Raw genomic sequence first — 57671 nt, 5'->3', positions numbered from 1 at the left:
GGTTTTCAATCTGCTGAACATTATCAGTCATTTTTAATAGGTAGCGCTTTTGCGACACCAATTGGTGGAATTGCATTTGATGTAACTCAATCAAAAGCTGATTTTGACCAAAGTCCTACCCTCAAAGGGCAAAGTTATCGTCTAAGTTACAATCGATTATTTACCCCAACTCGCACTAACCTAACTGTAGTGACATACAGATATTCAACAGAAAATTATTTAAAGTTAAGAGATTCAATATTAATCCAAGATTTACAACAACGAAATATAGATAGTTTTTCAGTAGGGAAACAAAAAAGTGAATTTCAGATCACATTAAACCAAGGTCTTCCGAACCAATGGGGTAATTTTTACTTGGTGGGTTCTTGGATTAATTACTGGAATCAACCTAATCGTAATCAACAATTTCAATTTGGATACAGTAATCAGTTTAAAGATTTAACTTACAGTATTTCTGTAGTTAGGCATGAACTTGACTTAGAAAAACAAGATTCAGGACATGAAACACAATATTTATTGTCATTATCCTTTCCGCTCAAATTTAAGAAGAATACAGTTAATTTTAATAGCTCTATTTCAGAAGATAGTAAAACTTTAGGAATGAGTGGTTATATCGGCAACCGCTTCGACTATGGTTCATCCGTTACCTATCAAGATCAAGCTCAGACAAGCATAAATATTAATGGCAACTATCGTACTAACTACACCACCGTAGGGGCTTCTTATAGTCAATCCGATACATATCAACAAGAAATGATCAATTTAAATGGAAACATTGTTGCCCACTCTCAAGGTATTTTATTTGGACCAGACCAGGCCCAAACAATGGTATTGATCTATGCTCCTGAGGCTACTGGTGCACGAGTAGGTAATACAACAGGTTTAAGTATTAATAAGCAAGGATATGCTGTTATTCCCTATGTTACGCCTTATCGCTTAAATGATATTAGTTTAGATCCTCAAGGCATGCCTTCAAATGTGGAACTTTCAGAAACTAGTCATCGTATAGCCCCTTATGCTGGGTCCATCACCAAGATAAATTTTTCGACAAAAACTGGATATGCACTTTTTATTAATACCCGAACTCCAACGAGTACTCATCTTCCTTTTGCAGCACAAGTTTTTAACCAAAACAAAGAATTAGTTGGGATGGTCGCCCAAGGTAGTCGAATTTATTTACGTACACCTCTAACCCACGATCATCTGTATGTGAGGTGGGGTGAAAGGAATAATGAGGAATGTCAACTTGAATATGACATTCAATCGAAAATCTCTCAGGAAAAACAATCAATTATTATGACAGAGGCAATCTGCAAATGAAAAAAGTACTAATGAAAAGTGGCTTATTAGTAACTAGTCTATTTATTTATAACCAAGCTTATGCAAACTGCACTTTAAGCAAAGGTTTTACTACAGTAGATATTCCTATAACAATTGGTACGATTATCGTTCGTCCGACTGATCCAATAGGCACAGTTTTACAAAAAAATACTTTTACGATTTCGCCAAGTAATTCTACGGCAACGTGCAACCGCCCAGGTGACCAAATTACAGCAGCCTTACCACTAAATTATCCAATTAGCTCAATAGGCAATAATGTATATGCTACAAACATTCCGGGTATTGGCATTCGAATTTATCGTGAAGTAACAGACTTTTCAAACGCTTCTGGCTATTACCCTTATAAACTTACATTGACGCCTCACACAACCTATACACTTTCACCAGGCTACATTGTTCTGGAAGTTATTAAAACTGCTGCCACTACAGGTTCCGGTGCATTGGTGGCGGGTCGATATAGTACCTACTATGTGGCAGGACAACAAAACCGTCCGTTCTTAACAACCACAGTACTAGGTAGCTCCCCTATTCTAATTGCATCATCATCTTGTGAAATTCAAAATGGTCCAAATACTGTTGTGCAACTTCCCACAGTAACAAAATCAGGTTTTAGAGCTATTGGTTCAACGCAAGGTGAAAAAAACTTTAACCTATCTATTCTTTGTAATGGAGGCGAGAATAACTCAGGAGTACCTACCAGCAATTCATTGAGCTTAAGCTTTAACTATAATTCGGACAGCTCAAATAATCAGGTTATTAATAATAGTGCTGCTGATTCAACAAAAGCGAACGGCGTTGGTGTAGAGCTTTTATGGAATATGAATGGTGCGAACAGCCCTATTCAAAAAGGGAATCCGCTAGATATTGGTACTGTAAGTTCTAATCAAACTGTAGAATATGATGTGCCTTTAACAGCACGTTACTATCAAACAGCAACTACTGTTACAGCGGGTGAAGTCAAAGCTAATGCAACTGTAACTATTCAATATGATTAGCAGTAAACTTATACAAAACTGAGTTTTATTACGTCTCTATTTGTAGTGTGAATAAAGCTATATAAACTATTATTTTTAATTAAGACTAAACAAAAAGGATTTTAAATAATGATAATTTTTAAATTTTACTAACTAATAAATTAAAAAAATGCTCATCAGTGAATAAAGCCAATGAGCATTAGTGATAACCACTTAACCTGAAATACAAATTGTGGGAAATAGATCACAATTTGCATCACTATAATTCCAAAATTTAACTTAAATATCAAGTCTTTTTTTTAACAAAGGTTTGATAAATACACCTAACTGGTTAATTTTAAATACAATTAAATTAAAAATAAAATTCAATATCACTATTCTACAGACTTTCTAAAGAATTACCATTCTATTAATTAAGAAAATTTGAAATTTACAAAGATTAATGTTCAATATAGCTAAAAAATCTATTACATCGTCTTTTTCAATATTGAATGTCATTTCACTGTATTTAAAGTCTAAAAATTATAAAGTTTTACACAACCTATAAGAAAAAAAACATAAAAAAATCTTTAAATATTCTTCAATTACAGTCTAACTTCAAGTGTTTACAACAAAACAGCATGCTCATTTTTTGGAAAATATTTTGCATTTTATTATTAAGCTTAGGGGCTTCGGCAATTGGTTTTGGTATTAGCAATCTAGATTTTTTCTTGTTTTTTATTGGTTTACTTTTTCTACTATGTTTTTTTCTAGCTTTAAAACAAGGGCGAGAAGATGCAGGTCACTTCCCTGAATAATTTAAGTAACGTGGCAACCAGAAGCACTAAAACATTAATTTTAACTCTGATCGGGACGATCTAATTTATGTAGAGGAATAAAAGTGAGCTTTGGAAGATCTGTCAAATTGAAGGAGCTGCTGAACTACAGCAGCTTTTAAATTGATTAATATAAACTCATTTTTAATTAACGAAATCTAGACTTTAAAAGACTCAAAACAACTCACAAGAAAATCAATTGCTACTCGCACAGCTGGGCTGTGCCTTAAATCCTCATGAGTCACCAACCAGATTTCTGCACTCATCGGCTGGTCATCTGGAAGTTTCTCTAAGTTACCAAGACCACCTAAAAAATCAGGCAAAACAGCTAAACCCACTTCCCCACATGCGGCTCTCCATTGCAACTCAGGATGATTAGTCATCATAATCGGCTCTTTATTATTTAATCTTTCTTTTAATTTTTGTTGTTTTTGTCCATGTACACCACCGACCTCCACGCTAATCCATTCATAATTTTCTTCACTCGTAACAGCTAAGTAATTTGGAGCAGCATATATTCCAAAAGGGATTTCCCCAACTTTACGAGCAACTAAATAATCATCTTTAGGTCGTCCAAATCGCACAGCTATATCCGCTTCGCTATGCAGCAAAGATACATAATGAACATCACCAAGTACACGTAATTTTAACTGCGGATAATGGCGATAAAACTTTCCAAGTTGAGGCATGATGAGGTGAGCAGCAGTTAACGGAGGCATACTAATAGAAACAGTACCTGTAACTTCCTGCTGTCCAGCCTGAGCAAGTCTCTCAATGGAAAAAGTTTCTTCAATCATACGAGCTACAACTTGGGCAAGCCGCTCTCCATCTGAAGTAAGTACGTATGTACGTGGCCTACGATCAACTAGCTTTAATTTTAAGTTCTGTTCTAACTGTGCGATTCTTCTTGCAACAGTAGCATGGTCGACTCCCAACTTTCTTGCGGCAGCTGAAAGTGATTTCTCTTCTGAAAAAACTGAAAAGTAATGTAAATTTTCCCAATCAATCATTGTGCAAATTTTCACATCAAAGATGAATTAATATGGAATTGTACACCTTTAAGTGATTACTCAGAATAGAGACATTCTTTTTTCGGAGTCCCATCATGAATAAAACAATGGTTTATGCCTATACAGGCGTTGTGATCACAATGCTGTTTTGGGGCTCAGCATTTAATGCAATGTCTTATATCATCCAACATATGCCTCCACTTTCAGCAGCAGCTGAGCGCTTTACACTTGCAAGCCTTGGGCTATTTATTATTTTTTCGGCTACGGGTAAATTGCGTTGGGATGCTTTGCGGCAGAATTTACTTATCTATCTGCTTATTGGAATTATAGGTATTGCTGGTTTTAATATAGGCTGTTTCTACGGTTTACAAACAACATCGGCAGTCAATGGTGCTTTAATCATGGCAACTACTCCACTGATTACTCTATTGTTAGCAATTTTGCTTGATGGAGAAAAATTAACACTTGCTAAATCTATTGGTGTTGTATTTGGTTTAAGTGGAGTGCTTTTTGTTATTAGTCATGGTCATCTATCAACGCTACTTCATTTAAAAATAGCAATCGGTGACTTATTTATCTTACTCGGTGGTATCAGTTTTTGTTTAGCTAATGTGTTATCACGTCGCTATGTAAAAAATGCTACACCTCTAGAAACTACAACTTTTTCTATGTTGTTCGGTGCTTTGACTTTAATCACATTAAGCCTAATTTTCGAACATCCAATCAAAGCAGTAGTTATGGCTCCTATTACTGCACACTTGGCAATGGGTTACGTCATTATTTGCTCTACCATGATCGCTTATTTATTTTGGTTTAATGGCATTCAAAAACTAGGCGCAGGCCGAGCATCAATCTTTTTTAACTTTGTTCCAGTTTTTAGTATGTTGGTGGCACTATTGGCTGGTCAGGCACTTAACATCTGGCAGCTTATAGGGACTGCTTTAGTCATGCTCGGTGTGCTAAGCAGTGGTGGGTTTATTCAAATTAAACGTCCGACACTTATGGCTAAACCTTGTACGAAATAGTAGTCACACAAATTCATCTTAATTATTGCGTTGTAACAAAGATTGTATGTTTCTTTAAAACTTAACAAATGGCTGCCATATATAGTTTTAAAAATAAAACAAGGAGAAATTAAGATGAATTTGGATTTTACAACAATCGAAAAACAGGCCAAATTGCTAAAAGAAGAGCAAGAGAAACTAGAACAGCAAGATCATGATTTTCAATTAGCCTTAGACAAGCACAGAGAATCGTTAAAAGATTTATTTAAAGAACTGTTTCAAGATCGTGAAATTAAAACAGAAAAAGGAGGCCAATTTTGTGCTGTATTTGGTGACTTTAAAATCTCTTTACTCATTGAAACTGCCAAGTTTGAAAATGGTGTACCCGTTAAATTAAACTCTGTAAATCCTATCATTGTTAAATTTAAAAAAGACAAACCTGTTGCCAAAGCCCAATTTTCCGATGCAACTCAATATCTCGATAGTGCTTTTGAAACACCGCAATATCAATACTATTATAAGCATGATGATAAAACTCAATTAGTTCAATTTTCAGAACTGCCTGTATTTTTTCAGGCCATTCTTGATGCTGAAGTCTGACTATCTGCCCTCATTGGAGGGCTTTTTTATGAAATTAACTTTTTGATTAAACATTTTCATACTTATAAAAATGATTATAGCCCCGTTGAATTTTCCATCGTATTTAAACTTATAGGCATAAAAATTTTATAAGTGTGATTTCACTGACCCATTGCTTCTTTCTAAAATTACTTGTATATACATGTTTGTATTTGTTTGTACAAAATAAACTCAAATAAAAGAAAAGCTCTTAAAGGATAAGGAGAGTGTTATATGGATTCAGCAACAGGAACATCTAAAAATGGGTTTGTTGAAAACCGCAGTATTGACTTTATTCCTGAAAATGAAAGGCACGGCAGTATATTCGCCCAATTTACCCTTTGGTTTGGTGCTAATTTACAGATTACAGCGATTGTCACGGGTGCTTTAGCCGTCGTATTAGGCGGTGATGTGTTTTGGTCAATCATTGGACTATTTATTGGACAGTGCTTTGGTGCGGCTGTTATGGCTTTGCATGCAGCTCAGGGACCAAAACTTGGCCTTCCCCAAATGATTTCGAGTCGGGTGCAATTTGGGGTCTATGGTGCATGTATTCCTATTATTCTGGTTTGCCTGATGTATATTGGCTTTACCGCAACTGGTGAAGTACTCGCAGGCAAAGCACTTGCACACCTTACACAAGTCACTAATACAACAGGTATTTTAATTTATGCTTGTTTCATTATTGCATTTGCAACGATTGGCTATCGGTTGATTCATTGGGTAGGAAAAGTAGCAAGTATTATCGGTTTAATTGCTTTTGTTATTATTCTTACTCAAATTTTGGCCCTCTCGAATTTTTCAGAATTGCTTGCTGTACGCCACTTCAGTTGGTCATCATTTCTATTAGCAGTTTCTCTTTCGGCTTCTTGGCAAATTTCATTCGGGCCTTATGTTGCAGACTACTCGCGTTATTTACCAACAAAAACCTCTTCAACTCGGGTATTTGGGGCAGTTGGTCTTGGCTCTTTGATCGGTTCACAAATTTCCATGACACTTGGTGTATTAATTGCTCAAGTCTCAAATGGTGGTTTTGTTGGTAATGAAGTTCAGTATGTTGTAGGTATGAACCCAATCGCTCTTGTGATTACTTTCTTATATTTTAGTATTGCTTTTGGAAAGGTCACTTTATCGACACTCAATGCTTATGGCAGTTTTATGTGTATAGCGACCATTTGGAATAGCTTTAAACCAACTGGACAAATTTCAAAACTAACCCGACTTATCATTGTTCTTGCAATGGTTTTAATCTCAACGTTCATTGCAGTTGTAGGTGAACATACCTTCTTAAGTGCATTCAAAGCTTTTATTTTATTTCTTCTGACATTCTTCATTCCTTGGAGTGCAATTAATTTAGTTGATTATTATTTTATTGCTAAAGAAGAATGTGATGTAGACGCACTATATGACCCAAATGGAAAATATGGCCGCTGGAACACCATTGGTATCAGTTGCTATTTTCTTGGCATATTACTTCAGCTTCCCTTTATTGACAGTAAATTCTACAAAGGACAAATTGCTGAGATGTTAGGCGGTATTGATTTATCATGGTTAGTTGGATTGTTATCGACTGCAATTTTATATTATGTACTAGCAAAAAGAGCTCAAATAAAAGTTTCAAAAAATCTTGAGCTTGAATAAATCAAATAATTTCAGGTGAGATATCAAAGTTAATAGATCAATACTTTGATATCTCTTTGAAATTTTGTCTATTCTTGAACAGGCTTAATCTGTGCAGAAACAGGTAATCCAAATAATTTATCGAACGTCCAGTTAAATATAAATGTATAAATTGGAATGATGATAATAAAGGCAACATCTAGCCAGAATGCTGCAACGAGAGAAATATCCATCCACCATGCAATAAGCGGAATTAAGAATATCACTAAAGTGATTTGAAATCCGATCGCGTGTACGATTCTACGTTTAACAGTACGTGACTTACTATCTTGCCGAGCTTCCCACTTTTCGTAAAGAATGTTGTAAATAAAGTTCCATGTTAGCGCGATGGTCGTAATCATCACTGAAAGTGGGCCAGTATGCTCTACACTGTCTCCAGCCAAAAGTGCTAAACCTACCGATGAAATTACCATTCCAATAACTTCATATGAAGAAACATAAACAATACGACGCTTTAAACCTTGCATAACCAATCAACTTTTCTAACTTCCTTTTATTTTAGTTTCAGTTAAAATCACAATTAAAGTTAACAGCTTTCAGTTGTACTGATATCAAAATGAATTTTAATAGCGAAAATATCGAGCTTTTCTTAACTGTGTTAGATACAGGATCTTTTTCTGCTGCGGCCCGTAAATTAAGTCGAGTACCGTCAGCAGTGAGTATGGCTATTGCTAATATCGAAGCAGAGCTTGGTTATCATCTATTTGAACGTACCCACCGTAAAGTGATTCCTACTTCTGCGGCTTTAGCATTAGAACCTCAAGCAAGAATTATTGCTGAACAACTTAGGCTATTAGGCACCCATGCATATGAACTTTCATTAGGACTAGAAAGTAAACTGAAAATTGGTGTTGTTTCAGATGCCAACACCGATTTACTACTTAAAGCGATAAAACAATTGGCTGATAAATTTCCGTTACTCAATATAGAAATTATTACCGCTCCACAAGATGATATTCTAAACTTGCTCTATACAGAAAATATTAGTCTTTGTCTTGCAGGTTCAGATCTCAATATAAAAATGCGTGAAAGCTTACAATTAGTTATGAATGAAACTTTAGTCGCCACAATTTCTGTTGATCATCCATTTTTAAAACAAAAGAACAAGCTCATTTCTATTGAAGAATTAATTAATGTCCGACAAATTGTGGTCGCAAGTACTGAATTAAATATGCAGGACTCACGTTCAATCGTTGGAGCAATGTATTGGAAAACCAATAATTTACAAACCGCTATTAATATGGTCGAGGCAGGTTTAGGCTGGGGAAATTTTCCTTTATCTTTAGTAAAAGAAAAAATTGAACAGGGGCATTTAGTTCAACTAGATTTTAAAAATACAAAAAATCATTTGCCGCTCTCTATTTATCTCATTTGGCTCCAAGATAAACCCTTATCAAAAGCTGCAAGAGAACTGGTTCAAACTATTCAATCAAGCCTATCTAAGCTTACCCATTAAAAAAAGCAAAAAGCCTATTCATAGTGAATAGGCTTCTTACTGTATTTCAGGACTAAGCAATATTAATAATTATGAGAAAATACTCTGGTACTGTATAAATTCCAAGTGATTTAGTCAAGTATAAAATTAATCAATTACAAATAGTTGTGAAAAATGTGAAGAAATATTCATTCTGCGTTTTACAGACAAAACTTAGACTTATTTGATAAGGGGTGTCGGTTCTGTGTCTTTTATTTTTGAGAATAAAAGTTCTTAGGAATTGATGTTCATTAATGCAATAAGTTCATCTCTATATGAACTAAAAACGATTTGTTCAATTTTATTCATTTTGTGACGCATATCTTGATCATGAACAACATGGTCAGATTCTAATATTATTTTCTTTTCATTTGTGTTTTTTATAAATATGGGTTCATTACTTAAATTACTTGCAATAAAATTAAATGTTCTACGTAAATCTTGAAAAGTAAAAGAAATATTACTTTGTTCATTTATCTTTTTTCGGAATTTAGAAATATTAACAATATGACCAGTTTTAGATTTAGCAGATGGGAAAACCCACTCTCCCTCCATTTGCATTTTACGTTTTTTCATTAAAAGCCATAGAAAATCACCCATATAAAGTTTATAACTCTCATTATTATAAGTATTTATAAAAGAAAGTGTTCCTTTGTGTAAATCCAGATCTTCCCAACGCAAACACTCACACTCATTTCTAAGAAGTCCAGTTAGGACAAGCGTGAATAAAAAATCTTTATTTGTTTCATTCTCCTTCTCCCTATTTTTATATTCAACTATTGTATGAACCCATTTTTTTAAATTATCTATATCAATATAATCATTTCGAGCTGGAATTTCTCGCCATACTTCCCTTGAATTCAGCAAAGCAATAGGGTTCATGATTGGGATTGTTGTTTGCGCATTTTTATAATATTTTACCGAAAAATGATAAATAGCTCGAAGAACACGCATAGACAAATTGGCTTTTGCATAACTATTTTTAGATAGCTGAGTATATTTATCTATAACCATTTGTTCATTAATATAAATTAATTTAAGTTCCTTCCAGTCTATTAAGTATTTTTCTATAACTTCTTTATAATCAGCAAGTGTTCTTTCTTTCAGTTTATGATGATCGATATAGGCTTGGAAAGACTCTGCTAGAGTGGGCTGATAATATTGCTTATTTAAATTATTTTTTAATATATCATCATTTTTAATACTAGCAAGATTGGTATCAGATAAAAATTTTAACTTTTGCCGTGCAAGTATACGTGCGTCTTCAAGAGTAATTGTTTCATAGTTAGCTATTTTGCAACGTATAGATTTACCCTTTATTTTCTTCTCTATAATATATGTTTTATAAGAATTATTCACACGAATAGCAAAGCCGATAATCTCACTGTCGCGATAAATTGCTGGAATGAGTTTAAGTTGATCAATAAATGACTTGGTTAGCTTTACTCGTGAAGTGCTCATAAGCTAAAATCCGTATCGCTTGTGATAATTAACAATATATCAAAATATTTTTCAGGTCTACTGCATATCTAGTTTTGAAAAATACTTGTGTTTAATCAAAAAATTGATTAGTATTGCAGGCACTGAAAAGCCTTGAGAATAAAAGCTTTTCTTTCTTATAGGGCCTATAGCTCAGTTGGTTAGAGCAGCGGACTCATAATCCGTTGGTCCCGTGTTCAAGTCACGGTGGGCCCACCAAATTCGAACCTCATAATCTTTTAGGTTATGAGGTTTTTTAATGCCTTCTATTTTTCAGAACATCTGGATCTTTATATCTTTTCAGTGGTTCATAATTTTAATAATCCGTTGGTTTATAGGTCAAACTTCACACTATTTAATTTTTTAAATACCTTGTCTTTCTTATCAGTATTAAATATCTGTCCTATCATTCAATACTTCATAACTTAAAAAGAAAGTAAAACGATCTATCTTCGGAAAATTTAAAATTTCAGCTACTTACACCTTTTCCTATTAGCACAAGCGGTTTCATAGTGTTCTCTTGAACTGTGATGATAAACAATAAAAGTATTTATATTCATCTCCCTATGAAGGTTCTCAACTTCCTAGTAATAACACGTCAGACTGTAGTTAAAAATTTTCACTTATGACAATTACCCATCATGAGTACGCTAGTCTATTTCAATTATTTAATAAGCCATATTTTGTAGCTTAAAAAAATTTTTGTTTTTAAAGAATTTTTTCTTAGTTCCGAATATAAATGATTGTGAAAAAACAACATTGAAAATTACAACATTAAACCATTACACCTTCTTATCATCGTTAAAAAGTTCAACTGATTGAACTTGCCCCTTTCAAAGCTCAAAAACATCATTTTTTGCTTAAAAACCGTAAAAAATTACAGTTATTTCCTTTCAAAAAAACCATTAAATTTTGATCAAAGAATAAGCAGATGTATTGATATCACGGAATCTTATAAATGCATCTACCTACAAGAAATCATTCCATACCGGAGTGACTGTGGATTCCAGAAACCACAAAAAATAAATGGGGCGAATTTCGGAAAAGCCAGATGAGTACGAAGATTTAAAAGGAAGTATTAAAATGAGCAAATGTCAATGTGAAAAAGACGTGATCCCTGACTACACAAAAGTCGGATTTGAAAATCAACCTGCAAACGCTAATTTAGCAAGTGACAATAATAACTTAACAGCTGAAAATAATATAACTGTAGAAGGCCTCAAAAGCCAACTAGATTCAGCTGGAGTTCAAGCATTAAACCTTCAAGCTTGTGTTTCAGCTTCTTATGATCCAAAAACAAACAAAATATGCTTCAACTTTCCAATCATTGGGCAAATTTGCTTCCCATCTCCTATTAGTATTCCAATTGGTGCCACACTAAAAGTCTGTGGTGATGTTTGTACAACATGGGGTATCCCTAAAGGTTTAAAAATTACACTCTATCTTAACAACAATCCTGTTTGGTCTGGTGTTGTTTGGGGTTCTTGTTAAATCTAACCAATCACATCAATCTGCTGCACTATAATTTTATAGTGCAGCAGATTCATACTTTTTGTCATCTACACGAATTTTCATATTTAAGGGCAATCAAAATAAATGCATCATTTATAATTAAAAGACAGGAGCTTTTACTTCTTATTCATGATTAGCTTTTGTTCGCAGGTAAAAACTTAGCTTTAATTAAAGATTAAATATAATGTATAATTAATATACAATTTAAAACCTATTATATTATTAATGGTGAATTGGTGAGACCGAAGTCAAAGCAGCAAGGACCACTCATGCAGTTTATTTATTAACCAATTAATACCAATAATTTGTAGTTATAAAAACCCTATCAAGGGAATACTTGACCATAAAAATCAAATACTTTTAATAAAATTTTATGCATTAAGGACAAGGGGAAAACATGGAAAATTGGCAAGAAGATCTGCTTTCTGCATCTTTAAATGCAAAAGATACGGATCAGCTGTTTGATACAGCCAAATCCATTAGCTTGCAGCTGGGATATAACTATTGTGCGTATGGTATGCATATCCCACTCTCTATTACTCAACCTAAGTTAATCTTATTAAATAACTATCCCGAAGAATGGCAGCAACGTTATGCTCAGCATCGGTATATTGTTATTGATCCAACAGTACGCCATTGTCTAAGCTCATTAAAACCACTTATTTGGTCTAGCCAAAAAGCAAATAAACAATCACCAAAAGATTTTTGGGAAGAAGCACAATCATTCGGCTTGAGCGTTGGTTGGTCACAATCATGTCGAGATTTAATTGGTACGCAAGGCATGCTTACACTTGCCAGATCAGCCGATCCAATTTCCGAACAAGAACAAAAATCGCAATCCTCAAAAATGTTTTGGCTTGCTCAAATGCTGCATAGTAGTCTTGCCAAAATCGTGAATGACAAAGAGTTCCGTGATTTAAATCTTAAGTTATCTAACAGAGAAAAAGAGGTATTGCGTTGGAGTGCAGAAGGAAAAACCGCTTCAGAAATCGCGCTAATTCTATCTATTAGTGAGAGAACCGTAACTTTTCATGTGGTGAATGCAATGCAAAAACTCAATGTAAACAATAAAATTTCAGCAGTCATTCGAGCAATAATGCTAGGATTGTTATAAATTTGCATCGAAATCAATTTAGCAAGCTAATATAAATCAACATTTAAAGAAAATAATGTAGATCTACCGCCACTCGTAAACTCTTATAAATTATTAATATATTAGGGAAAACTCATATTTATTGATTGAATTGACCAACAATATTATGCAAATACAATCTTATTGTAAGGATATTCCAATTTTACAATGATCAGAATACATCTGCCCCTAAATAGCACTAAACCAAACTACAAATGGCATAAAAAATATCATAAGCAACTGATTAATCTAAGTTTAAATAAAAACATTTAAGTTCTCTAATTCATTAGCTAGCCAAATTTAACCCCCTAAAAATTTAATTTTGGGGGTTTTATAATTCTGAATATCTTAAAATACAAATGAATAGCACACACGATTCAAAAATTGCTCACTTAAAGACTAAAAGAGTTTTGCTATTTCCATATTTTCAATATTCCTTTTAGTATTTATGTTTATTATAAATTATGAGTTCAATATTTGAGATATTCTTAAGCCAAATTTTGTTTAGGCATTGATTTTGATATCTCCATTTGAACATCCCAAAATTTTTCCCACAAATTACAATATTCAAGGCATAGATTTTCTAAATAAATATAGTCTTCTTCAGTACAAGCCTGCATCAAAATGAACCATAAATCTTCTTCATGATCATCATCTGCTGCCTCAGCAGTTTCATCTTCAGAAATGCCATGAACATGGTAATAACCACCACCCTCGACATCTATACCGACAGCACTGGTTGCTTTACGCAAAGGTGGACTATACAAAATCACCTCTTCTTCAGCCACAGCTAATAAAGCAGAAACAGCTTTATAGTCATTATAAGAATTCTCTAAAAAATCTCTCACCTGATGCGCGATTTCTGTTGGCTTATAGTTGCGACGCTCCTCTTCAGTTACTCCAAAATCATTCAAAACATCTTCAAATAATGGATAATGAGCATATTCAGGGTTTCCTTGATAATAACCATCTCGGTCAGCACCAGGCCTGAATCCGAATTCATCAAATATATTCAGACTTAAAAGAAAACGCGGGAACATTTTTGCCCCAGCATGCAATTTAGGTTCTAATTGCTTTGCCTGATATTGAGCTATTAATAAAGCATCTGTAAAAGTTTGTACAATTGCATGGCGATACTCTAAATGAATACGCTTTAAATTTTGTTTACTGATTTCTCCATTGTTTAAAATTTCTATTGCGGGATGATGAGAAACAGGATGTTTTGAAATCTTAACTCTTAATTGGTTTAAAAAGTTTAGATTTTTATCCCAAAGCTCAGCTGAAATGCTTTGTTTCATCCCTGCGAGTGCCTTTTTCCTAGGATTATTAAAGTTCTCAAATTTTTTTGGCATAATTCACTCTCGTTAAACTTATTAAAGTTATCTGATTTCCATATTTTATTTTAAAAACAAAGAATTACGCTAAAACCCAAACTCCTTTTGTTAAAAATCAATCTTAGAATTAAAATTATATTAAATCAAATAGAATATTAAAAAAAATTTAAAAATAATAAAGATTATTTTTATAATATTAACTTGAATCAAACTATGTTTTTGATTATGATCAAATTGATTAAAAAATCAAAAGCTATGCCAACTCATAATTAGTTCTAACTATCTGGAAAAATAATGTCAAAAAAAGAAGATATTATAAATACTGCTTTAAACCTTTTTAATAAAATGGGTTATAACGCTACGGGCGTAGATAGAATTATTGCTGAATCAAATGTCGCCAAGATGACTTTTTATAAATACTTTCCTTCTAAAGAAAGTTTAATCATGGAGTGCCTAGAGCATAGAAACATTAATATACAAAATTCTATTTATGAAAGGTTGAATGCACATCCAGATGCAGAGCCACTTGAAAAAATACATCTGATTTTTAATTGGTATATAGACTGGATTAACAGTGAAAACTTTAACGGCTGCCTATTTAAGAAGGCATTTATTGAAGTATCTAAACAATACACTTCAATTCGAGAACCATTTCAAGAATATACAAATTGGTTAATCAATTTATTAAATAGTTTATTAGTAGAGCTTGGTATTGAAAACCCTACTCCCCTTACCCATATGCTTATCTCAGTTATTGATGGGATTATCATTGATGGAACCATTGATAAAGATTTGATTGATCCTAACAAAAAATGGCAATATATCGAGTATTTAATTAAAACTGAAAATCTTAGTTGAACTGATAAAATTTAACCTCAAACCAATATATTATATATTTTTATATTGACTAGTTAAAATATAGCACTAATAAATATAAAGTTTATTGAGTATTAATATTAAAATAAATGAAATTTACTGCAGTAATAATTTTCTACCTTTTTGGACAAACTCATATTAGAATTCCGCATCCTTATTGTCTCCCATATCTCTATGAAAAAGTTTTTAGGCAATTCTATCTTTAAAGCAGTTGGTTGGACCTATGATGTAGATCCTACAATTCTTGAGAAAAAACAAGTTATTATTGGTTTTGAACATACGTCCAATTTGGATGCAATCTTATCTATTGCTCTGTTTCAAATGTTAGACCTAAAAATTCATACTTTAATAAAAAAGGAACTTTTCAAAGGTCCAATGAAGCCTATTCTTGAGAAATTAGGTGGAATACCTGTAGATCGAAAAGCGAGTAAAGATATTGTCTCTCAAATGGTTGAAAAATTTCAAAGTCACGATACATTTAATCTAGTCATTGCACCTGAAGCAACACGAGCAAAAGATGGATCTGAACGCAGACCTATCCGTACTGGATTCTGGCATATTGCTAAAGCTGCGAATGTGCCAATCGTACTGATGTACGCAAATCCAAGAACAAAAAAAGGCGGTATTTTAGGCAAAATTTACCCTTCAGATTTGCAAAAGGATCTTGAAACAATTAAAGAACTCTATGCGCAATATGATATTGATGTAAAGATTAGCTAACTAATTTAGTCGCAAACTTCGATTCTATTTTTTTAGCTAAATTTAGCCTCTCAAAGCGTGCTTAATTGGTTAACAAAACATAGGACAACAGTTTTCAAGAAAACCATGCCTATGATAATATTCTGGCACTTTTGCATTTTTTAATTTTTGGAGTTCACTTCCATGGCGGGTCATTCTAAATGGGCCAATATTAAGCATCGTAAAGCTAAACAAGATGCAAGTCGCGGTAAAGTTTTTACTAAATATATTCGTGAAATTGTGACTGCTGCCAGACTTGGTGGTGGAGATGCTGCTAGTAACCCTCGCCTTCGTGCTGTTGTCGAAAAAGCGCTTTCTGTCAATATGACACGTGACACCATTAACCGTGCAATTCAACGCGGTGTGGGTGGTGAAGATAATGATGATTTAAAAGAAGTAACTTACGAAGGTTATGGTGTTGGTGGTGTTGCTGTTCTTATTGAAACAATGACAGACAACCTAAACCGTACAGTACCTGATGTACGTCACTGTTTTAGTAAAACAAACGGTAATTTAGGAACTGCGGGTTCTGTATCTTATCTATTTACTAAGCGTGGTGAAATTACTTTTGAAGATGTCTCTTTAGAAGATAAAATCATGGAAGTTGCTCTAGAAGCTGGTGCAGAAGATATTGAAGTTTCAGAAGATGAAATTTTAGTCATTACTTCACCAGAAACTTTTGGTGATGTTCAAGATGCTCTCGCTGCTGCTGGCTTAAAATCTGATAACGCTGAAGTTGTAATGAGCCCTTCAACCAAAGCTGAAATTACAGATGTTGACCAAGCAAAACAAATTCTCAAAATGATCGATATGTTTGAAGATCTTGATGATGTACAAAACGTTTATACAAACGTTGAGTTCTCAGATGAAGTTTTAGCTCAATTAGATGCTTAAACCAAACATTGAAATTTAAAAACGCACCGATTGGTGCGTTTTTTTATAGCTTATTTAATAAGTTATAACAGTTAAACACATTGTATTCTTTAATCACAAAGCTCGAATGTAGAGCGACGACATTGTCAATTTTACCAATCCGTCTTAATAAAATTTCGCTGTAGTCATCCATATTACGTGCGACCAATTCAAGAATAAAATCGGCACTTTGACCAGTGACTAAAAATGCATTTGTAACTTCAGGAATAGCTTCAATTTCAGAAAGGAATTTATCGAAGGTCTCGCTATCATGTTTACTTAAAGAGACTTGTAGCAAAATATGCAAGGTAAAACCCAATTTGCTAAAGTTAATTTCTCTTTTAAGCTGTCCCATGATATTAGCTTCAATTAAGTGCTTAATGCGGCGATGAACAGAGCTAACTGAAAGATTAATCCGTTCTGAGAGCTCATTCAAATTCAGGTCTTCATGAGACAAAATTTCCAGAATTTGTTTATCAAAACGGTCTAACTCCATTCTTTTCTCCAGCCAGAATTTCACAGTGAAGACAGTATAACCCTATACCACTTACCTCTGCATTGAAAATACAAAGGTTTATGGGCAACAAAACCATATTTCTTCTATAGAGCTTAAGTCTTTTATGTCTTTTAAACGTGCAAGTATTGTCAGGGACGATTCATTTTAGAGAGTCAGCTCTATGCTTAAATCTGATTTATCGATGCAAAATCCTTATTCTCACTACTATTTAACGCTAAAAAGGAAGTAATTATCAAAATTTGACTATTTTTCAAGTTTCTTAAAGTTGGCATCTTTTTTGTTATGTATTTGCAGGAAAATTTTTATCCATGTCGGGGGAGTTCCTGTGAATAAGATCAAAACACTAGTATTAGCAATGAGTTCTTTAGGTGCAATGAGCGTGACGATGCCTGTGCATGCCGCTACAGATGCTGAAGTTAACGCCTTACGTGATGAAGTAAAGGAGTTAAAACAACTCGTCCAGAAACTATCTGATCAACAAAAAACAGCTTTAACTGTCACTGCTCCAGCAACAGTTCCCGCAGCACCAGTTACCCCTACACCTCCTGCATCAAAACCAGGTTGGATGGCTATGGCCGATGGGCAAACTCAAGTCAAGCTTTATGGTAGTGTTCGCACAGATGCAACCTATGACTTTAAAGGTTCAAATGGCAGTATTTCAAATGGTGCCAATTATCCACTCAATAAAGATGATCCAAAACAAGACTCACTAAATGTATCTGCAGCAACTTCACGAATTGGCTTAGATATTACTCGACCAACTCAATATGGAGATTTAACAGGTAAAATTGAAGCCGATTTCATGGGTGGCAATGGAGATAATGGTGCTGGCACCTTCCGTATTCGTCATGCCTATATGTCTTTAGGTAAATGGTTAGCAGGCCAAACAACTTCACCTTTTATAAACACCGATACATCACCAGAGACACTAGACTTTACTGGTGCAGTCGGAACAGGTACCACTCGTACTGTACAAGTACGATATACTCAACCAATCAATGCACAGCAAAAAATATTAGTTGCCCTAGAAGGTGGCGATGTTGAAAAAGTAAGTAATGCTGCTGGCGGAAGCCGCTTTCCTGCTTTAACAGCACGATATGACTTCAAAACTACGGATAATAAAGGCCTATTACAGTTACATGGTCTTGCCCATGAAAACCGTGTAGCTCCAACAGATAGTGTTTCACAAGAAAAAATCGGTTGGGGGGTGGGCGTTGGAGGTAAATATGATTTAACTCCTCAAGATAGTTTAGTTGCTAGCTATTATCATGTTAAAGGTGATGGTCGATATTTGTCTTATAGCAACTCGGCTTATAACTATGACACAACAACACAAGATATTAATTTAGGAGAATTCGATAGCGCAGTAATTGGATATCAACGTAAATGGAGTCCTATCCTCCGCTCTACTTTTGCTGTAGGTGGTATTCAATATAAAGATAATAGCGTCTATGCAAATAGCAATTTAACCAATACCAGCTATAACAAAGAGATTTATAATGCTTTAGTTAATTTAATCTGGAACCCAGTTAAGAATATTGATTTAGGAGCAGAATATACCTACGGTCAACGTGAAACTTTTGCAGGTGATAAAGGCGATTACTCACGTATAAATTTACTTGCTAAATATAATTTCTAAAAGCTAGATATAAAAAAAGAGCCTTTAAAGGCTCTTTTTTTATTGTCACAATTAATGCATTGCCTGAATTTTCTCTAAGAAAAGTTTAGCGCGCTCGTGACGAGCCTCTAAATTATCAAAAAATTCATTGGTTGGACAATCTTCAAGAATTTTCCCTTCATCCATGAAAATTAAACGGTTCGATACTCGTTTAGCAAAACCCATTTCATGAGTAACACACATCATGGTCATACCTTCATTTGCAAGTTGTACCATCACTTCAAGCACTTCTCCTACCATTTCAGGGTCGAGTGCCGAAGTAGGTTCATCAAACAACATACAGATTGGGTCCATAGATAACCCGCGAGCAATTGCAACACGTTGTTGTTGTCCACCAGAAAGTTGTCCTGGAAATTTATCTTTATGCGCAAGCAACCCAACTCGTTCCAGATACTTAAGTCCCTTTTCCCGAGCTTCAGCAACTGAGCGTTTTAACACCTTCACTTGAGCAATCGTTAAATTTTCCAAAACTGTCATGTGCGGAAAAAGTTCAAAGTGCTGAAACACCATTCCTACGCGAGAACGGAATTTTGCAAGATCAGTTTTTGGATCTTTTAATGAAACCCCATCAACAATAATGTCACCTTGCTGAAATGGTTCTAAAGCATTTACGGTTTTAATGAGCGTTGATTTTCCTGAACCAGATGGCCCGCAAACAACAACGACATCACCTTTTTCAATACTCGTCGTGCAATCTGTTAAAACCTGAAAATCACCATACCATTTAGAGATATGTTGGATGTCTATCATTGGCATTTAAAATCTCCAATTAGCGAATGATGGCAATTTTTTCCTGTAAGCGTTTGACTAATTGCGATAGTACAAACGAGCTACAGAAATACACCACAGCGACGATTAAGTAGAATGTTGCTTTTGTTTCAGGACCATAGGTATTAGCCAATGTATCTGCACGACCTAAGAAGTCTGGTGCACTAATCACATAGACTAATGACACATCCTGAAAGAGAATAATGGTTTGAGTAAGTAATACTGGGAGCATGTTACGGAAGGCCTGCGGTAACACCACATAACGCATAGATTGACCATAGGTGAAACCTAAAGCGTAGCCTGCATTGACCTGACCTTTTGAAATAGACTGAATACCGGAACGTACAATTTCCGAGAAAAATGCAGCTTCAAAAATCGCAAAGGTCACAACACTCGAAAATAATGGCCCCCAATAAGTATCTGATTGAAACTCAAATATTTTCGGCAACAAAAAATAGAAAATAAAGATGACCTGAATTAATGGAATACCACGAAATAGATCGACATAGAACTTTGCAAAGTTACTTGCGATTGCGCTGTTAGATAAACGCATCATTGCCAATGGAGTTCCAATCAGGATTCCTCCCATCATCGCAAGTACCGTTACCGTAAGCGTGAAGATAAAACCTTCTTTGAGTGCAGCAATAACATCAGGATGATGTAATAGAGAAAAATCCATAATTATTTTCCTCCCGAACCTAAACCTGGTACAGCCATACGTTTTTCAATCCATGCCATCACAAATTTAATGGTGTAGGTAATGATTAAATAAACCGGTGTAGACAGAATAAGAATGATAATGTCCTGAGAAGTTTCTTCTCGCATGGTTTTGGTATAAGCGAAGAAGTTCAAAACACTTAACGCATATAGAACTGCTGAGTTCTTAAAAACGTTCATTGCTTCTGAAGTAATGGTTGGCCATACAGTACGGTATGCAACCGGTAAAATCACATAACGATAACTTTGCGCCGTTGTAAAACCCATCGCAGAAGCAGCGAACTTTTGTCCGCGAGAAACTGTGTTAATCCCCGCTCTTACATGCTCAGAAACACGTGCTGCGGTATATAGACCCAAAGCAAAAACACCAATAACAGCAGGATGATGATTTAGAAGGTTTTTCCACCATCCACCTGCTACAACGTCTCCACTTCCAGCACTTAAACTATCTGGTAAGAACTCTGGGAATACAAAAGCCCAGAAGAATAACTGTACAATTAAAGGAATATTACGGAATATTTCGACATAACAGTTGCCGATAAATGCAAGCGGTTTGTTGGGTAAAGTACGAATTACCCCGAGGAGAGAACCTAATAAAAATGCGATAAGAAAGGCTACAACAGCAGTCCATACCATAGTAAAGACACCAGAACCTAACATTTGTAACCATGTGGGCGCCTCAGAATAAGCATTGTAGCTAGAGCTACCAATGACTTTACAAACTGATTCTGCCCATGCGGCTTTATCGACACCATATTCATTAGACTCCGCACAGAATATAGTCCAGTTTAGCGAGCCGACTGACATGTTTGCCCCTTAAATGAATATCTTAGAAAATAGACCACTTGTGCAAATGAGGTTTTACACTTGCACAAGTAAATTTAGGACAAAAGGAACGTGTTAAATCCCTGCATCTGTTGGGTGGGCTTTAAGCTTTTTGTAAGATGCACTTGGCTGCATATTTAAATTAGTATTTTTTGGTGGAATTGGAGATAAGAACCATTTCTTATATAAAGCGTCCATTTGACCAGTTTTCCATAAATTATTTACGGTACGGTCGGCAACTGCTTTAAATTTTGGATCATCTTTAGCAATCATGATGCCATAAGGTTCTGACGAAAGTACTGGCCCTACAATTGCGAATGCTTTTGGTGTAGATGACTTAGCAATTAGACCAGCTAAGATATTGTCATCCATTACAAATGCTGCGGCACGGCCAGATGCCATCATGGCAAATGAGTCAGAATGGTCTTTACCATAAATGTTTTGTACATTAAGTGACTGACCTTTTTCATTCATTTTAATGTACTTGTCAGATGTTGTACCTTGAGTCGTAACCACTGCTTTACCATTTAAATCAGCTAGACTCTTAATACCAGAGTTTGCTTTAACAGCCATGCGCACTTCTGTTGCATAGTAGTTCGTTGAAAAACCAACTTGTTGCTGACGCTGTTTAGAGTTTGTAGTCGTACCACATTCCATATCAATATTTCCTGCTAAAAGCTCAGGAATACGTGTTGATGAAGTGACTGCCTTGTATTCAACTTTTAAACCAGGCATTTTCAATTCTTTCTTAATATCATTTGCGAACTGGTTACAAATGTCGACTGCATAACCTACTGGTTTACCTCCAACAACGTATGAAATTGGGTCGGATGATTCTCGGTGACCAATAACGATTTTTCCAGTACTTTTGATTTTTGCTAATGTGTCTGCTGCCTGTATTTGAGAAGTAGCACCAACCGTACAAAGCATAATTGTTGAAACAATGAGAGAGGTTGCAGAACGTTTCATAAGAACTCCTTGATGATCATTCCTCTATTTGTCTACAGAATCATTCTTATAGAGAAATAGAGTGATTTATTATTAAATTGCAATTATCGAGCCAACTTTTCCAAGTAGGACTTCATCCATTTGCTTCACTTATTATTTATCTGTTTCGCAGAGTTAATACCTTTAAAACTGCTCACATGTTTCTTACTTTAATCTATATTTTAATCTTCTGTCTATTATTAAGCTCATCTAATTACACTTAAATGTGGCAATTTTTGATTACATTGTAAACACATGCACAATAAAGTGGCTTAATTTTTTCTAAAAACTGTTTTTAGAAAAACTATTTTATTAATAAAAAGAAAAATTAATTTTATTAGGCATTTAGACTAAAAGTCTAAGTTTGTAATTAAAAAACAAAACGAACCTCAAAATAATAAATAAAAATGTTTTAATAAAATTCATTTATAAAATTTATAGTCATGTTTTTTACAATTAAAATATTTCTACAAATATAAAAAAAGCCCGATTTATTTCGAGCTTTTTTATAAAATCTATAGTTTAAATGCCTCGCCAATCAACGCGTGCATTTCTTTCTGTTTGATATATTCTTAAAACATATTGTCCAAGGGGCAAATCAAGTAAAGCTTTCTGATAATTGCTCCACTCGGGCGACACCTCTTCATCCTCTTCGGGCTCCCATGGTGTACCTTTTATTTCAAGTAAAGGTGCAAGCATAGAACATACTGAAATATCCGCGAGACTTAAGCGGTCTCCAACCATATAACGTGCTTGGTTTTCAATGAGGTACTGATTCAACTCATTTATAAGTTCATCCATACGCTCTTTTGACTGACTTACTAGCTCCTCTTCAAGCTTATAGTTCTTCTTTACTAAAGTTTTGAGGAAAGGTTTTGATATTTTTTCAAACTGGCGCAAGTAACCTTGTTCACCCATCATAATTTCTAGAGCATGGTCTCCGTGGGCTAAAGTATGAGCAAGTGCCCAACGACGTACATGTACACCAAGTTCATCTGCCAAGCTATCTATCTTGAGCGTTTGTTGTCGAAGTTGTTCATCACGGCGCAAAAGTACATGCTCTGGATAGGTATCATCCAGATAAAGTGCAATTTTAGTTGATTCAGCAATCCAACGTTGGTCATCTTTCAAAATTGGCAATAAATTTTGCCCAGTTTTGAGTTGTGCAAATGCACGATGGAAGCCTGGAATCAAATTATGTGCAACGTAATCAAGTTCTTTATGGTCTAACAACCAGCGAGCTTTTTCACAATAATGAGACAAAGGAAACTGATACAAAACCCGCATAAAATCTCCACGTTTATTTTTATTTGACTATTCGTACAAAAATCGTCTTAGGTAAATAGATACTTTAGAAGCTATTTTTAATGAAAACAATGGATATTGTGCTCATTTTTCACTGACAGTTAGGTCTATATTTTTTATATCTTTTTTTACCGTACTTATAGCTCTTTTTCATAATAAAACCACTTTAGTAATTTGCTTAGACAATAAATTTCATAATCAATTGATTTTTAATACATTTCCATATCTATATTTATTTATTAAAAATCAAAAAAAGTGCTTTGCATTTTTATTCATAAGCTGAGCATAAGTCCTCGTTTAGTGGAAAAATATTTCTTTTGTAAGGTAATGACAGCAATACAAGGTGTCATTATGTCTAATTCTCTATCTAAAACGACGGCATACGTCCAAGTCATTCAAAATGATCAACAAGCCATTAATGCTGCTTATCAAGTGGCTGATTTTGCTTTAGAGGGTCGTAATACACGTGATCAACAACGCCAACTTCCTTTTGAGCAAATCGAAAGCTTTAGTCAAAAAGGTTTAGGTGGAATTCGCATTGCAAAAAAATATGGCGGTGCTTTTGTGTCCAATAAAACTTTGGCTCAAGTCTTTCGTATTTTAAGTAAAGGCGATGCCAATGTTGGTCAAATTCCACAAAATCAAATTAGTCTGTTAAACCTCGTCGAGATCTTGGGCACAGAACAACAAAAACAATTTATCTTTTCAGAAATATTGGCAGGCAAACGTCTTGCTAATGGTGGACCAGAACGTAATACACATGACTCAAAAACACTAAAAACCACGCTTACCATTGAAAACGGTAAATACATTTTAAACGGTGAAAAATTTTATTCGACAGGAACAAGTTTTGCGCATTGGCTCGCAATTAAAGCGGTTCATCCCGAAGGTCATGTTGTTTTAGTAATTGTTAACTCGGATGCTCAAGGTATTGAAGTCATTAATGACTGGAATGGTTTTGGGCAACGTACGACAGCAAGTGGCACGGTTAAATTAAATCATGTTGAAGTCAATCCTGAACTTATTTTTGATGAACGTTTATTGACACAAGTTCCGACGTATCGCGGTGCCTATTCTCAGTTATTACAAGTAGCTATTGATGTTGGGATTGCGGAAGCTGCATTTGACGATACTTTATCGACTATTCATAAAGCACGTCCAATTATTGATGCAAATGTTGAAAAAGCCAGCTTTGAACATTACACCTTACAAGAAGTAGGTAAGTTAAATATTTTGCTCGATGCTGCAATCTTACTGCTTGATGAAGCTGCTGAATATTTAGATGAACTTGACCAACTCCAAACTGTGACTGATGAACAAGTAGCTAAAGCTTCAATTTTGGTTGCTGAAGCAAAAGTATATGCCAATGATGCAGCTCTACAAATTTCTGAAAAACTACTAGAACTAGGCGGTAGTCGTTCAAGCTTAAGCCAACACAATTTAGACCAACATTGGCGAAATGCCCGTGTACATACCTTACACGACCCTGTTCGTTGGAAATTACATGCCATTGGCAATTATTACCTTAATGGTCATTTCCCTGCCCGCCATGCCTGGATTTAAGGAGAAATTGTCATGACTTCATATCAATCGGTTCAAACAAAACAAACATCGGCATCTGGCCAAGCGCACATTATTCAAAATGATGCTGAAGCTTTAGAAGTTGCCAAACAGTTTGCTGAGCAATTTAAGAAAACCGCAGTTGAGCGAGACGCTAAACGAATTTTACCGTATACCGAAATTGATGCTTTGAGCCAATCTGGTCTTTGGGCAATTACAGTGCCAAAGCAATATGGCGGTGCCGAAGTTTCAAGCCATACCGTTGCTAAAGTGATTGCGCTTTTAAGCGGTGCAGATGGTTCAATCGGACAAATTCCACAAAATCATTTTTATGCTTTAGAAGTATTGCGCAATACAGGTACAGAAGCCCAAAAACAACGTTTGTATGGCGAAGTGTTAAATGGCACTCGCTTTGGTAATGCACTTGCTGAGTTTAAAACTAAAACTTCAACCCATAAACAAACCAATATCCGTCCTCACGAAAATGGGTATTTGATTCAGGGTGAAAAGTTTTACTGCACAGGAAGTTTATTTGCTCACCGAATTCCAACCTTAGTTTTAGATGATGCAGGCCGAGAATATTTAGCCTTTGTAAAAAGTGGTTCACAAGGATTAAAACTTGTTGATGACTGGTCTGGTTTTGGTCAGAAAACCACAGGTAGCGGCACTGTTAAATTTGATCAGGTTTTCGTAGATGCAGATGATGTTATTCCTTTTGATACTGCATTTTTACAACCAACCTTAGTGGGCCCTTTTGCGCAAATTATGCATGCATCAATTGAGGTAGGCATTGCACGTGCAGCCTTTGAAGAAAGTTTGCAAAGAGTGCATCAAGCGCGCCCATGGATTGATTCAAATGTAGAAACTGCAAATCAAGATCCTTTGACAATTTATGAGCTAGGACGCATTGCTGTCGATGTACGAGCAAGTGAAGTGTTATTAAAACAGGCAGCTCAATCAATTGATGCCGCAAAAATTGAAACTACACCTGAAAGCATTGCAAAAGCTTCAATTGATGTGGCCAAAGTACGTGCTCATAGTAGCGATATTGCACTTAAAGCATCCTCTAAGCTGATTGAACTTGCAGGAAGCCGTGGTAGTCAATCACAAGATGGTCTAGACCGCTTCTGGCGCAATGCGCGCGTACATACGTTGCATGATGCCGCACGATGGAAATATTACTTTATTGGGAACTATGTTCTTAACGGTGTTCTACCACCTCGTCGGGGGACATTGTAATGGCAGATTTTAAAGCGAAAGAAATTTTACTCAATGCATTTGATATGAACTGTGTTGGGCATATTAATCATGGCTTATGGACACATCCACGTGATAAATCACATCGTTTTAATGAACTGAGCTACTGGACAGAACAAGCCAAAACATTAGAAAGTGGTTTATTTGATGGTTTGTTTATTGCAGACATTACAGGTGTGTATGACGTCTATCAAAATGGTATAGATCTGACTTTAAAAGAGTCCATTCAGCTTCCTAGCCATGACCCATCTACACTCATTTCAGCTATGGCGGCAGTCACTCAAAACCTAAGTTTTGGAGTCACTGTGAACTTAAGCTATGAGCATCCATATCAGTTTGCCCGCCGTTTTGCGAGTCTTGACCATTTAACTCAAGGTCGTATTGGCTGGAATATCGTGACGGGTTATCTAGATAGTGCCGAACGCTTAATTGGTCAAAAAGGTTTAAAAGACCACGATGCTCGCTATGAACAAGCCGAAGAATTTTTAGAGCTTTGCTATAAATATTGGGAAGGATCTTGGGAAAACGACGCCGTTAAAAAAGATAGAGTACAGCGTGTTTTTACAGATCCATCTAAAGTTCACACTATTCACCACCACGGAAAATATTACCAAAGTGAAGGTGTATTTCAGGTGTCTCCTTCTGTGCAACGCACCCCGACACTGTTTCAAGCAGGTGCTTCACCCAAAGGTATGCAGTTTGCGACTCGTCATGCTGAGTGTGTATTTATTGGTGGCGACAAACCCGAAAAAATACGCGAACAAGTGAAAAAGATTCGTGCTCTTGCAGAACAGCAAGGCCGTTCAGCGGATGACATTAAAGTCTTCGTTGGCATCACCGTTGTTGTTGCCGAAACACATGATCTCGCTGTACAAAAACTTAATGAATATTGTCAGTATGCAAGTCCTGAAGCTGGCCTCGCGCATTATGCGAGTTCAACAGGCATTGACTTAAGTAAATTTGCTAACGATGAAGCAATTCCTTACCAAAAAAGTAACAGCATTGTTTCGATTACCGAAAAATTTAAAGAACAGCAAATCACAAAAAATGACTTAAAAGCTCAGCATGTTTTAGGTGGTCGTTATCCCCTCATCGTAGGTAGTGGCGAAGAAGTTGCTGAATACTTAATTCATCTTTTAGATGAGACAGATATTGATGGCTTTAATTTGACACGTACAGTTGCACCTGAGTCTCACCACGACTTTATTCGCTTGGTTATTCCTGAACTACAGCAACGTGGTCGCTATAAAACTGCATATAAAACGGGTTCACTACGGAACAAAATTTTTAATCGGGGTGATCAATTACCAGAACAACACCCTGTTCAAGCGTTCCGATGTAGTCCCTATAACAACAGCAAAAACTTAACAAAAATTGAAGAAATAATCGCTTAAATTTGGAGATAGACATGGCTCAAACAGCCTCAAAAAAATGGCTAGGCGTAGGCTTAGTCGTTGTAGTGCTTTTTATTGCTTTATTCTTATGGAATAAACATCGTCAAAGTGGCTCAAATGAACTTGTGATTGGTATTAGTCCACCATTTGCAAAACCTTTACAAGCTGCTGCCGATGAAGCAAAGAAACAAGGATTAAATGTAAAACTGGTTGAGTTTTCTGACTGGAACACACCAAACATTACCTTAAATCATGGGGATATTGATGCGAACTTTTTCCAGCATCAACCTTTCTTAGACAATGCAATTAAAGAAACTGGCTTTAAGTTAAAGGCATTTGCAGTGGGTGCTGCATCACATGTGGGACTTTACTCAAAAAAGTATAAAAGCTTAGATGAATTGCCACAAAACGCACGCGTAGTCATCCCAAATGATCCAGTGAATCAAGGTCGTGCCCTACTACTTTTACAGCAAGCTAAATTAATTACGCTTAAACATTCAAATAATCATTTATCTGCACTTAAAGATGTTGTTTCAAACCCTAAAAACTTGCAATTCATTGAAGTTGAGGGGCCACAAACTGCTCGTGCAATTGATGATGTTGACTTGGCTTTTGGCTATCCACACTACTTGCGCTTAGCAAAAACAGCTGACCCTAATAGTGCGCTTTTACTTGATGACAATACCAATAAACGTTATGCAATTTTGTTTGTAGTGCGTGATGACTATCAGGATAAGGGCGACAAATTAAAGAAATTTGTTGAAATCTATCAAAACTCGCCAAAAGTTAAAGCTGTGTTAGATGCTGAGATTGGCCCAAAACTTTGGTTCCCTGGCTGGAAGTAAGGAGAATGACAATGGTGAGTTTTGGATCACAAGTTGATTTTTCTCTACCTCATATCAAAATTCGTGGCTTAAATAAGTTTTACCAATCGCAGGGTCAAAAACTGCATGCTTTAAAAGAGATTAACCTTGATATTCCTCAAGGTAAGATTTTAGGCATTATTGGTAAAAGTGGTGCAGGAAAATCTTCCCTACTCCGCACGTTAAATGGCTTAGAACAAGTAAATACAGGCAGTATTCACATTCATCAACAAAACATTGCTGAATTGAGTCATGCCGAGCTTATTCAAACTCGCCAACGAATTGGAATGATTTTTCAACATTTCAATTTGATGTCTGCAAAAACGGTCTGGGAAAATGTGGCATTGCCCTTAAAAGTTTCCAATTACAACAAAGCAGATATCGATGAGCGTGTAAATGAAGTTCTGGCACTCGTAGGTCTTGCAGATAAGTCTGGTCATTATCCATCACAACTTTCGGGCGGACAAAAGCAACGTGTCGGTATCGCACGTGCACTTGTCCATCATCCTGAAATTTTACTGTGTGATGAAGCCACCTCAGCACTCGACCCTGAAAGTACTGCTACTATTTTGGCTTTACTTAAAAAGATTAATCAGGAACTTGGTCTAACGATTGTACTCATCACTCACGAAATGCAGGTCATTCGAGAAATTTGTGATCAAGTCGTGGTGATTGACCAAGGTGAAATTGTCGAGGCTGGGCAAGTCTGGTCTGTATTTTCACGACCAGAACAACAAATTACTCAAGAATTGTTAAACCTTGAGCAGATCACTCTGCCTTTTAAAATCAGTCCTCTACCCGATGAAAATTCAACTCATATTATTGTAAAACTGAAATATGAATCTGAAGCACATCAAGTACCCGATATACAAGAGATACTTGCTAGATTTAAAGCACCCGTCAATTTATATCAAAGTCAGGTCGATACCATTCAAGGGCACATTATTGGTTCACTTTTAGTCGGTATTCCTAACGTAGAAATTGATCTTTCATCTATACGACAAGATGCATCAACTGCAATTGCACAATTTGAGGTACTTGGTTATGCACGACCAGCTCATTGATTTATTAATTACTGGAACTGTAGATACCTTGCTCATGGTAGGTGCATCTGCATTTATTGCTTTTTTAATTGGCTTACCGATTGCTGTTGTTTTAGTCAGTACTTCTGAGCACGGCATTCATCCGTCACAAAAGATTAATCAAGCTTTGGGTTGGGTCATCAACATTACTCGTTCTGTACCCTTTCTAATTTTAATGGTCGCTCTGATTCCACTTACTCGCTGGATTGTGGGTACAAGTTATGGCGTTTGGGCAGCTGTTGTTCCCTTAACTATTGCGGCGATTCCCTTCTTTGCCCGTATTGCAGAAGTCAGCTTACGTGAAGTCGATCAAGGCTTAATTGAAGCAGCACAAGCCATGGGTTGTAACCGTAAACAAATTATTTGGCATGTACTTTTACCCGAGGCTTTACCGGGTATTGTGGCAGGCTTTACCGTGACTATTGTGACTATGATTAACTCATCAGCAATTGCAGGTGCTATTGGTGCAGGTGGCTTAGGAGACATTGCTTATCGATATGGTTATCAACGTTTTGATATGCAAATTATGTTGGCTGTAATTTTAGTGCTCATTGTTTTAGTCATGTTAGTACAAACGACTGGCGATGCATTAGCCCAGCAACTTGATAAACGTAAAGTTTAAAAGCAATACAACCCCGCTCTAGCCATGACTTTGTCATGGCTTTCATGTAAAATCAGCGACAATTTTTAATTTACACATTTGTGAGTGGTTTTCATGGGTTTTAATTGCGGTATTGTTGGTCTGCCAAACGTAGGGAAATCTACCCTTTTCAATGCATTAACGAAAGCAGCGATTGCAGCGGAAAACTTCCCTTTCTGTACCATTGAACCAAACACAGGTATTGTTCCTGTACCAGATCCACGTTTAGACAAACTTGCTGCGATTGTTAAACCACAGCGTATTTTGCCAACTACAATGGAATTTGTGGACATTGCAGGTCTTGTTGCTGGTGCATCAAAAGGTGAAGGCTTGGGTAACCAGTTCCTTGCTAACATCCGTGAAACTGATGCGATTGCTCATGTTGTACGTTGTTTCGAAGACGAAAACGTAATTCACGTAAATGGTAAAATTGATCCATTAGACGACATCGCAACCATCAATACTGAACTTGCGCTTGCCGATCTTGAAACTGTTGCTAAAGCAATTTTACGTTTAACTAAAGTTGCTAAAGGCGGTGACAAAGAAGCTGTAGCAACTAAAGCAGTTTTAGAAAAAATCCAACCTTTACTTGATGAAGGTAAACCAGCTCGCGCAGCTGATTTGTCTGATGACGAACGTAAATTAGTTCGTGGTTTTGGTTTAATGACTTTAAAACCAACCATGTATATTGCAAACGTTGCAGAAGATGGTTTTGAAAATAACCCACACTTAGACGCAGTTAAAAAACTTGCGGCTGAAGAAAACGCTATCGTTGTTCCTCTTTGCAACCAGATTGAAGCTGAAATTTCATTATTAGAAGATGAAGATCGTGCTGAATTCTTAGAAGCAATGGGTATGGAAGAACCAGGCTTAAACGTGGTTATTCGTGCCGGTTATGCGCTTTTAGGTTTACAAACTTATTTCACTGCTGGTGTACAAGAAGTACGTGCTTGGACAGTAAAAGTTGGTGCAACCGCTCCTCAAGCAGCTGGTGTGATTCATACCGACTTCGAAAAAGGCTTTATCCGTGCTGAAGTTGTTGCATACGATGACTTTGTACAATACAACGGTGAGAACGGCGCTAAAGAAGCTGGTAAATGGCGTTTAGAAGGTAAAACTTACGTTGTTCAAGACGGCGATGTAATGCACTTCCGTTTTAACGTTTAAGTTAAAGCTAAAAAAGCCCCAATATATTGGGGCTTTTTTTATTATTAATGACTTAAATCCATCGTCTCTCGTTTACTGCGTGCCTCTTGTAAAATACGTGCATGCAAAGGCTTTCTAAAACCCAGCATAAATATAAATTCTGCCAATACAAATAACGGCCCTATCGCGAGTCCAATCACATCATCAACAAAGGCAGGTTTTTTCTTTTCGAAATAATGTCCAACAAACTGAAAGACCCAACCCACTACAAAGAAACCAATACTTGCCGCTAACCATTGTCCTAAAGAAAGCTCGGCAATTTGGCTTGCCAATGGATACACAGCAACTAAAATAATCAGCATGAGTAAACCAAATACTTTATCTAAAATGAAGTAATAGATCGTACTAACTGCAATCAACACCATAGCTAAAGTCAGTTTAAAACTGCCAATATCAACTCCAGCTCTCACTGTTAAACATAAAATTGAAAATACAATAAGTGGAATACCAACAAAATGCGTCAAAATATTTTGATGGTTTAAATGATAAGCCGCATATTTGCTAAGCTGTTGCTCCAGATTTGTCATGAGTGATTCCCTATTCATCTACATATAGTCATACTGTACAAATAAGGAAAACTTAAAGTTGTCAGCTATTTGACAAAGTAATGATTTTTTTCATGGATGGACTGATATTGGATCTTATTTATATTAATCGACTTAAAGTAAATACATGGTTTAGTGTGCTTCCAGAAGCATTTCAAAATTTTATTTTAGAACATGGTAAGCAAATTACTTTTGAAAAAAATAGTTATGTGTTCCGCGCTCAAGATATCTTTGATGGCATTTACACTGTGCTTGAAGGCTCAATTAGTTTGGGTTATGTCGATGTAAATGGTAATGAAGCTCTTTCTGCAATTGCTGAGCCAATTATGTGGTTTGGTGAAATATCTCTGATTGACCATGAACCGCGCTCACATGATGCCATTGCCTTGAAAAAAAGTACCGTTCTACATATTCCTGCCAAACCATTAAATCAATTACTCAAAGACAATCCGTATTATTGGTACTACTTTGCTCGTTTAACCAGTCAAAAACTCAGATATGTTTTTTTAGAACAGATTGCTATACAAACACGCAGTATTTCTCAAAGACTTGCTCAACGTCTTTTGTTTATTTTGGAAGGTTATGGTAATCACATTCTTATACAAGAAAGACAAATTCATATTTCTCAAGAACAATTAGCAAATATGCTCACTACCTCAAGACAGACTGTTAATCATGAGTTAAACTTATTAGAAAAGCAGAATATTATTAAAATTGCGTTCAGAAAAATTGAAATTTTAGACATAGAAAAGTTAAATTTAATTGCAAAATCTACTAGTTAAATAGATTAAAAAAATCTATATAATAAAAACTTAAAATTAAATTAAAAAATTAGATAACACTGCAAAATAAAACATTGTTCAAACTCTATTTCACAAAATAAATATTCCAAAACAGAATTTTTCATCTTACACTCGAACTGAGCAATAATACTCAACAAGGCGCTGATTAACATGAAAAAATTATCAACAATTCTTACAGCTGGCGTATTGGCAATGTTAAGTGTTTCGGCATTTGCATGTCCAAAAGGAACTCAACTCCAAGGAGGAACTGGACCACATCATAAAGGCGGTAAATGTGTTGCTATGAGCGGCAAAACGACTGCTAAAAAAGAAGCTAAGAAAGATATGAATGAGAAGAAACATGCTGCTATGACTAGCGCGACTAACGCTAAACAAGAAGCAAATCAAGCTACTCATCAAATGAAACAAGATGCTGTAAAAACTGCAAACACTGCTAAGAAACCATAATTAATATTAATTTATGTGTTAAAAAAGCGAGATTCTAAATCTCGCTTTTTTTATTATTACCATTATTTCGGAGATGTATTTCCTAAATTTGGGTTATCAATTGCTTCCTTACACTGCTGTTTATCACGTTCGTAGTCTGTTTGTTTTTGAGCAACTGTTTTTTCATTTTCCAGTGTTTCTCGTGCCCATACATCTAGACTAGTTAAGGCTTTTCGGCAAAGTGCATATTTTCCTTCAGTTACCGAATCTGTCATTTTTACGTTAATACGCCAGTCCGTACTCAGCTGACGTAGTGGTTTGCGAACCTTATCATTTATCTGATTAAGCTGTTTTCCATAAACTAAAGGGTCAACAGAGTTAATTAATGTCCATGCCTTTTTCGCATAGACCGTTGCATCATTGGTTAATTTCGGCGCTGGTTTAATTTCAACTTTTTTATCTGGGTTATGTCCATCATCACAACCCTGCAATATAAATGCGCTTGCACTCAGGATGGCGATATAAACTAAACGAGTCTTTGATTTGAACATATCAAACTGCCGAATTAAACATTTCGGCACTATGCTATTAAATTCGGCTACAATACTCAATCTTTCAAGTTTTTATAATTGTTTTACAGCCAAGGTGTATCGTGTCGAATCAACAACAGATGGCTGCTCAAAAAGCAACTTTTTGGCAAGGTGCCAAAGATAGCCAAGCCATCGTACTCACCTATTTACCTGTTTCTTTTGCCTTTGGCGTTTCTGCATCTCAATTTGGTTTCAGTCCTTGGGAAGCATTTTTTCTTTCTTGTTCAATGTATGCTGGTGCAAGCCAATTTCTTGTGGTTGCACTTTTGGCTAGTGGTTCATCTATTTGGTTAACGGCGCTAACAGTCATTGCACTAGATATTCGCCATGTACTCTATGGTCCAGCACTGTATAACTTGATTCCCAATAAATTAAATCTAAAAAAGACGGCTGTTTGGGCTTGGGGGCTTACAGATGAAGTTTTTGCCAGTGGAATGATTCAACTTTCGCAACGTAAACAGCAATGGTCTGAATCTTGGATGTTAGGCTTAAGTCTATTCAGCTGGATGTCTTGGGCAACTGGTTCATTGTTAGGTGGCTTATTTGCAGATCAAGTCGCCCATCTTCCAAAATTTTTACAAGCAGCTTTAGACTTTTTACTACCCGCTTTATTTTTAAGCTTTTTGCTCGCAGCTTTTGAGCGCAAACATACTTTAGTCGTTGCAGTATCTTTAGTAGTTTCAGCCTTGGCATGTTATTGGATTACCTTATCAGCAGCTATTTTTATTGGTATTTTTTCAGGCATTTTAGCGGGTTTATTTAAACACTATGTGCTGAAACAGCATGAAGAGGTTGAAGCCTAATATGAACTTAGAAATTATATTAGTCGGCATTATTGTCGGTATTGCCAATTTTGCTTCACGCTTTGGCCCGTTCTTCGTTATACAAAAACTACAAGGTACTCATCAAAAACGCGGCTCTGTCTGGATAAAAATTGCTTTAGGGAGTATTGGTATCTCTGCCATTAGCGCGATGCTTGTAGTTGCAACTCTGCCCCCTTTACTTGAAACTCCCAACAAGAGCTTCGCAATGTTTATGGGTTTTATAGTTTTAGCAGCTCTTTATTTTAAATTTAAGAAAATTGTTCCAGCGACTTTAACTGCTGCACTCGTTTATGGTTTGATCTACACATATTTACCTTTATAAATAGATAAACTGATCATCCTTATATAATATATAAAGGCTAGAAGTGATTAATAGTAATAGCTTCTAGCATGAAAAACTCATTTTTTAAATTTATTAAAAGATAACACCATCTAGCGATTAGAGATAAAAATGTCACAAGTTAAAATTTATGCAAATGAACAAACCATCATGCAGTATCGAGAATTGCTTTCTCATGCTATTCATCAGGCTCTTATTGAAGAGTTGAAATATCCTGTCGAGAAAAGATTTCAACGCTTTATGAGTCTAAAACCAGAAAACTTTATCTATCCTTCAGATCGAAGCCAACACTACATCATTATTGAACTTTCAATGTTTGCTGGCAGAAGTACTGAAGCGAAGAAAAGACTCATTCAAACTTTATTTCGTAATATTGAACAGTATTGCAAAATTAGCCCACAAGATATTGAAGTCACTATTTTTGAAACACCTAAAGAGAATTGGGGCATCCGTGGTCAAAATGCAGATGAAATGCATCTAAACTATCAGGTTAACGTTTAAAAATTATCTGCATCATTGTCTGACAAAATTCATTTTTTTATGTGTGATAAGGCTTAACTCCACCATAAGTTCTGCTATGCTTAAAAAAATAATTTTGTCAGGATGATTCGCATGAGCGTGACACTCGGTACCCCACTTCAATCTTCTGCATTTAAAGTTTTATTGTTAGGTTCAGGAGAGCTTGGTAAAGAAGTTGTAATTTCCTTACAACGCCTTGGTGTTGAAGTACATGCAGCCGACCGTTATGATCACGCACCAGCTATGCAAGTTGCACATTTTTCTTATGTGTTAAACATGGCTGATCCAACTCAATTAAAACAACTCATTGAAAAAGTTAAACCGAATTTAATTGTTCCAGAAATTGAAGCAATTGCAACCGAGGTTTTGCTTGAAATTGAAGCAAATCAAACCGCTACTGTCATTCCTTCTGCTAAAGCAGTAAATCTGACCATGAACCGTGAAGGTATTCGCCGTCTTGCGGCTGAAGAACTGGGTTTGCCTACTTCTGCTTATCGCTTTGCTGACTCTTTAGAAAGCTTCCGTGCTGCTTGCGATGATATTGGTTATCCTAATTTTGTAAAACCAGTCATGTCTTCTTCTGGCAAAGGCCAGTCTCGTGTAAAAAGTTTTGATGAAGTTGATGCGGCTTGGGAATATGCGATGCAAGGTGGCCGTGTTAACCAAGGCACTGTCATTATTGAATCTCAAATTGATTTTGATTTTGAAATTACGTTACTCACGGTGCGTGCAAAAAACCCTGAAACTGGTGAAATTGAAACTCACTACTGTGACCCGATTGGTCACCGTCAAGATGCAGGCGATTATGTAGAAAGCTGGCAGCCTCAACCCATGACTCCTGCAGCCCTTGAAGAAGCAAAACGTATTGCAAATAAAGTGACAACAGCACTTGGTGGCTGTGGTATTTTTGGTGTAGAACTATTTATTAAAGGTGACAAAGTTTGGTTCAGTGAAGTCTCACCTCGCCCACACGATACTGGTCTTGTGACTTTAGCATCTCAGTTTCAAAGTGAATTTGAATTACATGCACGTGCAATCTTAGGTTTACCTGTAAACACAGCACGCCACAGTGTTGCTGCAAGTGCCGTAATTTATGCTGGAGTAGATGCCAACAATTTAAGTTATAGCAATCTGAATGTAGCTTTAGCTCATCCAGACACAGACTTACGTTTGTTTGGTAAACCAGAAGGCTTCAAACGACGTCGTATGGGTGTTGCAACTGCTCGTGCTGAAAATACTGATCTTGCCCGTACTTTAGCGAAAGAAACCGCTGATCAAGTAATCGTTCAAACAAACTCTTAATTTTTATTTATTGGTAGAACCATTTTCATGATCAATACATCGCCACTGTTGAACTACGTCTCAAGTCATCATGATATTAAAGCCATTAATCAATGGCGAACGGATGTAGAAAAGCAGTTGCAGGATTCATATGAAAATGGGCAATCTATTCGTGACATCATTAAAGCACGTTCAGATTTAGTTGATGAAGCGCTGATCTTTTTATGGAAACATGCTGAACTGGATCAGACAGGTCTAGGCCTTTTCGCTGTAGGTGGTTATGGACGCCGTGAAATGTTGCCCTATTCTGACGTCGATATCATGATTTTGTCAGAACATGAAATTACTGAAGAAAATGAAAAGCGAATTTCTACCTTTATTTCTTCATTATGGGATGTCGGAAACTTTAAACCTGGTATTAGTGTTCGAACTATTCAAAGCTGTGTTGAGCAGGCCGCTACTGATTTAACAGTTGCAACCACACTCATTGAAGCCCGTTTAATTACGGGTAATACTCAGCTTGCAAAATGGCCTCGTCGTATCGTCTCTCAGACTTGGACAGATAAAACCTTTTATGACGCGAAAATGGCAGAACAAGCCAAGCGCTACCATCAACATAACAACACAGAAAGTAACTTAGAGCCTGATATAAAAAATGCTCCGGGTGGTATTCGTGATATTAATCAGATCGGTTGGATTGCTAAACGTCATTTCCGCGTAAACCGTATCTATGATTTAGTACATTTAGGATTCATTTCAGAATTTGAATTAGCCGTTCTAGAAGAAGCTGAAAGTTTCCTTTGGGAAATTCGTCACCATTTACACCGTTTAGCCAAACGTGATGAAAACCGTCTACTCTTTGACCACCAAAGGGAAATTGCAGCAAAGTTTGGATATGTGCGTCAAGAAGGCCAACCTGTCAATTATGGTGTTGAGCAGTTCATGAAGCGCTACTACCGTACTGCGCAACAGGTTTCGACACTCAATGAAATGTTACTCGCGTATTTTAGTGAGTCTGTCATTACACCTCGACTCCCCAACTACGAACGCAAAATTGAAGTGATTAATGATCATTTTAAAATTGTCGATAACAAACTTGCCGTACAACATCATAAAATATTCGCAGAACATCCAAGCGCTATTTTAGAGTTGTTCTATATTTTAGCGAATCGACCAGATATCGAAGGTATTCGTGCTCGTACTTTGCGTTTACTGATTCTTGCAGCGAAAAGAATTAACCAAAGTTACCGTAATAACCCAGAAAACCAAGCGCTGTTTATGTCAATTATTCGCTCACCGTATCGCCTATACGATACATTGGTTGCGATGAAGCGTTATGGTGTTTTAGGAAACTATATTCCCGCTTTTGGGCAAATTATGGGGCTTATGCAATATGACCTGTTCCATATCTATACAGTCGATGCCCACACATTATTATTACTACGTAACTTAAACCGATTTAGAGAACCTGAATTCGCTAAAGAGTTCCCTGTGGTCAGTTCAGTTTTTCAGCGTCTTGCTCGCCAAGATATCGTCTTTATAGCGGCATTATTCCATGACATCGCCAAAGGTCGTGGTGGTGACCATAGTGAACTTGGTGCCGAAGATGCGATTGAGTTTGGCCGTGCACACGGATTTACAGAGCGTGAATGTAAATTAATCGCATGGCTTATTCAAAACCATTTACTTATGTCTTTGACAGCGCAGAAAAAAGATATTTCTGATCCTGATGTCGTAAAAGATTTTGCAGAAAAACTTGGCGATATGGAACATCTCGATTATCTGTACACTTTAACGGTGGCGGATATTAATGCGACAAATCCAAAACTTTGGAACACATGGCGCGCATCCCTCATGCGTCAACTTTATACGCATGCTCGTGATGTAATTCGTACTGGCTTAGGCCGCCCTGTTGACTACCAAATGCTGATTGAAGATACCAAATTTGCAGCAAGTGAATTACTGGTAAATAACTTCGCATTGGCAGATGTCGAAAAGGTATGGCAAGAACTTGGTGATGAATACTTCATTAAAGAATCTGCCGATGAAATTGCATGGCATACGCAAGCAATCTTAAAACACGGCGATAATCCTGAACCATTAGTACTTTTACGTGCTCATCGTAAAGCTGCCCAAGATGCCGTTCAAATCTTTATTTATACACGTGATCAGCCAAACCTGTTTGCGACTACAGTTGCAGTGTTAGATCGCATGAATTTAGACGTTCAAGATGCAAAAATTATCACAGCAATTACTGCATTTAGTTTAGATACCTATGTTGTACTTGATCGTTTTGGTACATTGCTGACTGATCCTGAACGTGAAGAAACCGTTAAAACTGCATTGGTGAAGGCACTGAGCCAACCGGATCAATATCCGGGACTCATGCAACGCCGTATCCCGCGCCAATTGCGTCACTTTGATATTGAAAATACAGTCGACGTAACATTAAATGAAGCTTTACAGCAGAACATGGTCGAAATTTCAACACTTGACCATCCTGGCCTACTTGCACGTGTAGGTGGTTTATTTATGATGCAAGGTTTAGACATCCATTCAGCTCGAATTGCAACTTTAGGTGAACGTGCAGAAGATATTTTCTTTGTCACCAAAAAAGATGGAAAACCGCTAAATCATGAAGAGGTCAAACTCTTCTCGGAAAAACTGAAAGCTGCATTAGATGAAGCATCTAATCAAATTTGTCAGCACTGAAACTCAACTACTTGGTAACTGTTTAATGAACTCTAGCTTGTCGTTATTACATCCGTATCCGTTTGAAAAGTTAAACCAGCTTTTTAAGGATACTACTCCTGCTAATCTCCCGTTGATTCCTCTATCAATTGGTGAACCTAAGCACCCAGCACCAGAGTTTGTTAAACAGGCTATTATTGATAACTTCAACCATCTATCAACTTATCCAAACAGCAAAGGCTTACCTGAACTTCGTCAAAGCATTGCAAACTGGTTGACTCAGCGTTTTAAACTTAACAGCATTAGTGCTGAAAACCACATTTTACCAGTGTCTGGTACACGTGAAGGGATTTTCTCTTTTGTTCAAGCTTTGATTAATCGTGAAGATGCACCTTATGTAGTAATGCCGAACCCGTTTTATCAAATTTATGAAGGTGCAGCGTTACTTGCAGGTGCAAAGCCATATTTCATTAATTGCACAGAAGAAAACGGTTACTTAGGCGATTTTGATGCTGTGCCAGCCGAAGTGTGGGAAAAGACAGCCCTTCTTTTTGTATGTACTCCGGGTAATCCAACAGGTACAGTGCTTTCTAAAGAGCAATTTAAAAAGCTGATTGCTTTATCAGATCAATATAATTTTGTGATTGCTTCTGATGAATGCTACTCAGAACTTTGGTTTGACCAAGCGCCTACAGGTTTATTAGAAGTTTGTGCAGAACTTGGACGAGATGACTACAAAAACTGTATCGTATTCCACTCACTTTCAAAGCGTTCTAACTTACCGGGTCTACGCTCAGGTTTTGTAGCTGGTGATGCTGATTTATTAAAACCATATTTGCAATATCGTACCTATCACGGTGCAGCAATGCCAGTACAACACCAGCTTGCTTCAATTGCAGCATGGAATGATGAAGACCATGTTGAAGAAAACCGTAAGCAGTATCGTGCAAAATTTGACTTATTCCAATCTGAGCTAGGCCATTTATTGCCATTACAAAAACCGGATGCTGGTTTTTACTACTGGTTAAAAGTAGATAATGATGAAACTTTTGCCAAAATGCTGATGGAAAAAGCACACATTAAAGTTTTACCGGGTCGCTATTTATCTCGTGATACTGAGCAAGGCAACCCAGGAGCCAACCATGTACGCATGGCTTTAGTGGCAGATTTAGCACAATGTGAAGAAGTGGTTAAACGCTTAAAAGCGATTCTTTAAGTCTCTTCTTACCAGTTGTATAGTCTTTTAACGATTAAGACTATACAACTGGGCTATACACTATTTATATGTAATTAAGAGCACAGCAAAAATAATAAAAGCAATACTAGAACAATAGTATAAACCTGTCGCAGAACGCTTGGTTTTGTCTAAAACCCGCCCCTGAGCAAGCAATCCAACCAGCAAAATATTCCAAGCAAGAACAACACCAACCATCCATATACTCATAAGCAGTTTTTGAATTAAGCTGAACTTATATTGAATAAGCAGCATTAAACTACTATAAAACATAATATTTTTTGGATTTAGAAGACTAGACTGCACACCTAACATTAAACTTTTAATTTTGTTCTGCTTAATATGGGCTTGATCAATTAAATTGTTTTTTTCAGCCGAGAATGATAAATCACTTGATCTAGCAGCGTTAAAGCAAAGAAAACTCAAATATGCCAAATATGCCGCACCAAGCCATTTAAAAAGTGTAAGGAGGCCACTACTGAAATCTCCAAGCAACATAAAACCAAACAAACACACGACTAAAATTAATGCATTCCCTAAAGTGATTCCTAAAACAACTCCATAAGTATAATGGCGTCCTTTTTGCAAAAGGCTCGTGAGAATAAGAAAGAAATCTGGTCCTGGTGATAACATTGCTAAAAAATGAGTAAATGCAATAACTAAAAAAACGTCCATAACAGCTTCATCTATAAAACAGTATGGAAAATCTTAAAAATAGGAACTTATTATTTCTTGTAAATTATTGCGCGACTGCAAGTTGAAACTGTCGAGGAGTAACTCCAGTATGGGCTTTAAATGCTTTATGAAAATGACTTTGATCACTAAAGCCTAAATTAACAGCCAACTCTACGAGTGAAATCCCCTGTTTAAGCAATTCCCGAGCTTGGTTAATCTTTAAATTAATTTGAAATGCATGTGGAGTTAGACCGACATTTGCTTTAAATAGCCGAATGATTGCATAACGACTCAGGCCAACCTGCTGTGCAAGTTCTTCAAGGGAAATAAAACTCTCAGAAGAAGTAACGGCCTCAACTAAATCTAGAAAATCTTTATATAAGTACTGCGGTTTTTGTATTTCTTCTAAAATGAAATGCGGCAACAACAAGCCCATAAGACAATCAAGAAGTGATTGTTCCTTTTCAAGAATTAGCTTTTGTTCATCAAAAAGCACATCATTCATTTCAGTAAAAGCTTTATAGAAAGTTTCATCCCTTATGATAAGAGGCTTATGTTGAGGTAGATGCAAATCAAAGCCTTGCTGTTGAAATTCAGAATACAACTGACTTAACCACATTATATCTAGATGCAGCATTTGATAACTCCAAGCCTCATTTGGCTTAGGGTTACAAGAATGTTCAATATGGGCAGGTACAATAACCAAACTACCCGCTGAGATCTCTTGAGCAGTGCCAAAAGAACTTTGAAAAATGCTATTCCCCTCGTCTACAGCACCAATTGAAAATGTTGGATGGCTATGAGACTTATAACATGTCCGGCTACGACACGACTTTCGAGTTTCAACATAAGGCATTCGCCGATCTTGCCAAAACTCGAAAGTTTGAGGAATAGCATTCATTAAATTAATTAGCCTGCTAAAGCTTTTTCAATATCAGCTTCTAAAGCTTCAGGTTTAGTCGTAGGTGCATAACGATTCAAAACTGAACCATCTTTACCGACCAGAAACTTGGTAAAGTTCCATTTAATCGTACTACTGCCTAAAATCCCTTTAGCTTCACGTGTTAAATATCTAAAAATTACATGCGCTTCAGGCCCTTTTACATCAACTTTCGCAAACATAGGGAACTTAACCCCATAGTTTCGCTGGCAGAAAGCCCCAATCTCTTTATTATTTCCTGGATCTTGCCCACCAAACTGGTTGCAGGGAAAACCTAAAACTTCTAAACCTTGATCTTTATATTTTTCATAAAGTTTTTCGAGGCCAGCAAACTGTGGAGTAAAACCACATTTACTGGCGGTATTTACAATTAATAAAACTTTACCTTTGTAATCAGCAAATTGCTTAATATCACCTTCTAACAATTCAGCTTCAAACTGATAAATGTTACTCATGGATAAGTTTCCTCGTCATTTTTTTCTTGTGTTTTAAGTTGTAATGATGCCGAGTTCACACAATAGCGCAAACCTGTCGGCTGTGGTCCATCTTCAAAAACATGCCCAAGATGAGCTTCGCAATCATGACAAACAATTTCTGTTCTGACCATACCATGCGTTAAATCTTCATGTTCTTCAATTACTGTTCCATTCACTGGACGAAAGAAACTTGGCCAACCGCAACCACTATCATATTTTGCATCTGACGAGAACAATTCAGCGCCACAGCAACGACAAACATAGGTACCATGTTGCTTAGTGTTCCAGTATTGCCCCGTAAAAGCTGGTTCAGTGCCCTTTTGTCGTGTTATCCGATATTCTTCTGGTGATAACTCTCTTTGCCATTCCCGGTCTGTTTTATTAACTTTTCCCATGACATGCACCTTTTATTCTGATGTAAACATAAATTGATAATCGTGTTTTATATTTACGCCATTCGTCAAAAAAACACTAGTCTCTGAACGTAAAATTTGTTGGAATTTAATCATCTAAGTAATAGAAAGCAAAAAGTAAGCAAATTACAAAAACAAAAGTAAGCAAAATTATATTTTATTTCCTTCCAAGGAAGCAAAGATGGTGCTATTCTTGTTTGGCACGGTTGTATAGGACAAAACATGTCTCAGAAAAAAAGTGTGCTTTTCCAGCAACTATTACCAGTTATCAAACAGTATCAGCAATCGGGTTTTACCCACGAAAGAATTGTTGAATTACTAAAAGATCAACATGATCTAAATTTGGTAACAGTTAAAACATTTAAAAGTTATTTATACCGATATGCAAAAGTGAATCCAGCTATGTCTAAAAATACTGCTACTCTCCAATCCATGCCAACTTCTCGGGAAATTAAGAAATCATCGAAGCTTGAGCATGTTTGCTATGACATTCGCGGGCCTGTATTACGAGCCGCCAATGAAATGGAAGAGCAAGGACATAAAATCATTAAGCTAAATATCGGCAACCCTGCTCCATTTGGTTTTGAAGCACCACAAGAAATTATTAATGACGTTGCTTTAAACCTACCAAATGCAATTGGCTATGTTGATTCGAAAGGCATCTTTCCAGCACGTAAAGCGATATGCCAGTACTACCAACAAAAAGGTATCCTAAATATGCACGTAAATGACGTGTATATTGGTAACGGCGTATCTGAACTCATTGTAATGGCGATGCAAGGCTTACTTGATGATGGCGATGAAATGCTCATTCCAATGCCAGATTATCCGCTTTGGACAGCAGCCGTTAATCTTTCGGGTGGTACTGCCATTCACTATAAATGTGATGAAGAAAATAGCTGGTATCCAGATATTGCTGACATTGAAAGTAAAATTACTTCAAATACACGTGGTATTGTGATTATTAATCCAAATAATCCAACTGGTTCAGTATATCCACGTCACGTGCTTGAACAAATTGTGGCTCTTGCCAAGAAATACGATCTCATTCTATTTGCTGACGAAATTTACGACAAAATTGTTTATGACGGAATTGAGCACGTTTCAGTTGCCTCTTTAGCCGGCGATCAGCTATGTATTTCATTCAATGGGTTATCAAAAGCTTATCGTATTGCGGGTTTCCGTTCAGGATGGATGGCAATTACGGGCGATAAAAGCCGTGCGGCAGACTATATTGAAGGCTTAGATATGTTGGCGTCTATGCGTCTATGCGCAAACGTACAAGCTCAGTATGCAATCCAAACTGCGCTTGGTGGTTATCAGTCTATTAATGACTTAATCCGTCCGGGTGGGCGCCTATACGAACAGCGCAATATCGCTTGGGAAATGTTAAATGAAATCCCAGGTGTAAGCTGTGTTAAACCAGAAGGTGCAATGTATTGCTTCCCACGACTTGATCCTAATATTTACCCAATCGAAGACGATGAAAAGTTAATGTTAGATTTACTTCGTGCCGAAAAAGTACTTTTAGTGCAAGGAACTGGATTTAACTGGCCAACTCCAGACCATTTCCGTGTTGTTTTCTTACCAGCAGAAAATGAATTACGTGAAGCAATTGGTCGTTTAGGTCGTTTCTTAGCCAATCGCCGTTAAAAAAATGCATAATCAAATAGGCATCTTAAATTAGATGCCTTTTTCATTTTTATATGATCCACACGTATATTTAAAAATACATAAGAGCCAATTTAAATATCATTAAAAACTGACATAATATTTTGATTTTTAATAAATTTAATTTATATTGGTTCCCAATTAAAAATAAACTTAGATTTTTTACCATTCGATTAAATTATTATAATTTTCCTCATTTTCTATCTTAGGTATTATGCAAAAAATGCATGAGTTGATATTTTTTTGCATTTCACACTACTTCAAAATAGAGCAACAATCCCTTTCCATAACAACATCATCATATTCGATTCGGTTAACACTGATGCAGATTTAGGAAGATGAAATCAGTTAAAGGATCGAACTGAACTTACAAGGAAAGCTTTTCAATCATCTCTAGCCCATCTAAAAGATGATTGAACACAAAGGATAGAGGTTCATATGAAGCAAAAGAAATTGCTCAAGTATATTGTGGTTGCCATTTTATTCGGAGTATTGACGGGTTGGATCTGTCACCACTTCTTTAATGAAGGTGATCAACTGAAGCAAATCGCTTCTTATTTTAATATCATCACAGATATATTTTTACGTCTTATCAAAATGATTATTGCTCCATTGGTATTTGCCACAATTGTTTCTGGCATTGTTTCAATGGGTAAATCAACTTCAATTGGTAGCATTACACTCAAGTCAATGACTTGGTTCATTACTGCTTCCTTTGTCTCACTAGCCATCGGTATGGGCTTAGCCAATTTTTTCCAACCTGGCGCAGCACTAAATTTAGTATTACCGACAGCTCAAGAACTCAGTAGCGCTTCTCTCCCAGCGACTACTGGCTTTACACTGCAGTCATTTATAAGCCACGTATTCCCGCGCAGTATTGCTGAGGCGATGGCTAATAATGACATTTTACAAGTCCTAGTCTTTGCAATTTTCTTTGGCTCAGCTTTAGCTTTTGTTAATCAAGGCAAAGAACAAGACTCGGTTATTGTTCGCTTGACCGAAGAACTTAGCAAAATCATGTTCCGTATCACTGATTACGTCATGAGATTTGCACCTGTCGCAGTTTTTGCAGCAATTGCATCTGCAATTACTGTACAAGGTTTAGGCTTAATTGTTGACTACGGTATTTTAATTGCAGAGTTCTACTTCGGCCTTTTATTACTGTGGGTTATTTTATTCTCGGTAGGTGCGATCGTACTCAAAAAGGATATCTTCCGTTTAGGCAAATTAATTCGTGAACCTGTAACCCTTGCTTTTGCTACAGCTTCGAGCGAATCAGCTTATCCAAAAGTTATGGATGCCCTAAATAAATTTGGTGTACCAAAGAAAGTGACAAGCTTCGTTTTACCTTTGGGTTATTCATTTAACCTAGATGGTTCAATGATGTACACCACCTTTGCAGTACTCTTTATTGCACAGGCCTACCATATTGACCTTAGCTTTACTCAACAAATCTTGATTTTGTTGACTCTTATGGTGACAAGTAAAGGTATTGCTGGTGTTTCAAGAGCTTCTATTGTCGTAATTTCTGCAACACTAACCATGTTCCATTTACCTGAAGCCGGCATTTTATTACTGCTCGGAATTGACCAATTCCTTGATATGGGCCGTACTGCAACAAATGTAGTCGGTAATAGTATCGCAACAGCTGTAGTGGCTAAACTTGAAGGTGAAAAAGTAGCTGATACTGAAGAATTACCAGAGACAGTATTAATTAAATCAACTCAAGAACAAACGACTGCTTAAGTCTATATTTTCTCCCACTCTCCCAATTTCAGAGCAATTTTATATGACCTTATAAAATTGCTCTTTTTTTTGCTCTAAAATTTAACAGTAGAAACTTACGAGTATTTTCATATTAAATAAAGGTAGAAACATTAGACTCCAATCACTATTAAATTTATTAAGAACAAACCTTAAAAATAGAATACAAACCAATCAATCAAATTTTATTTTTTAAAAAACACAGATCAAATGCTTATTTTTTAATACACTTTTAAATTCATTATTTTCATTAAACAACTGAATTTATTATTGAGTTTGCCCATATAACTTTCAACACTATTAAAACAATTAAAGTTATCAATAAAAAACAACAACTTAAAATTATCATTTGTTAAATAAGTCTTTGAATTATTCTATTATTTCTTATTTTTATATCATCAAAAATTTCATTTGTATTCTTTATATAAAAATTAAAAAAATAGAGATAAATTAGAAAAACTTAATAGATTTTTTATTTTTTTCATGATATTTATTAGCACTGAATAAAAGCAATGACTAAATGATTGTTGTCGAAACAAAATGATATTCAGGGATGCTTTTTATTCAGACAAGTTACGAATATGTTTTATATGGTATGTATTTTGCTTAGGACAAGCAGGCGTATTCGGCAAACTTCTACTTCGTCACTTCATAAGGATATTTTCGATGTTGACTAAAACTGTTAAATCTTTCGGTTTAGCTATGGGCTTATTGGCTTGCTCTCTCCCACTTTACGCAAAAAATAATGTTGTTGTCGTTGCTACTGGCGGTACAATCGCTGGTGCTGGTGCAAGCTCAGCAAACAGTGCAACTTACACAGCAGCGAAAGTTCCAGTTGATGCTCTAATCAATGCAGTTCCACAAATCAAAGATTTGGCAAATGTAAGCGGTATTCAAGCATTACAAGTAGCTTCTGAAAGTATTACTGACAAGGAATTATTACAAATTGCTCGTCAAGTAAATGAACTTGTTAAAAAACCATCTGTGAATGGTGTCGTAATCACTCACGGTACAGATACTTTAGAAGAAACAGCATTTTTCTTAAATCTTGTTGTTCATACTGATAAACCAATCGTTGTTGTTGGTTCAATGCGTCCTTCAACTGCACTTTCAGCAGATGGACCGCTTAACCTTTATAGCGCAGTTGCTTTAGCAGCTTCTGACGAAGCAAAAAATAAAGGCGTTATGGTTCTTATGAACGACTCTATTTTTGCTGCACGTGATGTAACTAAAGGCATTAACATCCATACAAATGCTTTTGTTAGCCAATGGGGTGCTTTAGGTACATTAGTTGAAGGTAAACCATACTGGTTCAGACAGTCTGTTAAACGTTTTACAAATGCTTCAGAATTTAATATTGAAAATATTAAAGGTGATGCACTTCCAATGGTACAAATCGTTTACGGTTCAGACTCTATGCTTCCTGATGCTTATGAAGCATATGCAAAAGCTGGCGCTAAAGCGATTATCCATGCGGGTACAGGTAACGGTTCTGTTGCGAACTATATCGTTCCAACTTTACAAAAACTTCATGATAAAGACGGTATTCAAATTATCCGTTCATCACGTGTACCACAAGGTTTCGTATTGCGTAATGCTGAACAACCTGACGATAAATATGGTTGGGTAGCTGCTCATGACTTAAACCCACAAAAAGCACGTCTTCTTGCAGCTTTAGCTCTTACTAAGACGAATGATGCTAAAGAAATTCAACGTATGTTCTGGCAGTACTAAGTTTTTCAACCAGTCCAAATCCGTTTGGGCTGGTTCTTTTGTTTTCTTGTATTTTCACTCGATAAAATAACTAAAATCTTTGATCAATCTTTCATTTTAATATTCTAAACATTTGCTTAAATACTAAAATCCTAAACAGTTTGCCAAAATATTAAGCATTTCCTTTGAACTTTGCATGCTAAACTATGCTGCGGTCGTATTAAGGATTGGTTTATGCAGTTTGTTCATCTCGGTATTTATACAGAATTTTCGATTACAGAGTCGATTGTTCGCATACCCGACTTGGTCAAGGCTGCTGTAAAGGATGAAATGCCTGCACTGGCTCTTACAGACTTATCTAACCTTCACGCTGCCGTAAAGTTTTATAATTCTTGCCTTAAAAAAGGTATTAAACCTATTTTAGGTAGTACCATACGTCTTAATGATGCTCAGCATCGTGTAACTTTACTTGCAATGAGTAATGTTGGCTGGAAAAGCCTGACCGAAATCGTTTCACGTGGTTTTATTGAAGGTCAACAACTTAGTATCCCTTGTGTACAAAAAGAATGGGTACTTGAACAGCATCAAGATATTATTGTTCTGCTAGGTCAACACAGTGATGTTGGTCAAATGCTTTGCTCATCTAACCCACAAAAAGCTGAACCTTTACTTGAAGAGTGGATTGAAAAGTTTGGTAATCGTGTTTATCTTGCTTTAACACGTACTGATCGTCCTGGTGAAGAAGACTTTATTCAAGAAGCAGCAAAACTTGCTGCCAAATATAATGTTGGTGTAGTGGCGCATAATGATGTGCACTTTGTAGAAAAAGAAGATTTTGAGGCACATGAAGCACGTGTTTGTATTGCTGATGGTTATGTATTAGCAGATGATCGTCGTCCACGCTTATATAGTCCCGAACAGCATTTTAAAACTTCCGATGAAATGATCGAATTGTTTTCCGATATCCCAAGTGCTATCGAAAACACCTACAACATTGCAAAACGCTGTAATGTTAGCCTACAACTTGGCACCTACTTTTTACCTGATTACCCAATTCCAGATGGATTTACCATCGACACTTACTTTGAGCATTTGTCAAAAGTAGGTTTAGAAGAGCGCTTAGATTATCTGTATCCTGTTGAAAAACGTGGTGAAGACTGGCCAGAAATTCGCAAACCTTATGATGAACGAATTGATTATGAAGTTGGAATTATCCTTAAGATGGGATTCCCTGGTTACTTCTTGATCGTAATGGATTTCATTCAGTGGGCTAAAAATAATGGTGTTCCTGTTGGTCCTGGCCGTGGTTCAGGTGCGGGTTCATTAGTAGCATATAGCTTAAAAATTACCGACCTTGACCCACTTCGTTATGACTTGCTTTTCGAACGTTTCTTAAACCCAGAACGTGTATCGATGCCTGACTTTGACGTCGATTTCTGTATCGCAGGTCGTGACCGTGTTATCGACTATGTATCACGTACCTATGGTCGTGAAGCAGTTTCGCAAATTGCAACTTTCGGTACAATGGCTGCAAAAGGTGCGATTCGTGACGTTGCGCGTGTTTTAGGTAAATCTTACGGTTTAGCTGATCGTATTTCAAAAATGGTGCCGACTAAGCCACTTGGTGTAGATTTGGCAACTGCTATTGAGATGGAACCTCAGCTTAAAGATATCGTCACTAACCCATCTAACCCAGATAATGATGATGCCAGTGAAATCTGGGAAATGGCATTAAAATTAGAAGGTATCACTCGAAATACTGGTAAACATGCCGGTGGTGTTGTTATTGCACCCGGTAAGATTACCGATTTCTCGGCTGTACTATGTGATGAAGACGGAACCAGCCGTGTTGCACAATACGATAAAGACGATGTAGAAGCTGCTGGTCTGGTAAAATTTGACTTCTTAGGTTTACGTAACTTAACCGTTATTGAAGATGCTATTCAAAATATTAATAAAAATCGCGATAGCAATGACCCTCTAAACATATCTCACGTCCCACTCGACGATGCTAAAGCATATTCTGTGTTTGCCGATGCAAATACAACAGCGGTATTCCAGTTTGAATCCGTCGGCATGAAACGGATGCTTAAAGAGGCACGTCCAAGCAAATTCGAAGAAATTATTGCGTTCGTATCTTTGTATCGTCCGGGTCCAATGGATCTGATTCCTGACTTTATTCATCGTATGCATGGTGGGGATTTTGAATATCTTCATCCTCTGCTTGAAGGTGTACTAGAGCCAACTTACGGGATTATGGTTTACCAAGAGCAGGTAATGCAAACCGCGCAGATTTGTGCAGGTTATACGCTTGGTGGCGCTGACTTACTTCGCCGTGCAATGGGTAAAAAGAAACCTGAAGAAATGGTGAAACAACGCCAAATCTTCCTTGAGGGTGCTGGACAAAAAGGGATTGATGAAAGCACAGCTAACCATATCTTTGACTATATGGAAAAGTTCGCGGGCTATGGTTTCAACAAATCACACGCGGCTGCTTATGCCCTTGTTGCATACCATACTGCATGGTTAAAAGCTCATTACCCTGCCGAATTTATGGCAGCAGTAATGTCATCAGAAATGCAGAACACTGACAGCGTCGTATTTTTGATTGATGACTGTCGAAATAATGGACTCGAAGTTCTACCTCCGTCAGTTAACATGTCGACTTATCATTTCCATGCCAGTGATGATAGAACCATCGTTTATGGTTTAGGTGCAATTAAAGGTGTTGGTGAACAGGCAATGCAGTCTGTTATTGACTCACGCCGTCAACAAGGGCCTTATACAGACCTATTCGACTTCTGCCACCGTATTGATTTGAAAAAAATCAATAAACGAACCTTAGAAGCGCTTATCCGTGCTGGTGCTCTAGATTGTTTAGGTATTGAACGTTCTAGTTTAATGGCTCAATTGCCAGAAGCAGTACAAGCAGCCGAACAAGCACGTAGTAACCGTGAAAGCGGCATTATGGACTTATTTGGTGAAGTTGAAGAAGTTCAGCGTAAACCCGCTAAGCCAGTTAAACCATGGAGTGATGAAGTTCGTCTTAAAGGCGAAAAAGATACGCTTGGTTTGTATTTAACAGGTCACCCTATTGATGTTTACCGTCAAGAACTCAAAGCCTTTATTCCAGCAAAACTTAATGAAATTACTGCGACTCGTCGTGGGGTAACAACTGTTTATGCGGGTCTGGTTCTCGATGTAGCCAACTTCCCAAATCGCGTGGTTATTGTGCTAGACGATGGTACAGCACGTATTGAAGTTAGTTGTAATCATGAACGCTTCCAGCGCTTTAAAGATATCATACAAGTTGAACATGTAGTTGTCTTTGAAGGCGAGATTTATGAGCGTGAAGGCTTTGATCGTCCAATGGGGCGTTTAAACAAAGCCTTTAACTTAAATGAAATTAGACAAAAACGTGCCAATAGCATTCAAATCAAGTTAACCAATGATTTAATGCAACCAAGTTTGGCAAAAGATCTACAAAATATCTTATTGCCTTATTGCAATATTGATATGCATCAGCATATTGCACTAAATTTACACCTTGACCAACCATATGCTCAGGCCGAGCTTCAACTTGGCCCACAATGGAAAGTCGCTCCTTTAGATGAACTTCTAGCCAAGCTAAGAGATTACTTTGGTAAAGATAATATTCATGTTGAATATCAGGTAAAATCTAAGGCAGCTAAAGCAGCAGACCCTGTTCGTCCGCAACCTGTTGCCTCACCTCATGTGGACATGACTATTGATGATGCATTGGATTCATACCAAAGCGAAGTTTCTCAATATTCGTAATTTCTGGAAATCTTATGAGTTTGTTTGACGACACCGCTGTGTCAAAACAATTAGCACAAGTACGTATTGTGATGGTCAATACCACATTACCTGCTAATATTGGCAGTGCTTTACGCGCAATGAAAACAATGGGCTTGAGTAAGTTGGTGCTGGTTTCACCAAAGACCTATCCACATCCAGATATTCAAGCGCTTGCTGCTGGTGCACAAGATTTATTAGAACAAGTCGAAATTGTTGAAACGCTCGAAGACGCGATTAAAGATTGTCATTTAGTTTTTGGAACCAGTGCTCGAAGTCGTACTATTCCATGGCCATTGCTTGATGTACGCCCTGCTTCAAAAGAAGCAATTAAGGCAGCTTCGCAAGGCCAACAAATTGCAATTGTTTTTGGACGTGAAGACCGCGGCTTAACCAATGAAGAATTAGCTTTAGCAAATTATCACCTTACTATTCCTGTAAATTCGGATTATGGTGTACTGAACGTTGCCCAAGCGATTCAAGTTGTATGTTATGAACTTCGCATGTCGGTATTAGAACAAAAAGAATCTGTTTCTGATGATGGACAAATGCCACTTGCACAAGGTCAAAGCATGCAGTGGGATGAGCCTTTAGTCACTCAGCAGCAAATGGAAGAGTTTTATCCTCATTTGGAAAAAATGCTGACTGAAATTGAATTTTTAGATCCAGAAAATCCACGTTTATTACCTTTACGCTTGCGTCGTTTATTTGGTCGTATACAATTAGATCGTATGGAATATCATTTACTTCGCGGTATTTTTAGTCGAGTTCAAGCCCTCACAAGCGGCAAATGGAAAAAAGCATCATCGGACAAGGAGGATCAATCCAATGCTTAAACAGCTTAAAGAAGATATACAGGCTGTCTTCGCGCGAGATCCTGCTGCACGAAATACGCTCGAAGTACTTACCAACTATCCAGGTATTCATGCCCTAGTGTTGCATAGACTTGCACATGAACTTTGGAAAAAAGATTGCAAAGGGACTGCCCGCTTTGTATCAACATTTAGTCGTTTTGCAACTGGAATTGAGATTCACCCTGGTGCAAAAATCGGCAAACGTTTTTTTATCGATCATGGTATGGGTGTTGTGATTGGTGAAACTGCCGAAATTGGTGATGACGTCACGCTATATCATGGAGTTACCCTAGGCGGTACGACATGGAAAAAAGGTAAACGTCACCCAACTCTAGAAGATGGTGTAGTCGTTGGTGCTGGTGCAAAAATTTTAGGACCTTTTACAGTGGGTAAAGGCGCTAAAGTGGGTTCAAATGCTGTGGTGACAAAAGCTGTTCCCGCTGGTGTAACAGCCGTTGGTAATCCTGCGCGCTATATTTATAAAGATGCCGATAAAACCAAAGATCAAGATGAAGCACGCCGCCGTGATTATGCTCAGAGTATTGGATTTGCTCCGTATGCGACCACTGCTGATCAATCTGATCCGATTTTAGAAGGAATGCGAGTTTTACTTGATCGTATTCAACACAACGAAACACGTATGAATAATTTGTGTCAACGCTTATCCGAACTTGACCCAACTTTCAAAAAAGAAAGCCAAGATGAACAACCTTTTAGCGATGAAGAGCTAAAAATTCTTGAAGAAGTTCGTCGTGAATGCGGCGCGCAAAACAAGACATCAAAAACGTAATATTCTTGATTCATAATGTAACACGCTTACCCTTGCATGTCGGTTTAGGTTTTCCTAGACTTAGCTGTACCAAATCTGACTTTACTAAAATGAACGGAAGATCCTATGAATTTAAAGCCATTGGCGTATTTACTCCTTGCAACTTCTAGTTTAACAGCGTGTACAATGGCGCCTGTAAAAGAACAAAAAAATGAACCTTTTGTTTTCAAGGAACCTGACCTTACTCCTCCATTTTATGCTTTAAACCCATTTAATTATGATGCTCCTCCAGCATTTGAAGTTGCTTTAAAAGATGCTGCTGCTCAGCCTGTAACAAAAATGGTGGTAACTCGTCAGGATGATCCAACTAAATCGCTTACTTTAGATACAAACAAACTGATTGTACCTACAATTAATAGTTCACAACGTTCAGTGAAGTACGCAGTTTTAGCTGGCGATAATGAAATTGATGTGACAGAAATTGATGACTTCTTACAACTTGTAGAAGGTAAAGCTCGTCACTACCCGCCTCGCTTTACAGACCGTCAGGAACGTAAAGGTTTTGAAAGCAAACTTAAAGAAGTGACTCAGCGCTTAGATACTTTAGCTGCTAATCCAAATGCTTCATTTGATATTTTAATTCGAGCATTTAAAGCAAGCGTACTTGCACGTAATTTAGATTTAGGTACTGTTCATACAACTAAATCTTTAGAATATGCTCAAAGACTTTTAAAAATTAGCCCAGACGATCCAGAAACGAATTTCTGGTTTGGTTTTGGTTTATCTGAAGGTGGTGGTCAGCGTGAAGCCATTCCATATTTAGACAAAGCCATTAAAGGCAATGTTCAAGAAGCATATTTAGCCGCTGCAAATAACTATATTGCAATGGAACAAAAGAAAAATGCGATTCAGACTTTAAAAAATTATAAAGTTAAATACCCTGATGAAGCTGAAGTGGCTGACCGTTTAATTCAAGAAATTGAAAAACAGGGTCGTTGGAATGTATGGCAAGTTTTAACAAACCCAGCCATGGCACCAGCTACGCCTGCAAAACCTGCAAAACCTGCAAAAAAATAAGTTTAAACTTTAAAAAAGGGCTGATTTGACAGCCCTTTTTTATATTTGATCAATTGAAAAAAACTTTAAAATTTGTATGATCGGCATATTACTGATCCACATATTTGACCATAATGTTTGTTAGAAAAAGAAATTCAGCGCTCTTCACGGTCATAATCCTCGGTTCAATTCTCGGTGGATGTCAGGTCGTCAATGTTAAGCAACAAGCTCTCAACGTTACTATTGCAAATGAACGTAATAGTATTCTTACGCAAGATAAACTGAGTGAAGCAAGTCTTAACGTTTTGTCTATGTCAGGGCAAGAAGCCAAAACTTGTACCGGCTCTCCTGACACCTGTGTAAATCAACTCAAAAACCTTCCTCAAATTTTAGACGAACAGCTTTTATCTGCTGCGAGCGAAATGTATCTCGCAAAAGCGATGGCTTTATCAGATTCTTCCGAGTGTAAAATTAGTCGATTCACTAAACACAAAGCGACTGATGAACAAAAAGCGATTCAGAATAAATATGACGATTGCTTAGACCAACAATTAACCTTTCTCGATAAGAGCATTCGTTATAGCTATGCCTATCTGTTTTCAACAAAACGTCAGCCGACCGATCGTATTTTTGATAACAGACAAGTTCAAATACGCGACTTTTATAATCAAGCCATTGCCAAAATGGTCAGTGTGTATGATTTAAGATACCCCCAAAAAAATGGGGTAGAGCCACAAATCCATATTGGTAAGAGTGTTTATTCAATAGACTTTGAATTTCATAGACAATTGTCAGGCCAAAAATTAGAGAAATTAATTTCGAGCTATAACTTAAATTTTTCAGGATTAAGAACAATTAACCGTCGTGATGGTTTCGGTTCTGAGTTTGTCGCCGTTTTTCCGAGCTCAGGAAAAGAAGATATTAATGAATATATTTTAGATCCACTTAATTACAGCTATAAAAATGGTGTGAATCCGAATATTCACCATGCACGTTATTTAGCTGCAACGATTGTGGCTGAGCCTAAAAATGCCAAAACTGTTCAAGACATTATAAATAACCCAGAATTTTTAATTCGAGTTTATGATCCTTATCGCACCGATAATATTAATGTCGCTGGTAAGCAGTATCCTTTAGCTGCCAACTTCTCGGCTCCTTATGGTTTATGGCTAGCTGAAAACAACTTAGGCGTAGCGGCTTATTTAAGCTTGATTGATCGTGATCAGCATTTAACTATGCCACACTTATATATGCTCGAACCTTATAATCCAAACAAAAAAATTATTGTTTTGGTACATGGTTTAGCAAGTAGCCCCGAGGCATGGATTGCGCTCACCAACGATGTGATGGGTGATACTGTTTTAAGAGATAACTATCAAGTTTGGCAAGTTTTTTACTCGACTAACATGCCAATTTTAGAAAGTCGCTTCCAGATTTACGCTCTGCTTAAACAAGCGTTTGGTTCGCTAAACCCAAGTGACCCTGCTGCACATGATGCTGTGCTTGTAGGCCATAGTATGGGTGGTATTATTAGCCGTTTACTGGTCAGTGATGGCGATATTACTCAACCAGCCTTAAAACTGATGACTGTACGCCAACAGAACCGTTTCAAGAAACACCCTATGGTAACTGAGCGATTGCAAATGCATTCAATTGGAAACTTTGATCGCGCAATTTTCTTGGCATCACCTCACAGAGGTACAGATTACGCTGATCGATGGTTTACGTTAGCTGCTCGTAAAATTATTCGTTTGCCGGGAGCTTTTTTATCTGCTGTAGCAACATCACTAACCACTGAAAACCTAGATGTTAAAGATTTCTTGAATAACATAGATAACGGTTTGATTCAAAATGGACCAAGTGACTTAAGCCATCAATCTAAATTTATGGAACTCACGGAAAATATTAATCCACATCAAGGATTAGTCTTCCACTCAATTATGGGTAACATTACCAAGAGCGATGATCCAAATGTGATTACCGATGGTATCGTTCCGTACAAAAGTGCTCACTTAGATGGAGCAAAGTCTGAGAAAGTTCTTCCGGGTGGACACTCTATTCAGTTAACACCACAAGCTGTATTAGAGTTACGTCGTATTTTACGAGAACATTTAGTCGAACACGGTTTATATAAACCATGAAAATGAAAAAAGAGCCAAAGGTGATCCTTTGGCTCTTTCGTTTGGGAACTAAATTTTACTGCCCAGAGCGAATGATGTAATCAAACGCAGAGAGCGATGCTTTAGCGCCTTCACCTGTAGCAATAATGATTTGCTTGTAAGGCACAGTGGTACAGTCACCCGCAGCAAACACACCTTGTACATTGGTTTCGTTGCGGTCATTCACAATGATCTCACCACGGTTGGTTAACTCAATTTCACTGTCTTTTAAGAAGTCAGTGTTTGGCAATAAACCAATCTGTACAAAGATCCCTGCAAGTTCCACTACATGCTCTTCATCAGTCGCACGGTCTTTATATTTAAGACCAGTCACTTGTGAGCCGTCACCTAACACTTCTGTACTTAAGGCATTCATAATTACAGTGGTGTTCGGCAAGCTATGCAATTTGTTTT

Annotated in this window: 52 protein-coding genes and 1 tRNA gene (1 of these 53 running past the window's edge); 36 read left to right on the top strand and 17 right to left on the bottom strand. The window is 36.8% G+C overall.

Features of this window, described 5'->3' with window-relative positions:
* On the top strand, positions 1-1320 hold the 3' portion of the coding sequence (locus MSG95_RS02180; RefSeq protein WP_139344827.1) for a fimbria/pilus outer membrane usher protein. The gene continues 1218 nt to the left of window position 1, outside the view; only the last 1320 of its 2538 coding nucleotides appear in the window; its start codon lies beyond the left edge, outside the window; it ends in the stop codon at positions 1318-1320.
* Positions 1317-2336 carry a fimbrial protein gene (locus MSG95_RS02175; protein WP_324644939.1) on the top strand — a complete coding sequence of 340 codons (1020 nt, stop codon included), beginning with the start codon at positions 1317-1319 and terminating at the stop codon, positions 2334-2336. Before MSG95_RS02180 ends, MSG95_RS02175 begins: the two co-directional genes overlap by 4 nt.
* A gap of 952 nt (positions 2337-3288) precedes the next feature.
* On the opposite strand, the gene MSG95_RS02170 is transcribed toward MSG95_RS02175, so the two are convergent.
* Positions 3289-4140 carry a LysR family transcriptional regulator gene (locus MSG95_RS02170; protein WP_324624585.1) on the bottom strand — a complete coding sequence of 284 codons (852 nt, stop codon included), beginning with the start codon at positions 4138-4140 and terminating at the stop codon, positions 3289-3291.
* 95 nt (positions 4141-4235) lie between these two features.
* Here MSG95_RS02170 and MSG95_RS02165 point away from each other — a divergent pair, with 95 nt between their 5' ends.
* The 3 genes from MSG95_RS02165 to MSG95_RS02155 all read left to right on the top strand — a co-directional run bounded on the left by MSG95_RS02165 (position 4236) and on the right by MSG95_RS02155 (position 7403).
* Positions 4236-5165, top strand: a complete 930-nt coding sequence (locus MSG95_RS02165; protein ID WP_139344825.1) for a DMT family transporter — start codon at positions 4236-4238, stop codon at positions 5163-5165.
* Positions 5166-5279: 114 nt separating this feature from the next.
* Complete coding sequence (locus tag MSG95_RS02160) at positions 5280-5744, top strand: hypothetical protein (RefSeq protein ID WP_039254844.1); 465 nt, start codon at positions 5280-5282, stop codon at positions 5742-5744.
* A 252-nt stretch (positions 5745-5996) separates the two neighbouring features.
* Positions 5997-7403, top strand: a complete 1407-nt coding sequence (locus MSG95_RS02155; protein ID WP_077166253.1) for a purine-cytosine permease family protein — start codon at positions 5997-5999, stop codon at positions 7401-7403.
* 68 nt (positions 7404-7471) lie between these two features.
* On the opposite strand, the gene MSG95_RS02150 is transcribed toward MSG95_RS02155, so the two are convergent.
* Entirely contained in the window at positions 7472-7909 is a 438-nt protein-coding gene (locus MSG95_RS02150; protein WP_077166254.1) for a PACE efflux transporter, read from the bottom strand.
* An 89-nt stretch (positions 7910-7998) separates the two neighbouring features.
* On the opposite strand from MSG95_RS02150, the gene MSG95_RS02145 reads away from it, so the two are divergent.
* A complete protein-coding gene (locus tag MSG95_RS02145; protein ID WP_049066288.1) occupies positions 7999-8898 on the top strand; it encodes a LysR family transcriptional regulator in 900 nt (299 codons plus the stop codon).
* Positions 8899-9150: 252 nt separating this feature from the next.
* Here the strand turns inward: MSG95_RS02145 and MSG95_RS02140 are convergent, their stop codons facing one another.
* A complete protein-coding gene (locus tag MSG95_RS02140; protein ID WP_151819346.1) occupies positions 9151-10377 on the bottom strand; it encodes an integrase family protein in 1227 nt (408 codons plus the stop codon).
* A 160-nt stretch (positions 10378-10537) separates the two neighbouring features.
* Between MSG95_RS02140 and MSG95_RS02135 the strand changes: the two genes are divergently transcribed.
* From MSG95_RS02135 to MSG95_RS02125, 3 genes are all read left to right on the top strand, one after another.
* Positions 10538-10614, top strand: a tRNA-Ile gene (locus tag MSG95_RS02135).
* 864 nt (positions 10615-11478) lie between these two features.
* Positions 11479-11886 (top strand): hypothetical protein, encoded by a 408-nt coding sequence (locus tag MSG95_RS02130; protein ID WP_031944963.1) that lies wholly within the window; start codon positions 11479-11481, stop codon positions 11884-11886.
* A gap of 418 nt (positions 11887-12304) precedes the next feature.
* Positions 12305-13021: a LuxR family transcriptional regulator gene (locus MSG95_RS02125; RefSeq protein ID WP_077165781.1), complete on the top strand. Its 717-nt coding sequence runs from the start codon at positions 12305-12307 to the stop codon at positions 13019-13021.
* Between the two features lie 506 nt (positions 13022-13527).
* Here MSG95_RS02125 and MSG95_RS02120 read toward each other — a convergent pair.
* Positions 13528-14391 (bottom strand): iron-containing redox enzyme family protein, encoded by an 864-nt coding sequence (locus MSG95_RS02120; protein ID WP_077164051.1) that lies wholly within the window; start codon positions 14389-14391, stop codon positions 13528-13530.
* Positions 14392-14667: 276 nt separating this feature from the next.
* Here MSG95_RS02120 and MSG95_RS02115 point away from each other — a divergent pair, with 276 nt between their 5' ends.
* From MSG95_RS02115 to MSG95_RS02105, 3 genes are all read left to right on the top strand, one after another.
* On the top strand, positions 14668-15231 hold the full coding sequence (locus MSG95_RS02115; protein ID WP_077165780.1) for a TetR/AcrR family transcriptional regulator: 564 nt from the start codon (positions 14668-14670) through the stop codon (positions 15229-15231).
* A 192-nt stretch (positions 15232-15423) separates the two neighbouring features.
* Complete coding sequence (locus tag MSG95_RS02110) at positions 15424-15969, top strand: 1-acyl-sn-glycerol-3-phosphate acyltransferase (protein ID WP_077165779.1); 546 nt, start codon at positions 15424-15426, stop codon at positions 15967-15969.
* A 162-nt stretch (positions 15970-16131) separates the two neighbouring features.
* Complete coding sequence (locus MSG95_RS02105; RefSeq protein WP_004702129.1) at positions 16132-16881, top strand: YebC/PmpR family DNA-binding transcriptional regulator; 750 nt, start codon at positions 16132-16134, stop codon at positions 16879-16881.
* Between the two features lie 43 nt (positions 16882-16924).
* Here MSG95_RS02105 and MSG95_RS02100 read toward each other — a convergent pair whose 3' ends face one another.
* Complete coding sequence (locus MSG95_RS02100) at positions 16925-17395, bottom strand: Lrp/AsnC family transcriptional regulator (RefSeq protein WP_002050132.1); 471 nt, start codon at positions 17393-17395, stop codon at positions 16925-16927.
* Between the two features lie 346 nt (positions 17396-17741).
* Between MSG95_RS02100 and MSG95_RS02095 the strand changes: the two genes are divergently transcribed.
* The gene (locus tag MSG95_RS02095) at positions 17742-19055 is read left to right on the top strand and encodes a DcaP family trimeric outer membrane transporter (protein WP_213033574.1); all 1314 of its coding nucleotides are present in this window, start codon (positions 17742-17744) and stop codon (positions 19053-19055) included.
* Positions 19056-19106: 51 nt separating this feature from the next.
* On the opposite strand, the gene MSG95_RS02090 is transcribed toward MSG95_RS02095, so the two are convergent.
* From MSG95_RS02090 to MSG95_RS02070, 5 genes are all read right to left on the bottom strand, one after another.
* The gene (locus MSG95_RS02090) at positions 19107-19850 is read right to left on the bottom strand and encodes an amino acid ABC transporter ATP-binding protein (protein WP_004702133.1); all 744 of its coding nucleotides are present in this window, start codon (positions 19848-19850) and stop codon (positions 19107-19109) included.
* Positions 19851-19863: 13 nt separating this feature from the next.
* Positions 19864-20541 carry an amino acid ABC transporter permease gene (locus tag MSG95_RS02085; RefSeq protein ID WP_077165778.1) on the bottom strand — a complete coding sequence of 226 codons (678 nt, stop codon included), beginning with the start codon at positions 20539-20541 and terminating at the stop codon, positions 19864-19866.
* A 2-nt stretch (positions 20542-20543) separates the two neighbouring features.
* Positions 20544-21386 (bottom strand): amino acid ABC transporter permease, encoded by an 843-nt coding sequence (locus MSG95_RS02080; protein ID WP_004702137.1) that lies wholly within the window; start codon positions 21384-21386, stop codon positions 20544-20546.
* Between the two features lie 93 nt (positions 21387-21479).
* Positions 21480-22373 carry an amino acid ABC transporter substrate-binding protein gene (locus MSG95_RS02075; RefSeq protein WP_004702139.1) on the bottom strand — a complete coding sequence of 298 codons (894 nt, stop codon included), beginning with the start codon at positions 22371-22373 and terminating at the stop codon, positions 21480-21482.
* Between the two features lie 540 nt (positions 22374-22913).
* Positions 22914-23678: a glutathione S-transferase family protein gene (locus MSG95_RS02070; protein WP_039252787.1), complete on the bottom strand. Its 765-nt coding sequence runs from the start codon at positions 23676-23678 to the stop codon at positions 22914-22916.
* A 345-nt stretch (positions 23679-24023) separates the two neighbouring features.
* Here MSG95_RS02070 and MSG95_RS02065 point away from each other — a divergent pair, with 345 nt between their 5' ends.
* The 7 genes from MSG95_RS02065 to ychF all read left to right on the top strand — a co-directional run bounded on the left by MSG95_RS02065 (position 24024) and on the right by ychF (position 31659).
* The gene (locus MSG95_RS02065) at positions 24024-25259 is read left to right on the top strand and encodes an SfnB family sulfur acquisition oxidoreductase (protein WP_077165777.1); all 1236 of its coding nucleotides are present in this window, start codon (positions 24024-24026) and stop codon (positions 25257-25259) included.
* Positions 25260-25271: 12 nt separating this feature from the next.
* Entirely contained in the window at positions 25272-26495 is a 1224-nt protein-coding gene (locus MSG95_RS02060) for an SfnB family sulfur acquisition oxidoreductase (RefSeq protein WP_039252783.1), read from the top strand.
* Positions 26495-27907 carry an LLM class flavin-dependent oxidoreductase gene (locus MSG95_RS02055; RefSeq protein ID WP_324644937.1) on the top strand — a complete coding sequence of 471 codons (1413 nt, stop codon included), beginning with the start codon at positions 26495-26497 and terminating at the stop codon, positions 27905-27907. Before MSG95_RS02060 ends, MSG95_RS02055 begins: the two co-directional genes overlap by 1 nt.
* Positions 27908-27921: 14 nt before the next feature.
* Entirely contained in the window at positions 27922-28752 is an 831-nt protein-coding gene (locus MSG95_RS02050; protein ID WP_077165774.1) for a MetQ/NlpA family ABC transporter substrate-binding protein, read from the top strand.
* Between the two features lie 5 nt (positions 28753-28757).
* Entirely contained in the window at positions 28758-29834 is a 1077-nt protein-coding gene (locus MSG95_RS02045) for a methionine ABC transporter ATP-binding protein (RefSeq protein ID WP_077165773.1), read from the top strand.
* On the top strand, positions 29815-30474 hold the full coding sequence (locus tag MSG95_RS02040) for a methionine ABC transporter permease (protein ID WP_077165772.1): 660 nt from the start codon (positions 29815-29817) through the stop codon (positions 30472-30474). Before MSG95_RS02045 ends, MSG95_RS02040 begins: the two co-directional genes overlap by 20 nt.
* Positions 30475-30567: 93 nt before the next feature.
* Positions 30568-31659 carry a redox-regulated ATPase YchF gene (gene ychF, locus MSG95_RS02035; protein WP_004642544.1) on the top strand — a complete coding sequence of 364 codons (1092 nt, stop codon included), beginning with the start codon at positions 30568-30570 and terminating at the stop codon, positions 31657-31659.
* Between the two features lie 44 nt (positions 31660-31703).
* On the opposite strand, the gene MSG95_RS02030 is transcribed toward ychF, so the two are convergent.
* The gene (locus MSG95_RS02030; RefSeq protein WP_077165771.1) at positions 31704-32225 is read right to left on the bottom strand and encodes a DUF962 domain-containing protein; all 522 of its coding nucleotides are present in this window, start codon (positions 32223-32225) and stop codon (positions 31704-31706) included.
* Positions 32226-32317: 92 nt separating this feature from the next.
* On the opposite strand from MSG95_RS02030, the gene MSG95_RS02025 reads away from it, so the two are divergent.
* Both MSG95_RS02025 and MSG95_RS02020 read left to right on the top strand, forming a co-directional pair.
* Positions 32318-33025 (top strand): Crp/Fnr family transcriptional regulator, encoded by a 708-nt coding sequence (locus MSG95_RS02025; RefSeq protein ID WP_077165784.1) that lies wholly within the window; start codon positions 32318-32320, stop codon positions 33023-33025.
* Between the two features lie 171 nt (positions 33026-33196).
* Positions 33197-33493 (top strand): hypothetical protein, encoded by a 297-nt coding sequence (locus tag MSG95_RS02020; protein ID WP_004702158.1) that lies wholly within the window; start codon positions 33197-33199, stop codon positions 33491-33493.
* Positions 33494-33555: 62 nt separating this feature from the next.
* Here MSG95_RS02020 and MSG95_RS02015 read toward each other — a convergent pair whose 3' ends face one another.
* On the bottom strand, positions 33556-34023 hold the full coding sequence (locus MSG95_RS02015; RefSeq protein WP_025465257.1) for a hypothetical protein: 468 nt from the start codon (positions 34021-34023) through the stop codon (positions 33556-33558).
* 119 nt (positions 34024-34142) lie between these two features.
* Between MSG95_RS02015 and MSG95_RS02010 the strand changes: the two genes are divergently transcribed.
* The 6 genes from MSG95_RS02010 to dapC all read left to right on the top strand — a co-directional run bounded on the left by MSG95_RS02010 (position 34143) and on the right by dapC (position 40933).
* Positions 34143-34865, top strand: coding sequence for an AzlC family ABC transporter permease (locus tag MSG95_RS02010; RefSeq protein ID WP_077165770.1), 723 nt, complete (start codon positions 34143-34145; stop codon positions 34863-34865).
* Between the two features lies 1 nt (position 34866).
* Positions 34867-35208 (top strand): L-valine transporter subunit YgaH, encoded by a 342-nt coding sequence (gene ygaH / locus MSG95_RS02005; RefSeq protein WP_004702171.1) that lies wholly within the window; start codon positions 34867-34869, stop codon positions 35206-35208.
* Between the two features lie 129 nt (positions 35209-35337).
* On the top strand, positions 35338-35727 hold the full coding sequence (locus MSG95_RS02000; protein WP_077165769.1) for a tautomerase family protein: 390 nt from the start codon (positions 35338-35340) through the stop codon (positions 35725-35727).
* 102 nt (positions 35728-35829) lie between these two features.
* The gene (gene purT, locus MSG95_RS01995; RefSeq protein WP_077165768.1) at positions 35830-37047 is read left to right on the top strand and encodes a formate-dependent phosphoribosylglycinamide formyltransferase; all 1218 of its coding nucleotides are present in this window, start codon (positions 35830-35832) and stop codon (positions 37045-37047) included.
* A gap of 27 nt (positions 37048-37074) precedes the next feature.
* The gene (gene glnD, locus MSG95_RS01990; RefSeq protein ID WP_004702176.1) at positions 37075-39738 is read left to right on the top strand and encodes a [protein-PII] uridylyltransferase; all 2664 of its coding nucleotides are present in this window, start codon (positions 37075-37077) and stop codon (positions 39736-39738) included.
* 25 nt (positions 39739-39763) lie between these two features.
* A complete protein-coding gene (gene dapC / locus MSG95_RS01985) occupies positions 39764-40933 on the top strand; it encodes a succinyldiaminopimelate transaminase (RefSeq protein ID WP_049065929.1) in 1170 nt (389 codons plus the stop codon).
* A 60-nt stretch (positions 40934-40993) separates the two neighbouring features.
* Here dapC and MSG95_RS01980 read toward each other — a convergent pair whose 3' ends face one another.
* The 4 genes from MSG95_RS01980 to msrB form a co-directional block, all read right to left on the bottom strand.
* Complete coding sequence (locus MSG95_RS01980) at positions 40994-41626, bottom strand: LysE family translocator (RefSeq protein ID WP_077165767.1); 633 nt, start codon at positions 41624-41626, stop codon at positions 40994-40996.
* Positions 41627-41690: 64 nt separating this feature from the next.
* Positions 41691-42536 (bottom strand): AraC family transcriptional regulator, encoded by an 846-nt coding sequence (locus MSG95_RS01975; protein WP_139344795.1) that lies wholly within the window; start codon positions 42534-42536, stop codon positions 41691-41693.
* A complete protein-coding gene (locus MSG95_RS01970; RefSeq protein ID WP_004702185.1) occupies positions 42536-43021 on the bottom strand; it encodes a glutathione peroxidase in 486 nt (161 codons plus the stop codon). Before MSG95_RS01970 ends, MSG95_RS01975 begins: the two co-directional genes overlap by 1 nt.
* Positions 43018-43437 (bottom strand): peptide-methionine (R)-S-oxide reductase MsrB, encoded by a 420-nt coding sequence (gene msrB, locus MSG95_RS01965; RefSeq protein ID WP_004702186.1) that lies wholly within the window; start codon positions 43435-43437, stop codon positions 43018-43020. Before msrB ends, MSG95_RS01970 begins: the two co-directional genes overlap by 4 nt.
* Positions 43438-43677: 240 nt before the next feature.
* On the opposite strand from msrB, the gene MSG95_RS01960 reads away from it, so the two are divergent.
* The 8 genes from MSG95_RS01960 (at position 43678) to MSG95_RS01925 (ending at position 57239) form a co-directional block, all read left to right on the top strand.
* Positions 43678-45108: a pyridoxal phosphate-dependent aminotransferase gene (locus MSG95_RS01960; RefSeq protein ID WP_004702188.1), complete on the top strand. Its 1431-nt coding sequence runs from the start codon at positions 43678-43680 to the stop codon at positions 45106-45108.
* 456 nt (positions 45109-45564) lie between these two features.
* Positions 45565-46872, top strand: a complete 1308-nt coding sequence (locus tag MSG95_RS01955) for a dicarboxylate/amino acid:cation symporter (protein ID WP_077165765.1) — start codon at positions 45565-45567, stop codon at positions 46870-46872.
* A 684-nt stretch (positions 46873-47556) separates the two neighbouring features.
* On the top strand, positions 47557-48624 hold the full coding sequence (locus MSG95_RS01950) for a type II asparaginase (RefSeq protein WP_019458918.1): 1068 nt from the start codon (positions 47557-47559) through the stop codon (positions 48622-48624).
* Positions 48625-48837: 213 nt separating this feature from the next.
* A complete protein-coding gene (dnaE, locus tag MSG95_RS01945; protein WP_077165764.1) occupies positions 48838-52401 on the top strand; it encodes a DNA polymerase III subunit alpha in 3564 nt (1187 codons plus the stop codon).
* A 14-nt stretch (positions 52402-52415) separates the two neighbouring features.
* Positions 52416-53255 (top strand): RNA methyltransferase, encoded by an 840-nt coding sequence (locus MSG95_RS01940; protein WP_004887591.1) that lies wholly within the window; start codon positions 52416-52418, stop codon positions 53253-53255.
* A complete protein-coding gene (gene cysE / locus MSG95_RS01935) occupies positions 53248-54063 on the top strand; it encodes a serine O-acetyltransferase (protein ID WP_004702199.1) in 816 nt (271 codons plus the stop codon). Before MSG95_RS01940 ends, cysE begins: the two co-directional genes overlap by 8 nt.
* 105 nt (positions 54064-54168) lie before the next feature.
* Positions 54169-55119, top strand: a complete 951-nt coding sequence (locus tag MSG95_RS01930) for an ABUW_2363 family tetratricopeptide repeat lipoprotein (protein WP_139344793.1) — start codon at positions 54169-54171, stop codon at positions 55117-55119.
* A 113-nt stretch (positions 55120-55232) separates the two neighbouring features.
* Positions 55233-57239: an esterase/lipase family protein gene (locus tag MSG95_RS01925; RefSeq protein WP_077165763.1), complete on the top strand. Its 2007-nt coding sequence runs from the start codon at positions 55233-55235 to the stop codon at positions 57237-57239.
* Between the two features lie 55 nt (positions 57240-57294).
* Here MSG95_RS01925 and MSG95_RS01920 read toward each other — a convergent pair.
* On the bottom strand, positions 57295-57671 hold a 377-nt coding region (locus MSG95_RS01920; protein ID WP_324624595.1), incomplete at its 5' end, for an FAD-dependent oxidoreductase.

Origin of the sequence: Acinetobacter sp. IK23, from assembly GCF_035615275.1 — a bacterium.
Classification (GTDB): domain Bacteria; phylum Pseudomonadota; class Gammaproteobacteria; order Pseudomonadales; family Moraxellaceae; genus Acinetobacter; species Acinetobacter seifertii.
The sequence above is the reverse complement of the archived record's forward strand: the minus strand, read 5'-3'. Positions and strand labels throughout refer to the sequence as shown.

Coding starts and splice junctions, on each gene's coding strand:
- MSG95_RS02175 (WP_324644939.1), top strand. CDS start 1,317: ATGAAAAAAGTACTAATGAAAAGTGGCTTATTAGTAACTAGTCTATTT.
- MSG95_RS02170 (WP_324624585.1), bottom strand. CDS start 4,140: ATGATTGATTGGGAAAATTTACATTACTTTTCAGTTTTTTCAGAAGAG.
- MSG95_RS02165 (WP_139344825.1), top strand. CDS start 4,236: ATGAATAAAACAATGGTTTATGCCTATACAGGCGTTGTGATCACAATG.
- MSG95_RS02160 (WP_039254844.1), top strand. CDS start 5,280: ATGAATTTGGATTTTACAACAATCGAAAAACAGGCCAAATTGCTAAAA.
- MSG95_RS02155 (WP_077166253.1), top strand. CDS start 5,997: ATGGATTCAGCAACAGGAACATCTAAAAATGGGTTTGTTGAAAACCGC.
- MSG95_RS02150 (WP_077166254.1), bottom strand. CDS start 7,909: ATGCAAGGTTTAAAGCGTCGTATTGTTTATGTTTCTTCATATGAAGTT.
- MSG95_RS02145 (WP_049066288.1), top strand. CDS start 7,999: ATGAATTTTAATAGCGAAAATATCGAGCTTTTCTTAACTGTGTTAGAT.
- MSG95_RS02140 (WP_151819346.1), bottom strand. CDS start 10,377: ATGAGCACTTCACGAGTAAAGCTAACCAAGTCATTTATTGATCAACTT.
- MSG95_RS02130 (WP_031944963.1), top strand. CDS start 11,479: ATGAGCAAATGTCAATGTGAAAAAGACGTGATCCCTGACTACACAAAA.
- MSG95_RS02125 (WP_077165781.1), top strand. CDS start 12,305: ATGGAAAATTGGCAAGAAGATCTGCTTTCTGCATCTTTAAATGCAAAA.
- MSG95_RS02120 (WP_077164051.1), bottom strand. CDS start 14,391: ATGCCAAAAAAATTTGAGAACTTTAATAATCCTAGGAAAAAGGCACTC.
- MSG95_RS02115 (WP_077165780.1), top strand. CDS start 14,668: ATGTCAAAAAAAGAAGATATTATAAATACTGCTTTAAACCTTTTTAAT.
- MSG95_RS02110 (WP_077165779.1), top strand. CDS start 15,424: ATGAAAAAGTTTTTAGGCAATTCTATCTTTAAAGCAGTTGGTTGGACC.
- MSG95_RS02105 (WP_004702129.1), top strand. CDS start 16,132: ATGGCGGGTCATTCTAAATGGGCCAATATTAAGCATCGTAAAGCTAAA.
- MSG95_RS02100 (WP_002050132.1), bottom strand. CDS start 17,395: ATGGAGTTAGACCGTTTTGATAAACAAATTCTGGAAATTTTGTCTCAT.
- MSG95_RS02090 (WP_004702133.1), bottom strand. CDS start 19,850: ATGCCAATGATAGACATCCAACATATCTCTAAATGGTATGGTGATTTT.
- MSG95_RS02085 (WP_077165778.1), bottom strand. CDS start 20,541: ATGGATTTTTCTCTATTACATCATCCTGATGTTATTGCTGCACTCAAA.
- MSG95_RS02080 (WP_004702137.1), bottom strand. CDS start 21,386: ATGTCAGTCGGCTCGCTAAACTGGACTATATTCTGTGCGGAGTCTAAT.
- MSG95_RS02075 (WP_004702139.1), bottom strand. CDS start 22,373: ATGAAACGTTCTGCAACCTCTCTCATTGTTTCAACAATTATGCTTTGT.
- MSG95_RS02070 (WP_039252787.1), bottom strand. CDS start 23,678: ATGCGGGTTTTGTATCAGTTTCCTTTGTCTCATTATTGTGAAAAAGCT.
- MSG95_RS02065 (WP_077165777.1), top strand. CDS start 24,024: ATGACAGCAATACAAGGTGTCATTATGTCTAATTCTCTATCTAAAACG.
- MSG95_RS02060 (WP_039252783.1), top strand. CDS start 25,272: ATGACTTCATATCAATCGGTTCAAACAAAACAAACATCGGCATCTGGC.
- MSG95_RS02055 (WP_324644937.1), top strand. CDS start 26,495: ATGGCAGATTTTAAAGCGAAAGAAATTTTACTCAATGCATTTGATATG.
- MSG95_RS02050 (WP_077165774.1), top strand. CDS start 27,922: ATGGCTCAAACAGCCTCAAAAAAATGGCTAGGCGTAGGCTTAGTCGTT.
- MSG95_RS02045 (WP_077165773.1), top strand. CDS start 28,758: ATGACAATGGTGAGTTTTGGATCACAAGTTGATTTTTCTCTACCTCAT.
- MSG95_RS02040 (WP_077165772.1), top strand. CDS start 29,815: ATGCACGACCAGCTCATTGATTTATTAATTACTGGAACTGTAGATACC.
- ychF (WP_004642544.1), top strand. CDS start 30,568: ATGGGTTTTAATTGCGGTATTGTTGGTCTGCCAAACGTAGGGAAATCT.
- MSG95_RS02030 (WP_077165771.1), bottom strand. CDS start 32,225: ATGACAAATCTGGAGCAACAGCTTAGCAAATATGCGGCTTATCATTTA.
- MSG95_RS02025 (WP_077165784.1), top strand. CDS start 32,318: ATGGATGGACTGATATTGGATCTTATTTATATTAATCGACTTAAAGTA.
- MSG95_RS02020 (WP_004702158.1), top strand. CDS start 33,197: ATGAAAAAATTATCAACAATTCTTACAGCTGGCGTATTGGCAATGTTA.
- MSG95_RS02015 (WP_025465257.1), bottom strand. CDS start 34,023: ATGTTCAAATCAAAGACTCGTTTAGTTTATATCGCCATCCTGAGTGCA.
- MSG95_RS02010 (WP_077165770.1), top strand. CDS start 34,143: ATGGCTGCTCAAAAAGCAACTTTTTGGCAAGGTGCCAAAGATAGCCAA.
- ygaH (WP_004702171.1), top strand. CDS start 34,867: ATGAACTTAGAAATTATATTAGTCGGCATTATTGTCGGTATTGCCAAT.
- MSG95_RS02000 (WP_077165769.1), top strand. CDS start 35,338: ATGTCACAAGTTAAAATTTATGCAAATGAACAAACCATCATGCAGTAT.
- purT (WP_077165768.1), top strand. CDS start 35,830: ATGATTCGCATGAGCGTGACACTCGGTACCCCACTTCAATCTTCTGCA.
- glnD (WP_004702176.1), top strand. CDS start 37,075: ATGATCAATACATCGCCACTGTTGAACTACGTCTCAAGTCATCATGAT.
- dapC (WP_049065929.1), top strand. CDS start 39,764: ATGAACTCTAGCTTGTCGTTATTACATCCGTATCCGTTTGAAAAGTTA.
- MSG95_RS01980 (WP_077165767.1), bottom strand. CDS start 41,626: ATGGACGTTTTTTTAGTTATTGCATTTACTCATTTTTTAGCAATGTTA.
- MSG95_RS01970 (WP_004702185.1), bottom strand. CDS start 43,021: ATGAGTAACATTTATCAGTTTGAAGCTGAATTGTTAGAAGGTGATATT.
- msrB (WP_004702186.1), bottom strand. CDS start 43,437: ATGGGAAAAGTTAATAAAACAGACCGGGAATGGCAAAGAGAGTTATCA.
- MSG95_RS01960 (WP_004702188.1), top strand. CDS start 43,678: ATGTCTCAGAAAAAAAGTGTGCTTTTCCAGCAACTATTACCAGTTATC.
- MSG95_RS01955 (WP_077165765.1), top strand. CDS start 45,565: ATGAAGCAAAAGAAATTGCTCAAGTATATTGTGGTTGCCATTTTATTC.
- MSG95_RS01950 (WP_019458918.1), top strand. CDS start 47,557: ATGTTGACTAAAACTGTTAAATCTTTCGGTTTAGCTATGGGCTTATTG.
- dnaE (WP_077165764.1), top strand. CDS start 48,838: ATGCAGTTTGTTCATCTCGGTATTTATACAGAATTTTCGATTACAGAG.
- MSG95_RS01940 (WP_004887591.1), top strand. CDS start 52,416: ATGAGTTTGTTTGACGACACCGCTGTGTCAAAACAATTAGCACAAGTA.
- cysE (WP_004702199.1), top strand. CDS start 53,248: ATGCTTAAACAGCTTAAAGAAGATATACAGGCTGTCTTCGCGCGAGAT.
- MSG95_RS01930 (WP_139344793.1), top strand. CDS start 54,169: ATGAATTTAAAGCCATTGGCGTATTTACTCCTTGCAACTTCTAGTTTA.
- MSG95_RS01925 (WP_077165763.1), top strand. CDS start 55,233: ATGTTTGTTAGAAAAAGAAATTCAGCGCTCTTCACGGTCATAATCCTC.